The sequence below is a fragment of the Nocardia sp. NPDC058499 genome (assembly GCF_042719915.1).
Lineage (GTDB): Bacteria > Actinomycetota > Actinomycetes > Mycobacteriales > Mycobacteriaceae > Nocardia.
On the sequence record NZ_JBHXMZ010000001.1, the window covers coordinates 24,652 to 80,742 of the forward strand.

General features: G+C 66.1%; 58 protein-coding genes (1 of these 58 only partly in view). 24 read left to right on the forward strand and 34 right to left on the reverse strand.

The window, feature by feature from the left end:
- The first annotated feature begins 640 nt into the window (after positions 1-640).
- Positions 641-1,429, forward strand: a complete 789-nt coding sequence (locus tag ACFWPH_RS00060; RefSeq protein WP_378747176.1) for a hypothetical protein — start codon at positions 641-643, stop codon at positions 1,427-1,429.
- 84 nt (positions 1,430-1,513) lie between these two features.
- On the opposite strand, the gene ACFWPH_RS00065 is transcribed toward ACFWPH_RS00060, so the two are convergent.
- Positions 1,514-2,497 carry a hypothetical protein gene (locus ACFWPH_RS00065; protein ID WP_378747177.1) on the reverse strand — a complete coding sequence of 328 codons (984 nt, stop codon included), beginning with the start codon at positions 2,495-2,497 and terminating at the stop codon, positions 1,514-1,516.
- Positions 2,498-3,015: 518 nt separating this feature from the next.
- Between ACFWPH_RS00065 and ACFWPH_RS00070 the strand changes: the two genes are divergently transcribed.
- Positions 3,016-3,366 carry an ADP-ribosylation/crystallin J1 gene (locus ACFWPH_RS00070; protein ID WP_378747178.1) on the forward strand — a complete coding sequence of 117 codons (351 nt, stop codon included), beginning with the start codon at positions 3,016-3,018 and terminating at the stop codon, positions 3,364-3,366.
- A 205-nt stretch (positions 3,367-3,571) separates the two neighbouring features.
- Here ACFWPH_RS00070 and ACFWPH_RS00075 read toward each other — a convergent pair whose 3' ends face one another.
- Positions 3,572-3,721, reverse strand: coding sequence for a hypothetical protein (locus ACFWPH_RS00075; RefSeq protein ID WP_378747179.1), 150 nt, complete (start codon positions 3,719-3,721; stop codon positions 3,572-3,574).
- 126 nt (positions 3,722-3,847) lie between these two features.
- Between ACFWPH_RS00075 and ACFWPH_RS00080 the strand changes: the two genes are divergently transcribed.
- On the forward strand, positions 3,848-4,294 hold the full coding sequence (locus ACFWPH_RS00080) for an NUDIX domain-containing protein (RefSeq protein ID WP_378747180.1): 447 nt from the start codon (positions 3,848-3,850) through the stop codon (positions 4,292-4,294).
- Between the two features lie 65 nt (positions 4,295-4,359).
- On the opposite strand, the gene ACFWPH_RS00085 is transcribed toward ACFWPH_RS00080, so the two are convergent.
- From ACFWPH_RS00085 to ACFWPH_RS00095, 3 genes are read right to left on the reverse strand one after another with little or no spacing between them, the layout of a single operon-like run.
- Positions 4,360-5,013, reverse strand: a complete 654-nt coding sequence (locus ACFWPH_RS00085) for a hypothetical protein (RefSeq protein ID WP_378747181.1) — start codon at positions 5,011-5,013, stop codon at positions 4,360-4,362.
- A 12-nt stretch (positions 5,014-5,025) separates the two neighbouring features.
- Positions 5,026-6,174, reverse strand: a complete 1,149-nt coding sequence (locus ACFWPH_RS00090) for a radical SAM protein (RefSeq protein WP_378747182.1) — start codon at positions 6,172-6,174, stop codon at positions 5,026-5,028.
- On the reverse strand, positions 6,171-6,854 hold the full coding sequence (locus ACFWPH_RS00095) for a hypothetical protein (protein ID WP_378747183.1): 684 nt from the start codon (positions 6,852-6,854) through the stop codon (positions 6,171-6,173). The genes ACFWPH_RS00090 and ACFWPH_RS00095 overlap by 4 nt, the downstream gene beginning before the upstream one ends.
- A 169-nt stretch (positions 6,855-7,023) precedes the next feature.
- Here ACFWPH_RS00095 and ACFWPH_RS00100 point away from each other — a divergent pair, with 169 nt between their 5' ends.
- The gene (locus ACFWPH_RS00100; protein ID WP_378747184.1) at positions 7,024-8,418 is read left to right on the forward strand and encodes a helix-turn-helix domain-containing protein; all 1,395 of its coding nucleotides are present in this window, start codon (positions 7,024-7,026) and stop codon (positions 8,416-8,418) included.
- Positions 8,415-9,299 carry a phosphotransferase family protein gene (locus ACFWPH_RS00105; protein WP_378747185.1) on the forward strand — a complete coding sequence of 295 codons (885 nt, stop codon included), beginning with the start codon at positions 8,415-8,417 and terminating at the stop codon, positions 9,297-9,299. The genes ACFWPH_RS00100 and ACFWPH_RS00105 overlap by 4 nt, the downstream gene beginning before the upstream one ends.
- 42 nt (positions 9,300-9,341) lie before the next feature.
- Here the strand turns inward: ACFWPH_RS00105 and ACFWPH_RS00110 are convergent, their stop codons facing one another.
- The 5 genes from ACFWPH_RS00110 to ACFWPH_RS00130 all read right to left on the reverse strand — a co-directional run bounded on the left by ACFWPH_RS00110 (position 9,342) and on the right by ACFWPH_RS00130 (position 13,733).
- A complete protein-coding gene (locus ACFWPH_RS00110) occupies positions 9,342-10,334 on the reverse strand; it encodes an amidohydrolase family protein (RefSeq protein WP_378747186.1) in 993 nt (330 codons plus the stop codon).
- 1 nt (position 10,335) lies between these two features.
- Positions 10,336-10,857 (reverse strand): 3-hydroxyanthranilate 3,4-dioxygenase, encoded by a 522-nt coding sequence (locus ACFWPH_RS00115; RefSeq protein WP_378747187.1) that lies wholly within the window; start codon positions 10,855-10,857, stop codon positions 10,336-10,338.
- Positions 10,858-10,915: 58 nt separating this feature from the next.
- Positions 10,916-11,302, reverse strand: a complete 387-nt coding sequence (locus ACFWPH_RS00120) for a RidA family protein (protein WP_378748188.1) — start codon at positions 11,300-11,302, stop codon at positions 10,916-10,918.
- Between the two features lie 111 nt (positions 11,303-11,413).
- Positions 11,414-12,220 carry a 2-keto-4-pentenoate hydratase gene (locus ACFWPH_RS00125; protein ID WP_378747188.1) on the reverse strand — a complete coding sequence of 269 codons (807 nt, stop codon included), beginning with the start codon at positions 12,218-12,220 and terminating at the stop codon, positions 11,414-11,416.
- Between the two features lie 37 nt (positions 12,221-12,257).
- Entirely contained in the window at positions 12,258-13,733 is a 1,476-nt protein-coding gene (locus ACFWPH_RS00130) for a 2-hydroxymuconic semialdehyde dehydrogenase (protein WP_378747189.1), read from the reverse strand.
- Between the two features lie 188 nt (positions 13,734-13,921).
- Between ACFWPH_RS00130 and ACFWPH_RS00135 the strand changes: the two genes are divergently transcribed.
- Positions 13,922-14,782, forward strand: coding sequence for an alpha/beta hydrolase (locus tag ACFWPH_RS00135; protein ID WP_378747190.1), 861 nt, complete (start codon positions 13,922-13,924; stop codon positions 14,780-14,782).
- Positions 14,783-14,849: 67 nt separating this feature from the next.
- On the opposite strand, the gene ACFWPH_RS00140 is transcribed toward ACFWPH_RS00135, so the two are convergent.
- Positions 14,850-16,241 (reverse strand): MFS transporter, encoded by a 1,392-nt coding sequence (locus ACFWPH_RS00140; RefSeq protein ID WP_378747191.1) that lies wholly within the window; start codon positions 16,239-16,241, stop codon positions 14,850-14,852.
- A 305-nt stretch (positions 16,242-16,546) separates the two neighbouring features.
- Between ACFWPH_RS00140 and ACFWPH_RS00145 the strand changes: the two genes are divergently transcribed.
- Positions 16,547-17,470, forward strand: a complete 924-nt coding sequence (locus tag ACFWPH_RS00145; RefSeq protein ID WP_378747192.1) for a LysR substrate-binding domain-containing protein — start codon at positions 16,547-16,549, stop codon at positions 17,468-17,470.
- Positions 17,471-17,617: 147 nt separating this feature from the next.
- Positions 17,618-17,920 (forward strand): YrhK family protein, encoded by a 303-nt coding sequence (locus tag ACFWPH_RS00150; RefSeq protein WP_378747193.1) that lies wholly within the window; start codon positions 17,618-17,620, stop codon positions 17,918-17,920.
- A gap of 345 nt (positions 17,921-18,265) precedes the next feature.
- Here ACFWPH_RS00150 and ACFWPH_RS00155 read toward each other — a convergent pair whose 3' ends face one another.
- Together ACFWPH_RS00155 and ACFWPH_RS00160 are read right to left on the reverse strand one after the other, a co-directional pair.
- Entirely contained in the window at positions 18,266-18,718 is a 453-nt protein-coding gene (locus ACFWPH_RS00155; RefSeq protein ID WP_378747194.1) for a hypothetical protein, read from the reverse strand.
- A 328-nt stretch (positions 18,719-19,046) separates the two neighbouring features.
- Positions 19,047-19,685 carry a sugar phosphate isomerase/epimerase family protein gene (locus ACFWPH_RS00160; RefSeq protein WP_378747195.1) on the reverse strand — a complete coding sequence of 213 codons (639 nt, stop codon included), beginning with the start codon at positions 19,683-19,685 and terminating at the stop codon, positions 19,047-19,049.
- 4 nt (positions 19,686-19,689) lie between these two features.
- Between ACFWPH_RS00160 and ACFWPH_RS00165 the strand changes: the two genes are divergently transcribed.
- Complete coding sequence (locus tag ACFWPH_RS00165) at positions 19,690-19,887, forward strand: hypothetical protein (RefSeq protein WP_378747196.1); 198 nt, start codon at positions 19,690-19,692, stop codon at positions 19,885-19,887.
- 352 nt (positions 19,888-20,239) lie between these two features.
- Here ACFWPH_RS00165 and ACFWPH_RS00170 read toward each other — a convergent pair whose 3' ends face one another.
- Positions 20,240-20,551 carry a hypothetical protein gene (locus ACFWPH_RS00170; protein ID WP_378747197.1) on the reverse strand — a complete coding sequence of 104 codons (312 nt, stop codon included), beginning with the start codon at positions 20,549-20,551 and terminating at the stop codon, positions 20,240-20,242.
- Between the two features lie 76 nt (positions 20,552-20,627).
- Entirely contained in the window at positions 20,628-21,506 is an 879-nt protein-coding gene (locus ACFWPH_RS00175) for a siderophore-interacting protein (RefSeq protein WP_378747198.1), read from the reverse strand.
- A 358-nt stretch (positions 21,507-21,864) separates the two neighbouring features.
- Here ACFWPH_RS00175 and ACFWPH_RS00180 point away from each other — a divergent pair, with 358 nt between their 5' ends.
- Positions 21,865-22,206: a cupin domain-containing protein gene (locus ACFWPH_RS00180; protein ID WP_378747199.1), complete on the forward strand. Its 342-nt coding sequence runs from the start codon at positions 21,865-21,867 to the stop codon at positions 22,204-22,206.
- A 45-nt stretch (positions 22,207-22,251) separates the two neighbouring features.
- Here ACFWPH_RS00180 and ACFWPH_RS00185 read toward each other — a convergent pair whose 3' ends face one another.
- Positions 22,252-23,055: an IclR family transcriptional regulator gene (locus tag ACFWPH_RS00185; protein ID WP_378747200.1), complete on the reverse strand. Its 804-nt coding sequence runs from the start codon at positions 23,053-23,055 to the stop codon at positions 22,252-22,254.
- A gap of 177 nt (positions 23,056-23,232) precedes the next feature.
- On the opposite strand from ACFWPH_RS00185, the gene ACFWPH_RS00190 reads away from it, so the two are divergent.
- The gene (locus ACFWPH_RS00190; RefSeq protein ID WP_378747201.1) at positions 23,233-23,994 is read left to right on the forward strand and encodes a CoA transferase subunit A; all 762 of its coding nucleotides are present in this window, start codon (positions 23,233-23,235) and stop codon (positions 23,992-23,994) included.
- A complete protein-coding gene (locus ACFWPH_RS00195) occupies positions 23,991-24,635 on the forward strand; it encodes a CoA transferase subunit B (protein ID WP_378747202.1) in 645 nt (214 codons plus the stop codon). The genes ACFWPH_RS00190 and ACFWPH_RS00195 overlap by 4 nt, the downstream gene beginning before the upstream one ends.
- A 226-nt stretch (positions 24,636-24,861) precedes the next feature.
- Here the strand turns inward: ACFWPH_RS00195 and ACFWPH_RS00200 are convergent, their stop codons facing one another.
- Complete coding sequence (locus ACFWPH_RS00200) at positions 24,862-25,860, reverse strand: MBL fold metallo-hydrolase (protein ID WP_378747203.1); 999 nt, start codon at positions 25,858-25,860, stop codon at positions 24,862-24,864.
- Between the two features lie 284 nt (positions 25,861-26,144).
- Between ACFWPH_RS00200 and ACFWPH_RS00205 the strand changes: the two genes are divergently transcribed.
- Positions 26,145-26,936 carry a TetR/AcrR family transcriptional regulator C-terminal domain-containing protein gene (locus ACFWPH_RS00205; protein WP_378747204.1) on the forward strand — a complete coding sequence of 264 codons (792 nt, stop codon included), beginning with the start codon at positions 26,145-26,147 and terminating at the stop codon, positions 26,934-26,936.
- Positions 26,937-27,046: 110 nt separating this feature from the next.
- Here ACFWPH_RS00205 and ACFWPH_RS00210 read toward each other — a convergent pair whose 3' ends face one another.
- The 5 genes from ACFWPH_RS00210 to ACFWPH_RS00230 form a co-directional block, all read right to left on the reverse strand.
- Positions 27,047-27,817, reverse strand: a complete 771-nt coding sequence (locus tag ACFWPH_RS00210) for an SDR family NAD(P)-dependent oxidoreductase (protein WP_378747205.1) — start codon at positions 27,815-27,817, stop codon at positions 27,047-27,049.
- A 67-nt stretch (positions 27,818-27,884) separates the two neighbouring features.
- Entirely contained in the window at positions 27,885-28,646 is a 762-nt protein-coding gene (locus ACFWPH_RS00215) for a crotonase/enoyl-CoA hydratase family protein (RefSeq protein WP_280461550.1), read from the reverse strand.
- A gap of 80 nt (positions 28,647-28,726) precedes the next feature.
- Positions 28,727-29,908, reverse strand: a complete 1,182-nt coding sequence (locus ACFWPH_RS00220; protein WP_378747207.1) for a thiolase family protein — start codon at positions 29,906-29,908, stop codon at positions 28,727-28,729.
- Between the two features lie 120 nt (positions 29,909-30,028).
- Positions 30,029-31,300, reverse strand: coding sequence for an NAD(P)/FAD-dependent oxidoreductase (locus ACFWPH_RS00225; RefSeq protein ID WP_378747208.1), 1,272 nt, complete (start codon positions 31,298-31,300; stop codon positions 30,029-30,031).
- Positions 31,297-31,488 (reverse strand): rubredoxin, encoded by a 192-nt coding sequence (locus ACFWPH_RS00230; RefSeq protein WP_378747209.1) that lies wholly within the window; start codon positions 31,486-31,488, stop codon positions 31,297-31,299. Before ACFWPH_RS00230 ends, ACFWPH_RS00225 begins: the two co-directional genes overlap by 4 nt.
- 148 nt (positions 31,489-31,636) lie before the next feature.
- On the opposite strand from ACFWPH_RS00230, the gene ACFWPH_RS00235 reads away from it, so the two are divergent.
- From ACFWPH_RS00235 to ACFWPH_RS00250, 4 genes are all read left to right on the forward strand, one after another.
- The gene (locus ACFWPH_RS00235; RefSeq protein WP_378747210.1) at positions 31,637-32,857 is read left to right on the forward strand and encodes a CaiB/BaiF CoA transferase family protein; all 1,221 of its coding nucleotides are present in this window, start codon (positions 31,637-31,639) and stop codon (positions 32,855-32,857) included.
- A gap of 28 nt (positions 32,858-32,885) precedes the next feature.
- Positions 32,886-34,409 carry a class I adenylate-forming enzyme family protein gene (locus ACFWPH_RS00240; RefSeq protein WP_378747211.1) on the forward strand — a complete coding sequence of 508 codons (1,524 nt, stop codon included), beginning with the start codon at positions 32,886-32,888 and terminating at the stop codon, positions 34,407-34,409.
- Positions 34,406-34,708, forward strand: coding sequence for a hypothetical protein (locus tag ACFWPH_RS00245; protein ID WP_378747212.1), 303 nt, complete (start codon positions 34,406-34,408; stop codon positions 34,706-34,708). The genes ACFWPH_RS00240 and ACFWPH_RS00245 overlap by 4 nt, the downstream gene beginning before the upstream one ends.
- A gap of 511 nt (positions 34,709-35,219) precedes the next feature.
- Positions 35,220-35,465: a hypothetical protein gene (locus ACFWPH_RS00250; protein ID WP_378747214.1), complete on the forward strand. Its 246-nt coding sequence runs from the start codon at positions 35,220-35,222 to the stop codon at positions 35,463-35,465.
- 22 nt (positions 35,466-35,487) lie between these two features.
- Here ACFWPH_RS00250 and ACFWPH_RS00255 read toward each other — a convergent pair whose 3' ends face one another.
- From ACFWPH_RS00255 to ACFWPH_RS00295, 9 genes are all read right to left on the reverse strand, one after another.
- The gene (locus tag ACFWPH_RS00255; RefSeq protein WP_378747215.1) at positions 35,488-36,108 is read right to left on the reverse strand and encodes a cysteine hydrolase; all 621 of its coding nucleotides are present in this window, start codon (positions 36,106-36,108) and stop codon (positions 35,488-35,490) included.
- Positions 36,109-36,135: 27 nt separating this feature from the next.
- Positions 36,136-37,146, reverse strand: a complete 1,011-nt coding sequence (locus ACFWPH_RS00260; protein ID WP_378747216.1) for an aromatic ring-hydroxylating dioxygenase subunit alpha — start codon at positions 37,144-37,146, stop codon at positions 36,136-36,138.
- A 27-nt stretch (positions 37,147-37,173) separates the two neighbouring features.
- Complete coding sequence (locus ACFWPH_RS00265) at positions 37,174-38,085, reverse strand: TIGR03619 family F420-dependent LLM class oxidoreductase (RefSeq protein WP_378747217.1); 912 nt, start codon at positions 38,083-38,085, stop codon at positions 37,174-37,176.
- On the reverse strand, positions 38,082-39,002 hold the full coding sequence (locus ACFWPH_RS00270; protein WP_378747218.1) for an alpha/beta hydrolase: 921 nt from the start codon (positions 39,000-39,002) through the stop codon (positions 38,082-38,084). Before ACFWPH_RS00270 ends, ACFWPH_RS00265 begins: the two co-directional genes overlap by 4 nt.
- On the reverse strand, positions 38,999-40,681 hold the full coding sequence (locus ACFWPH_RS00275) for an OB-fold domain-containing protein (RefSeq protein WP_378747219.1): 1,683 nt from the start codon (positions 40,679-40,681) through the stop codon (positions 38,999-39,001). The genes ACFWPH_RS00270 and ACFWPH_RS00275 overlap by 4 nt, the downstream gene beginning before the upstream one ends.
- Positions 40,682-40,820: 139 nt before the next feature.
- Entirely contained in the window at positions 40,821-42,017 is a 1,197-nt protein-coding gene (locus ACFWPH_RS00280; RefSeq protein WP_378747221.1) for an acyl-CoA dehydrogenase family protein, read from the reverse strand.
- Positions 42,018-42,032: 15 nt separating this feature from the next.
- Entirely contained in the window at positions 42,033-43,079 is a 1,047-nt protein-coding gene (locus ACFWPH_RS00285) for an acyl-CoA dehydrogenase family protein (protein ID WP_378747222.1), read from the reverse strand.
- A 28-nt stretch (positions 43,080-43,107) separates the two neighbouring features.
- Positions 43,108-43,941 (reverse strand): amidohydrolase family protein, encoded by an 834-nt coding sequence (locus ACFWPH_RS00290; protein ID WP_378747223.1) that lies wholly within the window; start codon positions 43,939-43,941, stop codon positions 43,108-43,110.
- Between the two features lie 4 nt (positions 43,942-43,945).
- Positions 43,946-45,568, reverse strand: a complete 1,623-nt coding sequence (locus ACFWPH_RS00295; RefSeq protein ID WP_378747225.1) for an AMP-binding protein — start codon at positions 45,566-45,568, stop codon at positions 43,946-43,948.
- Between the two features lie 555 nt (positions 45,569-46,123).
- Here ACFWPH_RS00295 and ACFWPH_RS00300 point away from each other — a divergent pair.
- The gene (locus ACFWPH_RS00300; RefSeq protein ID WP_378747226.1) at positions 46,124-46,942 is read left to right on the forward strand and encodes an enoyl-CoA hydratase/isomerase family protein; all 819 of its coding nucleotides are present in this window, start codon (positions 46,124-46,126) and stop codon (positions 46,940-46,942) included.
- Between the two features lie 59 nt (positions 46,943-47,001).
- On the opposite strand, the gene ACFWPH_RS00305 is transcribed toward ACFWPH_RS00300, so the two are convergent.
- Positions 47,002-47,895, reverse strand: coding sequence for a phosphotransferase family protein (locus tag ACFWPH_RS00305; RefSeq protein ID WP_378747227.1), 894 nt, complete (start codon positions 47,893-47,895; stop codon positions 47,002-47,004).
- Positions 47,896-47,897: 2 nt separating this feature from the next.
- Entirely contained in the window at positions 47,898-49,223 is a 1,326-nt protein-coding gene (locus tag ACFWPH_RS00310; RefSeq protein WP_378747228.1) for a helix-turn-helix domain-containing protein, read from the reverse strand.
- A 361-nt stretch (positions 49,224-49,584) separates the two neighbouring features.
- Here ACFWPH_RS00310 and ACFWPH_RS00315 point away from each other — a divergent pair, with 361 nt between their 5' ends.
- Positions 49,585-49,908, forward strand: a complete 324-nt coding sequence (locus tag ACFWPH_RS00315) for a hypothetical protein (RefSeq protein ID WP_378747230.1) — start codon at positions 49,585-49,587, stop codon at positions 49,906-49,908.
- Positions 49,909-50,021: 113 nt separating this feature from the next.
- Here ACFWPH_RS00315 and ACFWPH_RS00320 read toward each other — a convergent pair whose 3' ends face one another.
- Positions 50,022-51,257 carry a cytochrome P450 gene (locus tag ACFWPH_RS00320; RefSeq protein WP_378747231.1) on the reverse strand — a complete coding sequence of 412 codons (1,236 nt, stop codon included), beginning with the start codon at positions 51,255-51,257 and terminating at the stop codon, positions 50,022-50,024.
- Between the two features lie 157 nt (positions 51,258-51,414).
- On the opposite strand from ACFWPH_RS00320, the gene ACFWPH_RS00325 reads away from it, so the two are divergent.
- From ACFWPH_RS00325 to ACFWPH_RS00345, 5 genes are all read left to right on the forward strand, one after another.
- Complete coding sequence (locus tag ACFWPH_RS00325; RefSeq protein ID WP_378747232.1) at positions 51,415-52,200, forward strand: coniferyl-alcohol dehydrogenase; 786 nt, start codon at positions 51,415-51,417, stop codon at positions 52,198-52,200.
- A 192-nt stretch (positions 52,201-52,392) separates the two neighbouring features.
- Positions 52,393-53,604 carry a cytochrome P450 gene (locus ACFWPH_RS00330; protein ID WP_378747233.1) on the forward strand — a complete coding sequence of 404 codons (1,212 nt, stop codon included), beginning with the start codon at positions 52,393-52,395 and terminating at the stop codon, positions 53,602-53,604.
- Between the two features lie 25 nt (positions 53,605-53,629).
- Entirely contained in the window at positions 53,630-54,394 is a 765-nt protein-coding gene (locus ACFWPH_RS00335; protein ID WP_378747234.1) for an SDR family NAD(P)-dependent oxidoreductase, read from the forward strand.
- A complete protein-coding gene (locus tag ACFWPH_RS00340; RefSeq protein WP_378747236.1) occupies positions 54,394-55,647 on the forward strand; it encodes a CaiB/BaiF CoA transferase family protein in 1,254 nt (417 codons plus the stop codon). The genes ACFWPH_RS00335 and ACFWPH_RS00340 overlap by 1 nt, the downstream gene beginning before the upstream one ends.
- Positions 55,644-56,091, forward strand: the 5' portion of a protein-coding gene (locus tag ACFWPH_RS00345) for an enoyl-CoA hydratase/isomerase family protein (RefSeq protein ID WP_378747237.1). 353 nt of this gene lie beyond the right edge of the window; only the first 448 of its 801 coding nucleotides appear in the window; the start codon lies at positions 55,644-55,646; its stop codon lies beyond the right edge, outside the window. The genes ACFWPH_RS00340 and ACFWPH_RS00345 overlap by 4 nt, the downstream gene beginning before the upstream one ends.

Sequence of the window (56,091 nt, forward strand, 5' to 3'; positions counted from 1 at the left end):
GGGGGGGGAAAACAGGGCGTTTGGGGTGGGGGCTTTGCGGGGGGGAGGGGGGCTGGGGGGGGGGGGGGGGGGGGGGGGGGGGGGAGACAAGGGGCCGGCCCCCCCCCCCCCCCCCCGCCACGCAACCGGCCGGGCCTGGCTGCGCTGGCGGCCCAACCGGGCGCGGCGGCGACACGCTGGCACTACCCGCTACCGACCCGAGATGGTTGATTTTCGATAACCGAAAAGTGTGGGCACGACGAGAGCCGTACCCGACTTGCTCTCCCGCAGCCCGAGCACGAATCGGCCGGCAACGCCCGGGATGACTGGCCGTGGTCCCGTCCCACCGAGTTGCCGAACACGTGAATCGACCCGTTCTCGAGGCGGTGTGCGCGACCTCCGGCCGCGTGGCCCTGCTGACTGGTGGCCTGCATCGTGTTCCCGCGCCCCTCCACCCTCAAGGGCGCCTACGGCGTCAGCTCCGCTGATGGCTATCGCCACCCTTGACCGCGGAGCCTCTACGCGAGAAGGGCAGGCCCTATTGGGGCAGGCGGGTAGCCAGCCCCATCTATGCGCAGACCACCACCCAGCACGCCCATGACGGTCGACTCCGCGTTGTTGCTTCCAGTCCGGCCGCGAGTACTGGTGCAACAATAGGTACATGAGTAGCGAGGACGCCGATCGTGCAGCTGAGATTCAGCATCTGATGCGTATTGGGGGGAATGTAATAGCCTTCATAACCAACTCGGCAGACATGCTTAACCGTACCTATTTTGCCATTAACTTAGGGCGAGAAGCCAAAGTGCTTGCATGGGCTACTTCCACTGCCCTCGGTTTTATATCCGAAGCCCCTCAAGAGTATTTAGATATCACAAATGACATAAGGAAATATTCTGACAGCATCACTCAAAAAATAGAGGAAAACCCCGAATGGCTCGAACTCACTCCAGATGGAATCCCAATCTTGCACGCCACGCAGCTCATTGGAATATGGGGCTCTCTGGAAAGCTTCGTCGGCGACATATTTAAGGCGTCACTCAAATATCGCCCCGAGCTCTTGGATGGGAAAGCTTTCGAAAAAATAAATCTACCGGTAAGCCTGATCGCAAGAGACTCCGACGAGCTCTACTCCACGATTTATCAACGTGTTCTGCCTCCTGGTAGCGGGCAGATCGGGAAGCTAGAAGACGTTCTAAACATGGTCAACCTCGGCGGACCGATCGACGCAAATCTAAAGAAAGAGCTTCACAGCGCCCACCAGATCAGGAATCTCTGGGCTCATAATGCGGGTATTGCGGACGGGCATTTTCTGGAACAATGCTCCTACCTGGGCTACCGATTGGGTGACACGGTGGAGATCACTGCGGATAGATACAAATCGCTAACTCAGGCCATAGTCGATTATGTCTCAGTGATATTGGATCGGATCAACAAGCGGGGGTTCGTGTAACGGAAGACCGAGGTGCCGGGGGCGTTGGATCGAGCATTGGGCATCCCCGGCTACCAGTACATGGATCAAGTTTTAGATCGCGCTTTATTCAATTCTTAGAGGTTTTCCACACCGACTTCCGTAGATGGCCGGTACATCCGCAGGAAGCGGGCATCCCTTCTTTACAAACGCCGTCGCCAGGGCTAAGGCACCCTTGCTTTCGGATTCCGTAGGTTCGTGAGGGCCCGTGCCCCTATTGGAATGGAGGACACTGTTCCTTAGTCCCACCAATTTCGGACTCAAGTCCGGGTCAATTGAGTACCCAGTTTTGCGCAGCAAATCCACCAGCTTACCCAGCGTTAGATTCCCGCTCTCCATCAGATGCTTGGCGATATCTGGAGGCGTACTGCGCGTAAGTTCCGAGTCCAGTAATTGGTATCCGATTATCTCCACGGCACCACTGGCGTCGATAACCGCACGCCGGAACTGGCCTACTCTATGAAGCGCCCGTGCTTCGTTCAGTAGCTTCCATGCAAGAGGTAGATCAATTCCGGCACCCGCCTTATCGAAGCAATATCCCATGACCGCCTTATCGGCGCGCACCCATTCAAGATCGCGCGGAATATTGAATTTGCTAAAGGTGCGAATGAAACTAGGACTCGCCCCATCGGGAATCTCGTACATGAACGTCTTGTTCTCGTACAATAGCGGACTTTGGTGACCAACAAATACGGTAGGTTGACCCGTAGTTACTGCCAGCCATTCCATGCTGGTTTTTAACCACATATCTGTTTCAGAGTTCAACGATTCACCCTCGGCACGCGCCACGTCATCCGCGATAAGGGCAAACCGTAGGATATCGGCAGCATCCCTGCTTTCTACTGCTACACCCCAGTCAACCTGAGCGCTCGGGGCCTTGAGCGCTTTGGGCCGCTGGAGCATTCGGTCACGATCCACTGTGTCGAGATCGGCCGGAAAGTGCACGGTAACCGAGTGGCCTGCGACTGCTGTCGGGAACTCTTGACCGATGACGTCAAGGGTGCAAGACCAGTATCTCTCCAGTGGACACTGCCACTCGATTGTGCTCACATGCTCTCCTGATTGATCCGCCGACCAGTGGAAGTTCTGTAGCCGTGCGACTTCCAGTTTCTTTCCCGATCGGACCAGCCACGCTCGGCGTTACATTTCCAGCGCCACGCAGGATCCCCATGCATTAGGGCGACGGTCCCGTTCTCCCAGGTCGGTAGCGGGACCAGAACGGGACCACACGATAGAGACGCCGGCAAACAAAACCCACGTCATTGACTTACCGCACACCATCAAAAACCGTCCGTGACCAGCTAATTCATCGCCCGGGCCGACCTGGGGGTCAAGCGGTCGCAGCTTCAACTCCTGGCAGTTCCACCGCCACACGGAATGCCGCCCTCTGGCACACGAGCCGCTTTCGGAACGTCGAGGCCCAGGTGTAGGTCTTTACGTTTTGGCCTCTGCTGAGTCCTGACGTCTGCCGAGAAGGTTTGGCGGATAATCCCGCCCGAATAAAGATTGGCTGTCCGCGGGTCACACCGGGCATGATTCCCCCGGACTGAGCGACCGAGGAAATGGCGATGGATGAACGTGAGACACTGACCCTGTGGCGGCCCACTGGGCCCGAGGAGTTGGCGCTGGTCGAGGCGTCGGGATGCACGGCGTGGCCGCCGCGGCTGCCCGAGCAGCCGATTTTCTATCCGGTGTTGAACGAGGACTACGCGATACGTATCGCACGAGATTGGAATGTTGCGGCATCGGGCGTCGGCTACGTGACCCGGTTCGAGATCGACGCTGATTTCGCGGCCAGGTATCCCGTCCGCCAGGCCGGCGGGCAAACGATCCTCGAACTGTGGGTGCCCGCTGAGGAACTCGAGGAGTTCAACCGCCACATCGTGGGCCGCATCGAAGTGGTGCACGAATTCCGGTAGGTTCGTAGTAGTTATCGGCTAACGTTCTCGAACGTCCTCGCCCAAGGCGCACTGGCTCCGGATGAATGCGCCCGTCTGGAGGGGGTGGCAGCACGTTCTAGCCGGGCTGAGTCCGAGGGGAGTCCACTCGATGTGGGCTCCTCTGAGCCTCACGGGCCAATTCGCTGATAACCGTAGCCAGTCTCACCCAACAGTGGCCCGGCCCTCAGCTGGTGTTATCGCCCAGCTCCGGCCAAGCTTCACGCATCGCCTTGGCCGTGCGCTGCAGGTTCTCCACTGATATGCGTTCGATCTGTATCCGCGGCGGCGGGTAGTGGTACCGGTCCTCTTCGAGCCGGCGGGGTAGTTCTTGCATCGACTCTCCAAAAATGTTGGCCGGTCCGGGCGATATGCGCCGAGCGCATATACCTGCGGTGAGTGCGGATTAGGTTGTTTAACGCGCGCTCGACTCAGGTGTGCGCATGAGAGATTGGGGTCGAGAATGACGGTTGCCGGCGAGCGACGACACAAGGTGATCGGTGACGTCCACCTATTGCTCACCGACGGTCAAGGGCGTGTGCTCTTCGGGCGGCGGGCGAACACCGGCTATGAGGACGGCGCCTATCACTTACCGTCGGGGCACTTGGAAGCCGGCGAGTCTGTGGTGGCTGCGCTGGTGCGGGAGGCGAAGGAGGAGATCGGGGTAACGATCAACCCGGGGGCCGTCGGCTTCGCCCACGTCATGCACAATTCCTCCTCCGGAGGGCGGGTGGCGTTCTTCTTTCAGGTCGAGCGGTGGGAGGGCGAGCCAGCGAATATCGAGCCGGATAAATGCGATGACCTCGTCTGGTTCGCTCTCGATACGCTCCCTGAGCGGATGATCCCTTACTGCCGAGAGGCGCTGCGCCACGTCGCGGACCGGCGGCAGTTCTCTACTTTCGGCTGGTAGGAGACCGCCGCGGGGTGTCCATCGCCTTTCTCGACGGCACCCCGCGGTGGTGTTCCTCGCTCGGCTCAGATGACGTTCCAGTCGGTGAGCGAGGTGACCAGTTCCTCGAATCGCTCGCCGGGCATTCGCTTGCGGAGCGTGTCCTCGGGAGTTTCCTTGGCGGCGCCGTATTGCCACCACGCTTTCTCGGTCTTGTTGTCCATCACAAGGAACCGATCCGTTTGGGCCGGACCGCGTACCACGACCGATGCGGTCCCGGGCTCGGCGACGACCGCATGGATCGCACTGTGGTGCAAGGTATAGCTGGTCTCGGGTTGCTCTAGACGGACGAGCATCGGGTCGAGGGTTATCGGGTTGAGTTCGGCGTGCAGATCCACCGGCTGGTAGATCCGATGCCGGTACTCGCCCCGCAGGATGTGGCTGGAGTATGTCCAGCGGTGGTTGTGCGGACGGTCGTGGTACCCGGGGCCGAAAACATGCAACCGGATCCGAATACCGGTCTCTGGGTCGTCGAACAGGACGAGCTTGTCGAGGATGTCGTAGTGCTCGCACAGAGCCATCAGCCGCGCGTCCTCGCGAATGGCCGACAGTCCGCGCCGAAGCAGATACCTGCTGCCGGTGATATGGGCGAAGCTCTTCCGTGTTGCCGAGTCGACGGCTTCCACGTCGTCCCAGTCCAGGCCGCGGAGGGGGTCGATCAGGGTCTCGAAGGTGAGCATGAGCGGGTTCTCCTATTCGGGTTTGGCGCTGGACTTCCAGAGCCGGCAGACGGGGACGATGTCGGGGTACTCGGAGCAGGAGCTGGCGCCCATCACGATCTGCTCGGCCGGGCAGCCACCGAAGCAGCCCGTGGACTTGCATCCACCGCAGGCGTCGTCGATCAGCGGCAGGCTGAACAGGTCGAACTCGTTGCTCTCGGTCTCCCGGTTGAGCCGGACGTGGTTGCCTTCCATCCGCGCGAAATACGAGTCGGTGTCGAACAGGTATGAGCAGACGTAGGCGCGGCCGTCGGGGAAGACGCTGATTCGATCCAGTGTGCGGCCGATGCATCCCTGGTATCCCTCGCCCGCGTAGCGATCCATCTGGTCGCGGCGGGCGTAGGTGGGCTGAAACCAGACCCGGGTCTCGTGCTCGGGTGCGACCCCTTCCAGGCGGTTGCAGAAATTCACCCATTCCGGCGGGGTCATGGCCATGTCCTCGTTGCCATGGCCGGTGCCGATGGTGCTGAACACGTGGTACTTCACCAGCGACGCACCGATCTCGTCGGCGATGGTGAGCAGGTTGAGAACGTCAGCCTCGTTGGCTTTGTTGACAGTGCAGATGATTCGAGTGTCGAAGCCTCGGTCGCACAGCTCGGCGGTGGTTTCCATTGCGATATCGAAGGTCCCCGAGCCACGGACTGCGTCGTGGGTGGCCGCGCTTCCACCGTCAAGGCTGACCTGCACGTAGGCGAAGTCCGACGGTTCTAGTTCGGTGAACTTCTTGCGGGCTGCCTGCTGGGCATTGGTGGTGGTGATGACGTGCCCGTAGCCGATTTTGCTTGCGACCTTGATGGACTCGACATAGAACGGGTGCAAGGTCGGTTCGCCACCGAGGATGGTCAGTTTGTCGCCGCCGAGCTTGCGCCACACTGTGAGGGTGTCGACGATCTGCTGGGGTGTCATCTTCAGGGCGCGCTCGAGCCGTTCGCCCATGTAGCAGTGTTCGCACCGCAGCTGGCAAGCCTCGGTGATATAGAGGTAGACGTTGCGGTAGCGGCCGTAGGGTACGCGGTCGACGTGATGGGGTTGGGTGGCATTCCAGTTCCGGGGCATGCGCGCGTGGCCGTAGCTGTCGCGTGGCGCAGAGGGGGCGGAGAGGGTCAGGGGAACGGTGGTCATGCTGTGTGGCTCCTGTGGTTCAGCATTGCGCCGACCAGCCGGGCCATCTCGGACGGCGGCTGGTTGGCGTTGAGGGTGGAGACGGGATATCCCGCGTTGGTGAAAGTTGTGCGTATCGCGTCGGTGCTGTCCTGGTGCCGACGACTCCGCGCTGCGAACAGCGAGGGCGCATCCCCTCGACGGGGATGCAGAAGACTCCCGCATCTGGCACAGGTCCACGAGTGCGGCGTGGTCGCTTCGGCCGGCATGCGTGGGTCGGAGATCGGGTCCTTCTCGCAGCTGTGGCAGACACGCCGCCGCTTGGCACGGCGCCTTCGAGTCCTGTCGTCGAGTAGCAACTCGACGGGTTCCAGAACGCACCCGGGAGCGATATCGACGACCGCGTCGATCAGCAGCTGGGTCTGGTCGCCCGTGCCAGGGAAGTTGTCCATCAGGACGGCGTCGACGTCCCCGTTCTCGGCTGCTTCCTCGAGGTAGCTGCGGACAGCCGGGTCGACGACACTGTCGTCGACCCACCCGAGCCGGTCGGCCGCCGACGTTGTCGCCACGAGGACATCGACCGGGACCTGCTCACGCAGCCGGAAGACCCGCCGTGATGGATCGGCACCGAGTGCAAGTGCGAGCGTGGACTTTCCTGCAGCGGGTGGCCCGAGAATGGGCACCACGATTGATAACCCCATATCGCCCCTTTCCAGATTCGATTTCCGGACTCGACGACGATCACCCACCGGGCGGGATATCGACTAACAGCCGTGTGTATTCGGCCTATGCGCGAGACGCATATCGACTGCATCCCACGGTGATAACGTCAGCGGAAACGGAAAGGCGTTGTGACATCAGCGGAGTGGGATGATGCGAATCGAGGAGCAGTACTGCGTTCACTGTGGTGGCCTGCTCAGCCGGTACAACCCGGGCCAGTGGTGCGGACTGTGCACCCAAACCACCATGGACGCACCCGCCGAGATGCCGGCGCAGTTCTGGTGGAGCGAACATATGCTGGCGGCGCTGTCAAGTTGGCATATGGGCCGGGTCATCTACGCATATCGCACGCATCCGATTCACGGTTCGCAGCCGATATCGCAGAAGAAGGTGGCCCACTGGCTCGACCTCACCCAAGCTCAGCTCAGTCGCATCGAGACGGGCGCCGCGCCTGAGTACTTGACCAAACTCATCCGGTGGGCGCAGATACTCCGTATCCCCGCCGAACTGCTGTGGTTCAAGGTGCCCCCCGCGTCTACGCTCGACGAAGTGAACCGCAACGAATTCCTGCGGGCCGCGGCGGCCGTCACGGCCACAGCAGCCGTCTCGCCTCACGGCCTTTCGCAACTCCTCAACGACACCCGATCCACTGCAATCCCTACGCGCGTCGGCGCCACCGAAATCGAACAGCTCCGTGCCGCCTCCGATCTTTTTGCGAGCTGGGATGCCCGGTACGGCGGCGCCCTGGTCCGTGAGGTCGTCGCGGCCCAGCTTCGCATGGCTGTGTCCTATCTGCACGCCGGGTGCTCGCCGGGAAAGCGCAGCGATCTGTACGCCGCTGTGGGATATCTGAGCCACACAGCAGGTTTCATGGCATTCGACGCCTGCGCTCACAAGGACGCTGCCGACATGTTCGGCCTGGCCCTCGAATGTGCAGAAGAAGCCGACGCCTGGCAGCTGCGCGCCAAGATCCTGTCCTCGATGGCGCGACAGGCCATCTGGACCGGCAAGCCGAAGGAAGGACTACGTCTCGCCACCAGAGCATTCCTGCACTCGGACCGGTTGACCGCTACCGAACGCGCCATGCTGTTCACCACCCAAGCCCGCGCATACGGCAAGCTCAGCGATGTCGACGCGGTCACCACCGCTGTCGGACACGCAGACGAACAGTTCAGCCACGCCGAACCTGCCGAAGATCCCGGCTGGATGGCCTACTACGACGCCGCCCAGCACGCCGGGGACACCGGGCACGCACTGTTCGACATCGCGATCAACGGAAAATTCCGCACCGAGGCCCGGACGCGACTGGAAACCGCGGTCACCGGCCACACCTCCCACGCCGAGCGATCCCGCACGATCTCGATGATCAAACTCGCCTCCCTGACAATGTCGACCGGCGACCCTGACGAAGCCACCGAGATCGGCACCGTCGCCGTCGGACGCGCGACCGGCCTCAAATCGATGCGCGCCGCCGAAGACGTCCACCAACTGCACACCTACGCACGCCGCGCAGGTGTCGACCTCGCACAGGCAGCCAGCGGGTGAGTGAGGAGACCCTGGGCGCCATAGCACGCGAAGCCTGCACCGCAGCCGGGCTGACGGACCTCGACGTTGTACCGATCAAGGTTTCGGAGAACGCCATCTACCGGCTTCCGCAGTCCCGCCTCGTCGTCCGGATCGCGAAGCCCGGGCAGCGTGCCGCTGCGGAACGCGAGCTGCTGATCGCCGATTGGCTTCGTCGCGCCGACGTGCCCGCCGTCGAACCGGCCGATATCCTGGCAACCTTCGTCATGGTCCGCGACCGGCCCGTCACCTTCTGGAAAGAGCTACCACCGCACCGCGGCGGCAGCGCCACCGAAATCGCGACGGCCCTGCGCAGACTCCATGCGCTCCACCCGCCCCGATTCTTGTCCTCAATCGACCCGTTCGTTCGGCTCGAGCAACGGATCGATGCGGCGATCATCCTGCCGGCCGAAGACCGCCAATGGCTCCATCAGCACCTCGACGACCTCCGCAACGCATGGTCGCACCGCATAGCCGGACGGCAGTGGGGACCTATCCACGGAGATGCATGGGAAGGGAACGTCGTCACCGCCGACGACGGCACGACCCTGTTCCTCGACTTGGAGCGCACATCCATCGGCCCGCCCGAATGGGATCTGACCTCGACTGCCATCAAGCACAGCTCATTCGGATGGATCGACGCGCAGCAGTACACCGAATTCGTAGCCGCATACGGCTACGACGTCACGAACTGGTCGGGGTTCGCGCTGCTGCGGGACATCCGCGAAATGCGGATGACCTGCATGGCTGCGCAGGCTGCCGCGCGGGAATCTTCGCGGCTCGCCCAGGCGCAGCTGCGCGTGGATTCCCTGCGTGGCCGCCGCGGTCAGCGGCCTTGGGACGGATGGGAAGCTATTCCGTGACGTGAGTGACAGGACACTCTCGAGCGTGTCGTGAGTGCCGGATCAGAGTCCCAGGAATCTTTCCGCGTTGCGGTGGGTGATCAGGTCGCGAGTGGCGTCACCGAGGAAATCGCTCTTGCGCACCACCTCACCAACGGGCCGCTCGCCCAGCGGGTACGGGTAGTCGCTGCCGACCATGACGCGTTCGGCGCCGACAGTGTCGACCAGCACCCGCAGGGCACGCTCGTCGAACACGACGGAATCCACGTAGAACCGCCCCAGGTAGTGGGACGGCGGGAACTCGGAGGTTCCGATGATGTCGTTGCGGCCGTGCCAGGCGTTCTCCGTGCGGCCGAGCCAGAATGCGTACGAGCCGCCGCCGTGGGCGAAGGCGATCTTCAGGCGTTCGTCGACGCGGTCGAAGACGCCGCCGAGGATCAGCGACAGGATCGACAGGTGGGTCTCCGCCGGCATCGAGGTGAGCCAGCGCGACATCCAGCGCTCCAGACGCGGGGAGCTGGGCATGTCCCACGGGTGCACGAAGACGGGGACGTCGCGGTCCGCGCAGTGCTGTAGGAACGTTACGATGCCCTCGTCGTCGAGGTCCCGGTCACCCACGTGGTTTCCGATCTCCACGCCCCGATGCCCGTTCTCCAGACAGCGGTCGAGTTCGGCGCAGGCCAGGTCGGTGTCCTGCAGTGGCACCTGACAGAACGGGATCATCCGGTCGCCCGCGGGTGCGGTGATCTCGAGGGCGAGGTCGTTGAAGATGCGGGCGATCTTCGCCGCCTGTTCCCCGGTGCGGCCGTAATTGAAGAAGGCCGGTGTCGGCGAGACGACCTGAGTGCGCACCCCGTCTGTGTCCATATCCTGCACGCGCACCGCGGCATCCCAGCAGTCCGACTGGATCCGCCGGAACTCCCTGGTGCCCATCATGATCATGGCGTCGTGCTCGGATTCGATCCGCAGCCACGGTGCGTCGGCGCCGGCCTCTGCGCTGATATCCGGCCACCCTCGGGGGACATAGTGGGTGTGGACGTCGATGATGTTGTTCACTTCAGCCTTTCCCGGGGTGGATTGCACCGCAGCTCGGGCATTTGTGCGCCGCCTCGTCCGCGTAGAACTGCGTGAAGACGGGCGGAAGGTCGTCGACGATGCTGCGCACCTGCAGCTCGATCTCGTGGACCAGTGCGTCACACTCGAGGCAGTACCACTGGAACTTCTCGAGGGTGCCCTCCTGACGGACCCGTTCGATCACGAGGCCGATCGAATCCGGGTCGGGGCGCTGCGGAGAATGCGGCACATTGCCGGGTAGCAGCCAGGATTCCCCTTCGCGGATGTCGATTCTGCGCGGCCCCTCGTCCGTCATGATGTTGACGTGGATATCGCCCTTGATCTGGAAGAACCACTCCTCGTACGGTTCTCGGTGGTAGTCGGTGCGCTCGTTCGGCCCGCCGACGATCTGGACGATGAAGTCCTCGCCGAGCGCCATGGTCCTGTTGTTGACCGGTGGTCGCAGCAGGTGCTCGTGCTCGGCGATCCAACCGTGGAAATTGATGACCTCCGGGATATGGGTCATGGCGTCTACTCCAAATCGCTTGTGGGGGGTGGTGCAGTGGTTCCGTTCCGAAATCGGCTCAGGTGGCCGTGGGCCGATGCGCGATCGCCTGGATCTCGATCAACAGGTGCGGGTGCGGCAGCTGGTGCACAGCCACTGTTGTCCGGGTCGGCCCGGATTCGTCGAAGTACTCGCTGTACGCCTCGTTGTAACCACCGAAATCGTTCATCGACACCAGGTAGGTCGTGATCTGCGCGACGTCTTCGAGTCCTGCGCCGACCTCGCGGAGAATCCCGCGGATATTCTCGATGACAGCACGCGTCTGTGCGCGGATGTCGAGGTCGGTGGTCCCCATCTCGTCGACCTGGACGCCGGCGAACGAGTTGTCGGGTCGGCGCGAGCTGGTACCGGAGACGAAGATGAGGTCCCCGACGACCTTGACATGCGGGAATCGTCCGCGGGGCACGGCGTGGCCCGCGAGGACTGCGCTGCCGGAATCGGATCCCTGACCCGGTCGGCTGCCGGCGGATGTATCGGCGTTGGTTGTCACGGTACGTTCTCCCTCATCGTCCTGTCGTCATCGTCGGACACCGGTCAGGCGCACGGTGCCGATCCCGGCGATCTCGCACTCGACGGTCGCTTCGGTCAGCGGCATCGCCGCGGTGGCCGCGCCGGCGAGCACCACGTATCCGGCGTGTAGCGGGATCCGCCGGCGGCGGCACATATCGAGCAGCGCGTGGAGTGCTGCTTCCGGGTCGCCGAGGATGGCCGCCGTCGTTCCGGTGGTCTGCTCATCGCCGACGCGCAGTCGCACCGCACGGTCGGCGGCCTCGCGCATGGGGCGCCATGTGCCCACGGCGAAGCCGGAGGCCGAGGTGTTGTCGGCGACGACGTCGGCGTAGGTGAATCGGAAGTCGCGGTAGCGCGAGTCGATGATCTCGAGGGCGGGCGCGATCGCGTCGACACAGGCCACGATATCGGTGTCCGGGTCGTCGAGGTCGGCCAAGGTGATGTCGCGTCCGATCCGGTAGGCCACCTCGGGTTCCACCTTCGGATGGATGTAGCCCCGCAGATCGGTTTCGCCGCCGTCGGCCACCTGCATCGCATCGGTGATGCGCCCGACGATCACGTCGGACACTCCCATCTGCGCCATTTTCGCCTTGCTGGTGAAGCCCAGTTTCACGCCGACGACGGTCTCACCGCGCATGGTCCGCAACCCGACGAGCGCCTCTTGCACCAGGTATGCGGTGTCGACGTCGAGGTCGACGCCAAGCGATGCGTCTTCTTCGAGGCTGGGGGTGTCGGTCGTCGACCTCTGCGCGTCGTCGAGCCGGCGCGCCAGCGCCTCGATGTCGTCAGGGCTCGCTGTCGTGGAGTTCGTCATTTCTTGCTCCAGGTATTTCGTGGATGTTCCGGCGCCGTCACAGCTGTACGCACACGTTGGTCGGCTCGGTGTAGAAGTGCAGCGACGACTCGCCGCCTTCGCGCCCGATGCCCGAGAGCCCGACGCCACCGAACGGGGACCGAAGGTCGCGGAGGAACCAGGTGTTGACCCACGACATGCCGACGTTCATGGCTTGTGCGACGCGGTGCCCGCGGCGCAGATCGTTGGTCCACACTGCGGCAGCCAGCCCGTAGTCGGTGTCGTTGGCGAGCGCAACGGCCTCGGCCTCGGTGTCGAACGGGATGAGCGTGGCGACGGGGCCGAAGATCTCCTCGCGCACCACGCGGTCACGGTTGGTCAGGCCCGTCCACAGCGTGGGCTCGATCCACGAGCCGCCGTCGAGATCGGCCCCCATCGCCGGAATGCCGCCGCCGGTGCAGATCTCGGCGCCCTCTGCCTCGGCGAGCTCCAGGTAGGACTGCACTTTCTGCCGGTGCTTGTGGGAGATCAGCGGACCGGTGGTGGTTGCTGTGTCGGTGGGCCGGCCCAGGCGGAGCCGCCCGGCGCGTTCGACGAGGCCCGCCACGATATCGCCGAAGACAGCGCGCTGGACGTAGACCCGCTCGGTGCACAGGCACACCTGCCCAGTGTTGGTGAAGATGGACCGGCTCAGGCCGTCGATCGCCTCGTCCAGGCAGACATCGTCGAAAACGACGGCCGCGTTCTTTCCGCCCAGTTCGAACGACACCGGGCGCACCCGGGGTGCCACCGTCTTCATCACGTGTGAGCCGGTCGCCGACGACCCGGTGAATGTGACGCCGTCGATGTGCGGGTGCTCGGTGAGGTAAGCGCCGGCGGAGTCGGCACCGAACCCGTGTACGACGTTGTAGACGCCGCGCGGGAATCCGACCTCGGTCAGTACCTCCGCGAGCAGGGTCGCCGTGGAGGGGGTGTCCTCGCTGGGTTTGACGACAACGGCGTTGCCGCAGGCGAGGGCCGGCGCGACCTTCCAGGTGAGCAGCAGTAGGGGGAGGTTCCACGGCACGATGACGGCGACGACTCCCAGCGGCTTGCGAATCGCGTAGTTGAGGGCCCGGCGGCCGCCGCCCATCTCGGTGAGGAACGACTCCTGCCCGGCGGCGGAGACGACATCGGCGAAGGTCCGGAAATTGGCGGGCGCCCGGGCGATATCGAGTTCGCGCGCCTGGGTGATCGGCTTGCCGGTGTCGGCGATCTCGGCGGCGACGAACTCGTCGAAACGCTCCTCGATACGATCCGCCGCGCGCCGCAACAGGTCGGCGCGCTCGCGGACCGGCCGGTCGGCCCAGCCGGCGGCGAGGGCGGCGCGGGCCGAGGCGACAGCGCGGTCGACGAGGCCGCGGTCTGCCTCGTGGACCTGCGCGAAGGTGGCACCGGTGGCGGGATCGACAGCGGCGAATGCCCGGTTCGGATCGGGGTCGACGAACGCACCGTCGACGAAGTTCCGGATCCACTCTTGCGGCTGTGCGGTCATACCTCCACTGTGATCGAGATCGTCATGCCGGGGAAATGCAAATACGGACGCGACCTATGCCCGAATGGTCATGGTGTCGGGGGTATTTCTCGGGACGGCGGCGTGCTGTATACCCGAATACATCCCCCGCATCGTGCTGTGCGATATCCGCCGGCCCATTGCCACCGAACTCCCCGAAGGAACACCACGTGTCCGACCCACGAATCGATGCCGACTACAACGTTCGCAACACCGTCGCCCCCGAGGTTTTCGACAGGGTGATCGCCGACTACCGCGTGCGCTCGGACGAGGCCGTGCGTGGACTGTCCGGGCACGAGGGCATCACCTATGACGAGGCCAGCGGCCAGCAGCTGGACATTTGGGGGGTGGGCACCGAGCCCCGGCCGGTTTTCCTCGCCGTTCACGGCGGCTACTGGCGGATGCTCTCTCGCCACGACACCGCATTCATGGCACGGGTGCTCGATGACGCAGGCGTCGCCACTGTCACCGTCGACTACGGCCTGGCGCCCGCCACGCCACTCGAAGAGATGGTCAGGCAGGTGCGGGCGGCCGTCGCCTGGGTATTCCGGCACGGCAGGAAATACGGACTGGACCCGAACCGGATCGTCGTCGGGGGCAGCTCTGCGGGCGGGCATCTGACCGGTACGACGATGATGCCGGGCTGGCAGGCAGAGTTCGGCCTACCGGCCGATGTGGTCCGTGCCGCGATGCCGATCAGCGGCCTGTTCGATCTGCGTCCGCTGGTCGATTTCACCGCCGACTGGCTGCACCTGGACCTCGGCCGGGCCGCCGCGCTGAGCCCGGCGCTCGCCCCGCTGCGCACGGGTGGCGCGGCGGACCCGGTGTCGGTGATCGCAATCGCCGAGAACGACGGCGCCGGTTTTCTCGAACAGAGCCGACACTTCCACGACGTCTGGTCGGCGCGGTCGTCGAGCCGACTGCTCACTGTCCCCGACCGCAACCACTACGACGTCTTTCTCGACCTGGCGCACCCCGATTCGGAACTGACCGGCGCGCTGCTCGAACTCATCGCGGCAACCGAGAGCTAGCGGGGACCATCGGCCGCAAACACCACTGAGCCCGGCCCCGTAGCGGGGGCCGGGCTTCGTCATCGCGTCAGAGCCTTGCTGCGGCAGACTCCTCGCCGAGGGCTGCGGCCGGCTCCGCACCGCCTGCCGTCGGCGACTCGTCGTGCTGTAGTCCACGCGACGAATCGGGCACCACCCGAAACAGTGCGATGGCTCCGCACAGACTGATCGCGCATATGACGGCGAGGTACCACGTGACCCCCGCAGACGATTCGGTGGCGTCGAGCAGCGCCGTGGCGATCATCGGCGCCAGGCCGCCGCCCAGGATGGCGCCGCTCTGCAGGATCAGCGACGATCCCGAGTACCGCACCCGGACGGGGAAGGTGTCGGCGATAATGCTGCCCTGAACACAGTGGGTTATGGGGATGATCAGTCCCATGCCGACGAACGCGATCGTCGCCACGGCCGCGTTCGCGGTGTCGAGCATCGGGAAGAACGCCACACACCAGATCAGGATCGCGGCCGAACCGCCGATGAACATGGTGCGCCGCCCGAATTTGTCGGCCACCATGGTCCACACCGGAATCGACGCGAACCACAGGGCAGCAGCCACCATCACACCCAGGATCAGGAACTGCTTGTCGTAGCCGAGTTCTTGCGTTCCGTAGGACAGCGCGAACACCATGAACACATAGGCCACCGCAGAGTTGGCGACCACCGCGGCCAGTGTCAGTGCCAGGCGAACGAAACCGACATCGAGGGCCTCGCGGATCGGCAGTTTCGCGACCCCATGGTTCCGGACGACCCCGCTGAAGGACGGCGATTCGGTGATGCGCAGGCGGATGGCCAGCCCGATCGCGACCAGAACGAAGCTGAGCAGGAACGGGATTCGCCAACCCCAGGCTTGGAACGCACTATCCGGTAGGACATTGCCGACGAGCAGGAAGATGCCGTTCGCGAGCACGAGTCCCGCGGGGGTGCCCATCTGAGGGAACCCCGCATACAGGTTCTTCTTCCCCGCGGGGGCATGCTCCATCGACATCAGGGTCGCGCCGGCTCCCTCACCGCCCAGTCCGATGCCCTGGACAACACGCAGGACCACCAGGAGAACAGGCGCCCAGACGCCGATCGCGTCGTAGTTGGGGACGAGACCGATCAGCGTCGATCCGATACCCATCATCACGAGCGAGACGACCAGCGTCGCCTTACGTCCGATACGGTCACCGAAGTGCCCGAATACCAGACCGCCGAGCGGCCGGGCGATGAATCCCACCGCAAACGTGCTGAACGCGGCGAGGGTGCCGGCCGTGGGACTCAGATCGGGGAAGAACTGTTTGTTGAAGATGAGTGCGGCCGCCGTGCCGTACAAGAAGAAGTCGTACCACTCGAGGGTGGTGCCGGCCAGCGTCGCTCTGGCGACGCGGCCGCGCGCAGCGGCCCCGGGGGTGGCACCTCGGTCTCGGGTCGTGTGGTCGGTCATGGAAGCCGCCTATCAAATCTCGGGTCTCCGGTCGGATTCCCGTGAACCGTTCGTCGTCGCGAGAATCCTGCGGATCAGTCGGCCGCTGTCGCGGCTTGGCGTGCGTATCGGATCGTGTGCATCGAATTCACTGCTGAACGTTTCACGTGTACGCACTGAGCGTGATCTGGCTCTCCATGCAAGGCAAATGTGAATACTCGCCGTAGACATGCCTCGATTGCTATACCGCGACGTCGCGTACCATGACTATCCGTTCCTAGCCCTCTCCGCGGAATCGCCATACGACCGCCCCCCGGGAGCCCGATGTGGATCAACCACGATTACTCGATGGTCGCTTGAAGGTCCGGCATCTGGTCCTGATCGAAGCCCTCACCCGGCAAGGCAGTGTTATCGGCGCCGCCGCCGAGCTGCACATCACCCAGCCCGTCGCCACTCGCAGCCTGCGCGATATCGAGACGATTCTCGGCGTCGAACTCTATGAACGCGGGCCGCGCGGAATCACCCCGACGATCTTCGGTGCGGCGTTCACCGAACACGCCCGCGCGGTGCTCGCGCAGCTGAACCAGGCGAGCCGCCACGTCGTCGAACTCGCCGCGGCCGACCGGGGAACCGTCATCGTCGGCACTCATCTCGCCGGATCGAATGTGCTACTCCCCCAAGCGATCGCCCGGCTGAAACAGGCGCATCCACTGCTCACGGTCGCGGTCCGCGAGGGGTCGCCGGAATCACTGCTGGTCGAACTCGAGGCGGGCCGCATCGATGTGATCGTGGGTCGCCTGACCTCGCCGACGACGGCGAGCACGCTCCGCACCCCGCTCTACGAGGAGCAGATCGAGGTGTTCGCCGGTGCGCACCACCCACTCACCGACCGGACCGACCTGGCGCTGCGAGATCTCGAGCAGTACCCGTGGATTCTGCCCGGCACAGAAACCGCACTGCGGCGGGAACTCGAGGAAGCGTTCGCCCGCGCCGGAATGGCGTTGCCGGTCAATCGTGTCGAGGCGACCTCGTTCCTCACCGTCCGGCAGTTGCTGCTGGACACCGATATGATCGCAGTGTTGCCGAACCTCATCGGCCGCAGCGACGCCCGAATCGCCGCACTGCCGGTCGCGCTGGGCCCCATCGGCCACAGCGTCGGGCTCACCCTGGCCGCCGGGCGAACGCTGAGCCCGTCGGCGATGGCCCTCGTGGAAAACCTGCGTTTCATCGCCGGCGAACGCCTTCGGTGATCGACCGGGCTCGTCCTCATCGAGGCGATCCCCGCAGCCGACCGCACCGTTGCCCGTGGTTCGCGTCCGGCCCAGGGCGAAACCACTGCCCTACTTCCCGGCCACCAGAGAGGCAACGTTCTCGAGGCGGTTGCCTACGCTGGGCGGATGGCTTCGCGAGACGATATCGAGGGTAGCGACCGGCCGGTGCGGGTGACGGTGGGTGACGAGGTCCTCGTCATCGACGACCGCTACGAGACCGCCTCCATCGTCAACGACGTGCTGATCGCGGTATGGTTCACGCTCGGCAGTGTCCTGTTCTTTTCCGAATCAACCCATATTCCGGCCACATGGCTGTTCCTGGTGGGATCGGTGCAGTTCCTGGTCCGTCCCCTCATACGGCTGACCCGCCGGATTCACCTGCGCCGCCTCGGGGCCTCCCGCCATCCACGCCCCGACTACGACTACTGACCGGTTGCCCCGCCCGCACCGAACACCTCACGACCTCGAACGCCGGGAGTCGAGACCAGCCGCCGGGATCGCCAGGGCACCGCAGACCTGATGAGTGTCGGGTGCTGAATGCCGCTGCGATATCGCCGGGCAGATGCCGCACCCGAGCCGTGGTTCGTGGTCAGGTCCAGCCCCGTGCCTCGAAGACCGGCCGGTAGTCGTGAGCCCAGGGTTCGAACGTAGTAGCGGGGCGTCCGTGTAAGCGACGTATATCTGGACAGCGCACGGGAATTTCAGGGTGTGGACGCGGTTCGAGGTGGGCGCCCCAGGGTTTGACGCCCACCTCGAAACCCCTCGACCCCGAAGCTACCCGCCGCTGCTGCCCGTCAACGGGATGCCGGTGACTACCGTTTCCACCGTGACCACTTCGCTGGCCGAGGCCGCCGGGTCGTCCGCGGCGGGCGGCAGATGGTCGGCGCACCGGCCGACGACACGTACGGGCCCGCTCTTATCGTTGTCCAGTGACCGGACCATTACTGCCCCCGGGCCGGCAACCGACTCTTCCACCGGGAAGTTGTGGAACATCGGACCGACCGTGAAAACCGCGCCGGTATCCGCGTTCTCTGCCCAGCACACCCCGTGATCGTTGGGGTTCTCGATCATCCCGTAGACACTTCCCCCGTTTTCCGCGTGGAACTCTACGACCGGTGGCTGCAGTGCGCCGGGATCGGCACCGGCGGTGGCCGGAAAAACCATGCCGAATACGCCTATGGCAGGGATGACACGCAACAGGGATTTGCGGATAGTTTGTTGATTCACGGCGCAGATGCTAGCAACACGAATTCGCGCATCTCCATTTCTGAGAACATATTTCACCTATCCAACGGACTGGATTTCACTTCTCACCAGCGGTGTCGCGCCCGATTCGACCACAGGGCGAGACCGTTTCACATTCAAGAGATACTTGGTGTCCAAAAACCTCCGTTTCAGACGATTTGCTGCGCAGGCAACGTTGGACAGCGCCGAAATCGGGCCGGTGTCCGATATATGCGATATTTCGGAATTCTGATGCTCGTTGGGACAGTCCCGCCTATTCGAATCCACGGTTCCACGCCTCAGGACATCACCGACCCACCGGCCGGTCCGTTCAGTCCACGAGGGCGGGTAGGACCAAGTCTCGGTAGCGCTGCTTCATCGTCTCGATCACTGCCCGACCGTCCCCGGCCCAGATATCGGCATTGAAGATTTCGACCTCGACATCACCTCGGTAACCGGCGGTGCGAACCCACCCGCCGATAGTCGCAAAGTCGATGACACCGTCGCCCATCATTCCGCGCGACAGCAGCGGGTCGGCGGTCATCGGGTTCAGCCAGTCACATACCTGGTAGGAGCTGATCCGTCCGGCGGCACCGGCCTGCGCGATCTGTTCTTCGAGAGCCGGGTCCCACCAGATATGGAAGGTGTCGACCACGACGCCTACGGTCTCTGCCGGATGCAGCCGCGCCATCGACAATGCCTGTGCCAGTGTGGAAATCACGGCTCGGTCGGCACAGAACATGGGGTGCAGTGGCTCGAGAGCGAGGCAGACACCGCGTTCGGCGGCGTACGGGACGAGCAGTTCGAGCCGCTCGCCCACCCTTGCCCGGGCGGACGCGAGGTCGCGGTCGGGCATACCGCCCACCACCATCACCAATTCTCGCGTGCCCAGTGTCGCCGCGTCGTCGATGGCACGGCGGTTGTCGTCGAGTGCCGCCCGCCCGTCGCCGGGCTCGGTCAGGAAGCCCACGGCGGTGGCCAGCCGCTCGTATCCGGTTCCAGTTGTCGCTGTCGCCGGCCGGAGCACCCTGCCCCGGAACCGTTGGGGTGCTGCCGCCGACCCCGGCCTGACTCGGCAACTACTCACCCGGATCGGCCGGCAGATCGGATGGGCCGCCGGATACGGTCTGGGCGTAGTCGCCGACAACAAACAGTCGATCGTCCGCCGATGATCGGCCTCCGAACCCGATTTGCGCATTCGGTGCGCGCCTGAAGCAGGAGCGCAATGGAGCCGAGGGGCTGCTTCCGTCGAATGACTGCTGATGGGAGCAGGCCGATGAGCTTGTTATCGGGGCGAATTGTCCGTCGGCGGCCGGTCGTAGAAAATCCGCTCGACCGTCTCTCGCAGCGGTCGATCCAACCGTTTCCCACCGGTGTCGAATCCGGGCGCCGGATTATCGGCGAACCCACCGATCTGCTCACTCTGCCCGTCCGCGGTCCCAGCCCAGACCTCGGTGTCTGCGGGTAGATTATGTGAGCAGCAGCGCCGGCGAACCGAACCTGCCGAATACGTGTCGGTGGCCGTTACGAGCGAGACCAGTAGGTCACCTGGGTACCGCGCCGATGCGGAATCCAGCCTCGCCCGAGTGCAGCCCGGATCACCTGGGCAACCAGACGAGGAGCAATCACCGTGCCCTGACCGACTATGGTGGCCATGCGCTGTCCCTGCCCGTCCGCGATTTCGGCGACAATGGCCATTTCGGGTTCGTCCCCGGCCGCGACGGCCCATCGATACCGCATACCGTCGACGTCGATGATCCGCGTCCCTTTACGCGCCAAGCCCATTCGCTGATTCAACACTCGCGGTCCACCGGCGTCGAGCGGTTTCCCGGGCATACCCTCCGGATACGGCCGCTGTCCCCTTTCCTTCGCCGGCGCCGGACGGGGGATTCGGCGGAGGTCATGTCCGGCTTCAACGCAGGTCGATTGACTCCGCCAGCTCCGGGTCGCCGATATCGGCGCCGCCGGCGACGGCATGCCGATAGGCGATCAGATTCACGGAATGGTTCTCACTGCTGGTGATGCCGCGTTTCCAGTACGCCCGGGCCAGGAGGTCGGCGCGGTCGGTGCCCCAGATATCGACGGCATGCGCGCGGATAACGCGAACCTGGGCGGCCTCGGCAGCGATCCAGACCTGGGTGCGGCGGCCGCCGGCTATCGAGTCGGGCGTGTGATCGAGGATCCGGGTGATATCGGCGAGGTGGTGTAGCGACAATTTCGGATGCGGCGGAACGAGTTCGATATCGGCAGGGTTCGGGGCGGCGATGTATGCCGATACCGCATGGCCCGGATCGAGACCGTCGAGAATGGCGGAGATGGCCGGGAGTGCGGTGCCGTCACCGATCAGCACATGGTCGCGGATTCCTGCACCGACCGCCCATTCGGGTCGCATTCCGGACAGCCATACCGAGTCACCGGGGCGCGCGGCTGCGAGCCAGTCGATTCCCACGCCGTGGTCGTGCCGAGCCACATCCATGGTCAATCGGCGTGCCACCGGGTCGAATGCGCGGACGGTAAAGGCACGGAGCACCGGCTGCGCGGTATCGGCGGGCCGTTCCGGAAGCCCGGATTCGCGGCGCATCGGTATTGCCACCGCGGAATTCCGTTCCGGCAGCATGAGTTTGAACGCGTCGGCCGGGTGCGGGTCGCGATATTCGTCCAGATCTGTCCCCTCGAGGACGACGCGAGTGTATCCCGGGGTCAAGGGCTCGATCCGCGCGACGAACAACTCGAGCGATAACAACCGACGGCCCTGTGATCGCTCCCAGATCCCGGCCTTGATCGACTCCACCGCACCTACCTCCTCGACAATTAGGGTAGGTAACCCTAATTTCGATGGTAACGCAAACTCAAATGCACATGCGGACGCACACGAGTCCTTCTCGCCATTTCACCTCGGCGTCGCGACGCCGACAGCAATGGCCGGCGTCATCACACCCACGCGCAACTGTCCGCCGGCCGGGCCACGGCTCACTACCGCGCGGCAAAGCGCGGCGTGGTCGCACTGATGCAAGGCTCGCGGGCTACCTCGCGCCCGAATGGATCCGCGTCAACACCATCCACTCGACCTGCGTCGCCGACGGTATGACCCATAACTCGATGTCATCGCCTCGACTACCCTGACCATACGCAGCAAGAAAGGGTTCACCATGGCTGTCACGCCTTCGCGGGCTCGCAAGTTCAGCTCGGCGATCGGTGACGACGCCGTCCCCTTCGGCGACCGGATCCGCATCGCGCCCGGTCTCGACAAAGAGGCCGGCAGGTCGATGAGCGCCTACACGGCGTTGTTCCGTGCGGGCGCGCGGGCCGATCTGCCGGCCGACTACGCGGAGGTCTGGGTGGTGCTCAGCGGAGCGCTACGGGTGGGTCGGGAAAGCGACGCCGTGACGGTTCGTGCGGGTGAGTTCGTGCACGTTCCGGAGCAGACGTCCGGGGTCGTCGAGGCGCTCGAGGACACCACGATGGTGTGCGTATCGGTGCCCGCTCATTGACGAAGCAGCAGTCGCTGCAGAATCCGCATCGCACGATGGCGCTGGTCACGGCGCGGCCGGATACAAGGTACGCGGTCCGGCGGGGCGACGGCGTAGCTCCTGGGAGAGGCTGTGCGCATGGCGGAGTAGTAGACCGCCCAGCTCGCCGCGGCGGTTTGCGCGGAACCTGCTCTCGACGCCGGTGAGACTGAGTGCCCATCGGGGTTCTTCGCGCTGGTCGAAGACCGCTGCCGCCATGCCCCAGCTACCCTCGACGAGCAGCCCCGGATTCACACACCAACCGGACTCCCTTGTGGCGGTGATGCGTTGGGTGAGCTCTCGGCGCGCGTGTGTTCGTCCCCAGTCGGTACTCAGGTCGGTACGGTTGAGATAGTCGGCGATATCTCGATCGGGCAGGTGTGCCAGGATCACCAGCCCTGCCGAGGCGACACCGAGGGGAAACCGGATACCGGGGTACAGCACATGGGAACGGAGCGGGAAACTGCCTTCCTCACCGGCCAGACATACCGTCTCGTCACCGCGGCGGGCAGAGAGGAATGCGCTCTCGCCCGTCTCCCGGGCAAGTTCGCGCAGCACTGGCCGGGCCGCGTCGCCGATGTCGTAGCGCTCGGCAGCCAGTGAGCCCATGAGGAACAGTTCCGGGCCGAGGAGCCATCGCCCCGATCCGGCGTCACGGTCGAGGAAACCTTCCTCGGCCAGTGCAACAAGCAGTCGATGGGTCGTGGGCCGCGCCAGACCGGTCCGGCGCGCCAGATCGCTGGTCGTCACTCCCTGCTCACCTTCCGCGGCAACGGCGCGCAGCAAGGCAGCCGCACGACCGAGGACCGACGGGTTCGACTCTGCGCTCATACCCGCATCCTACGTTCACTGAGTGGACGCTACTCGGCACAGTGTCCACTCGATGAGCAATTGCCGCTGCGCGGCCATCAATACCTTGCCAGGTCAAGCGAGTAAATGTTTCTTGTGGAGCAACCACCGCATGAACGTTTGCTGAGTGGACAATGTGAGACGAGAGGCAAGCAGGGAATGGAATCGAAAGTGGTGGACACCGCCGCCGCTGCCGTCGCCGATATCTGTTCGGGGGCGACTCTGGCGGTCGGCGGATTCGGGTTGTGCGGCGTCCCGGACGCCTTGATCGCGGCCATCGCCGAGAGCGAGGCCACCGGCTTCGAGGTGTTCTCCAACAACTGCGGGGTCGACGACTACGGGCTGGGAATCCTGCTGTCCGCCGGCCGTATCGCCCGGGTGACCGCCTCCTACGTGGGTGAGAACAAAGAGTTCGCCCGCCAGTACCTCGGCGGCGAACTCGAAGTCGAACTGCAGCCCCAGGGCACACTCGCCGAACGACTGCGCGCCGGGGGCGCGGGGATCCCCGCCTTCTACACACCGGCGGGGGTCGGGACACCGATCAGCGAGGGTGGGCTGCCGTGGCGGTACGCGCCGGACGGGTCGGTCGCGGTCGCCTCACCACCGAAAGAGGTGCGGGTGTTCGGCGGCCGCCGCTACGTGCTCGAGGAGAGCATTGTCGCCGATTACGCCCTCGTCCACGCCGCCGTCGGCGATACCGACGGCAACCTGGTGTTCGAGAAAACGGCCCTGAACTTCAACCCACTGGCCGCGATGGCCGGCCGGGTCACCATCGCCCAGGTCGAGGAACTCGTCGCCCCCGGCGAACTGGACCCGGCGCATGTGCACCTGCCGGGGGTGTTCGTCCAGCGGATCGTGCACACCGGACCGCAGAACAAACGAATCGAGAAGCGCACCGTACGGCAGGAGGCCACCCGATGAGCTGGACACGCACCGAAATGGCCGCCCGCGCGGCCCGCGAACTCCTCCCCGGCGAATACGTCAATCTCGGCATCGGCCTGCCCACCCTGATCCCCAACCACCTGCCCGCTGGCGTGAAAGTCGTCCTGCACAGCGAGAACGGCATCCTCGGCACCGGCCCCTACCCCACCGAGGACGCGGTCGATGCCGACCTCATCAACGCCGGAAAGGAAACCGTCACCGTCGAACCCGGTGCCGCGTTCTTCGACTCCGCGCTGTCGTTCGGCATGATCCGCGGCGGTCATATCGACACCGCAGTCCTGGGCGGTATGCAGGTCTCGCGAACCGGCGACCTGGCCAACTGGATGGTGCCCGGCGCGATGGTCAAGGGTATGGGTGGCGCGATGGACCTCGTCCACGGCGCCCGTCGAGTGATCGTGTTGATGGAACACACCACTCGCGACGGCTCCCCCAAGATCGTCGACACCTGCACGCTGCCGCTCACCGGTCAAGCCGTCGTCCACCGCGTGATCACCGATCTCGCGGTCCTCGATATCACCGGCGGACAGGCGATCCTGCGCGAAACCGCGCCCGGGGTGAGCGTGGAGCAGGTGCGGCAGGCGACCGGGACACCGCTCGTTACCGAGACCGTCCCGGCCTGACATCCCGGACCACCCCTACCCGGCGATGCCCGGACACTTCGCCCGGACCGGCGTACTCGCCGGGACACTCGCTGCGGTGCACATGTTGTGCGTACCCGGGGGGCCGGACAATGTCGGTCCCCCTTCGGGCCTTGCCGGAGTCCGGCGGCCGGCGGGACCCGGCCCCTGTCGGCGATGGCTTGTCGTAGGCCGCCACCGAGGTATCCGCCGGCCGGTGAGCAGCCCCTTACCGACGAGCAAAGCGTGCCGGTTCGCCGCCCGGGAGCTGGACGATCAGGTCACGTGCGACGAGGTGCCGCAGGTGCGCAGCCGCCTCGGACAATGCCATGTTCTTTCCGAGCGGTGAGATCTCCGCCCACGGCTTGTACCATTTCATCCGCTCGGCGACCTCCCAGACGGTGATCTGATCGTCGCCGAATGCGCTGTAGAGGTGATCCAACCGCTCTTCGTGATGTTTGATCAGGAACGCAGCGCGCCCCGCGACGTCGTCGAGCGGGAGCCCGTGGGCGCCGAGCCCGCGAGTGACGTTCATCGATTGCACTCGCCGTAACGAGTCGGTGAACTCGGCCAATGCGTCACGCTCTTCGAGGGGGTAGACGAAACTGCCGACATGCGGCGTCGTCTTCTGCAGAATATGGTCGCCGGTGAACATCACGTCGGCGTCCTCCAGGTAAAAGCACACGTGGCCGGGGGTATGGCCGGGAGTGTGAATCGCCCGCAGGTCGCGGCCGGTGAGCGCGATCCGCTCGTCATCGGCAAGGGTGCGGTCCGGCGCCGAATCGCGGCTCACCCGGGTTTCCTCGTTCACGGCGAGCTCGTATGCCGTCACGTCGGCGTGCGGAGCTCCCGCCTGGGCCAGGTTCTCCTTCTGGGCCGCCATCCAGGTCTCGTCTCGATCCGCCGTCATCCCCGCAAACAGATCGTGGTCCGCTTCGTGCATCGCGATCCACGCACCCGAAGCCTCCCGGACACGTCCGCACAGACCGCTGTGATCCGGATGGAAATGCGTGAGAACGACACCTTCGACGTCGTTCACCGAATGACCGATGGCCGCCAGCCCCGCTGTGAGCCCGTCCCACGCGTTGTCGTCGTACCAACCGGCATCGATGAGCACGATGCCACCTGGTGACTCCAGCACGTAGATCAGAGTATTCCCGAGTGGATTACCTGTGATCGGAACCGGAATGCGGAAGATACCATCGCCCACAGAAATCGCGCCGTCCATCAGGTCACCATATTCCTTAGGCAAAGAAAGCACTGTTCGGGGCTCCCGGTAGGCGGGACCGCAGGCCGCGTCGAACCGGTCGGCTTCCTCGACTTCTCCGCCGCCCCGAGCCGTACAGTCCGATACGGCGCGGCCGCAGAAGGTTCGACAGAATACCCTGTGGTAACGTCAACAGTGACATTTTCGGCAAAGTAGCGCACCACGGAGGCTTCATGGCCGGCCCGCCTTGACAGACCCCGCACCACGCCTCTGCCGAAATCATACGAGCGAGGAAGTGGGTCGAGATGGCGAAGCAGGGAACCGCGACGAAGCGCCCGAGACGCGAACGTGGCTCTCTCAACCCGGAGGATATCGTCGCGGGCGCATTCGAACTCGCCGAAGAGATTTCGATCGATAACCTGAGCATGCCGCTGCTGGGTAAGCATCTGGGCGTCGGTGTCACGAGCATCTATTGGTACTTCCGTAAGAAGGAAGAGCTGCTCAATGCCATGACGGACCGAGCACTACGGCAGTATGCATTCGAAACGCCCTTCATCGAGGCCGAGGACTGGCGCGAAACGCTGCGTAAGCACGCGCAGACCATGCGGCAGACCTTCCTCGGCAATCCCATCCTGTGCGATCTGATCCTGATCAGGTCGGCCCTGAGTGAGAAGGCGGCGCGGCTCGGCGGTAAACAGACAGAGCGGGTGATCGCCAGCCTCGTCGAGGCAGGGTTCTCCCTGGAGGACGCGGTGGAGACATATTCCCGTGTCCAATTGCATGTGCACGGTTTCGTGGTGCTGCAACGGCTCTCGGATAAGAACCGCGAGCTCAGTCCCGATTCCACTGCGTACTACGAGAACGTCATCATCGATCCGGAGACCACGCCGCTGCTGGCCCAGGCCGCCGCCAAGGGGTACCACTCCGGGGCACCGGACGACCGGAACTTCGAGCACGGGCTGGATTCCATCCTCGACCACGCCTCCCGGCTGCTCTCGGGCGGAGACCGCAAACAGAAGTCCACGACGACGCGGCGCGCGACCCGTTCGACAACCACGAAGACCAGTAAGCCTCGGACGCGGGCGGCTACCAAGTAGCACTCGCCGGTGGACTCGGCGTAGCTACGGTAGGCCCCCGGCACCACAGCTTCGCCTCGCCGCTGCGGGCTTCGCACCGAAGCCCGCAGCTTCCGCGGCCGATCGGCAGGTCAGCGGGGCTGGAAACGCTGCGCGCCGTCGATCCGCACGACTTCCCCGTTCATATACGGGTTCTCCAGCAGATGCTGCGCCAGGTTCGCGTATTCGTCCGGCGTCCCCAGCCGCTTCGGGAACGGCACCGTCGAGGCGAATTTCGACAGACCCTCTTCGCCGATCAGCTCCATGATCGGAGTCAGCATGGTGCCGGGGGCGATACTGTTGAGCCGGATCCCGACCGAGCTGAGATCGCGGGCGCCGGTGAGGGTCAAGGAGATAACTCCCCCTTTGGCGGCCGCGTATGCCGACTGCCCGATCTGGCCCTCGTATCCGGCGATCGAACTCGTCATCACGATCGCGCCACGTTCACCGTTCGGCTTCGGCTCCATTTTCGCCATCCGCGCCGCCGCCAACCGCAGCACGTTGTAGGTCCCGGTGAGGTAGAGCCCGATGGTGTCGGTGAACCCCTTCAGCGTATGCGGGCTGCCGTCGCGGTTCACCACCTTCTCCAATACCCCGAAACCGCCGTGGGCGATCACCGAGTACCGCAGTTCGCCCAATCCGGCCGCGGCGTCCAGCGCCGCGTTCACCGCGTCTTCGTCCAGCACATCGGTGCGTACATAGACGGCCTTGTTGCCCAGCTCGTCGGCCAGCTCCTGGGCCTTTTCGTCGGCGACGTCGGCGATGACGACCGCCGCTCCGGCGCCGTGCAGCCGGCGCACAGTGGCGGCACCGAGTCCGCCGGCACCACCGGTCACCAGAACGACTTCTCCCTCGAAAGACACGGGATTCTCCTTACTCATCATGATCAACAGGTCGGGGTCCGGCGCACCGGACGTTCAGGTGCACCGGTCAGGTGCCGGTCCACTCGGGAGTCCGCTTCTCCGCGAACGCCTTCGCGCCTTCTTGCGCGTCCTTCGACGCGAATACCGGCGCGAGCAGCTCCATCTGCTTCTGCCACATCTCGTCCTCGCTCCAGTACCGGGACTTGACGAGAATCTCCTTGGTCACCGCGACCGCGAGGGGTCCGTTGGCGGTGATCCGGTCGGCGAGCCGCAGGGCTTCGGTCAAGGCTTCACCGGGTTCGGCGAGCACGTTGACGAACCCCAGGGTCGCGCCCTGTTCGGCGGTGAAGTTCTCGCCGGTGAGGGCCAGCTCGAGCGCTTTCTGATAGGGAATGCGCTGCTGCAGGCGCAGCAGACCGCCGCCCCCGGCCACCAGCCCCCGCTTCACCTCTGGGATGCCGAACTGCGCACTGCGCGAGGCGACCACCAGGTCGGTCGCGAGCGCCAGTTCGGTACCCCCGGCCAGGGCGAATCCTTCCACCGCAGAGATGATCGGCTTACGCGGCGGCCGCTCGGTGAAACCCATCCCCCGGCCCGGGATGTACGGGTATTCACCGGCCGCGAAGGCCTTGAGATCCATACCGGCGCAGAAACTGCCACCGCTACCGGTGAGGACGGCGACCGACAGCTCGGGGCTGTCGTCGAGTTCGTCCATGGCATCGGCCAAGCCCTGGCTCACCGCCAGGTTCACCGCATTTCGCGCATCCGGTCGATTGATCGTGATCACCAGCGTGCGCCCGCGGCGCTCCACCAGAACTTCGTCCGACACCGGTCACCTACTTACTCTTGTGAATGAACAGAATTGTGTTGCCGGATGCCCGGTGCACCCGGCGTGGCGGTGGCGGGATCTCACACCTCGAGTACCAGGGCACCGCCCATACCGCCGCCCGCGCACATCGCGGCGACGCCGATACCGCCGCCGCGGCGGCGCAGCTCGTAGATCAGCGTGGTCACCATCCGGGCGCCACTGGCCGAGATCGGGTGGCCCAGACTGCATCCGCTGCCGGAGAAGTTCACCCGCTCCTCGTCCATCCCGTATTCCCGGCAGGCCGCGATCGGCGTGGACGCGAAGGCTTCGTTGATCTCCCACAGCGCCACGTCGCCCACGGCGAGACCGGCCCGCTCCAGCACTTTGCCGATCACCTTCACCGCACCCAGCCCGGTGTCCCGCGGCGCCACCCCGACATTCGCCCAGGCGCGCACGGTCGCCATCACCTCGAGCCCTTCAGCGGCGGCGTAATCGTCGCCGACCAGCGCCACCGCGGCACCGGCATCGTTGATCCCACTGCTGTTCCCGGCGGTGATCGAGAAGCCTTCGATCTCGGGATGCAGCACCGGCAACGCGGCCAGGCGCTCCAGTGTGGTGTCACGGCGCGGGTGTTCGTCCACCGCGAAGTCGAGCACGGTGCCATCGGCCCGGGTGACCTTCAACGGCACGATCTCGTCCACGAATTTCCCGGCTTCGATGGCGTCACAAGCGCGCTGATGCGACCGTAACGCCCACGCGTCCATCTCCGCCCGGCTGATACCGACCGCTTTCGCGGTGTTCCAGCCCACCGTGACCGACATATCCATGGTCGGGGCGTCGGGGGTTTCCGGATGCGACGGCGGGATCCAGGGTTCGACGAACTCCATTTCCGGTCCCGAATCCGGTTTGCGCCACTTCATCAACGGCGCGGTGGACAGCGACTGAACACCGCCCGCGACGAGAACCCGCTCCATATCGGACCGGATATGCGCGGACGCGTTGGCGATCGCCGTGAGACTGCCGGCGCAGTGCCGGTTCACAGCCTGCCCGGGAACAGTTTCCATCCCGCAGGCCACCGCGGCGTGCCGGGCCAGATCGCCACCGCCGTAGTTCAGTTCGGCGAACACCACATCATCTACCGCGGCGGGTTCCAGGCCGGCCCGGCGGACCGCCTCCGGCAGCACTGTGGTCGCAAGAGTTTCGGTCGGCACGTTCGCCAGCGCGCCCTTGAACGATCGGCCGATCGCAGTCCGGACGGCGCCGACGATGACGGGTTTGGCCATATCTCTCAACCTCTGTTCGAGCCACACGCGCGGGTGTAGCGATGTGCACCGTACAAATTTTCCAACAGTATTACATACAGTAACTACATCAGGAATGGCTTACCGCTTATCGCCCGCCGATTACCGGCCCGCAGCCGTCGCCGGCGCCGCATAACGAGCCGCGTCCGCGGCCAGGGCGACCAGATCGGCCGTCCCGTCCCGGAATGCCGCGATGGGCACATACGGACCATCCTTTATCAGGGTTTTGGCCGCGCGCAGTTCCCGCGGCCGACCGGTGCCGACCGCGCCCACCAGCCGGTCGCCGTCGAGAACCAGCGCCAGCAACGCTCCCTCCGCGAGGTCACCGTGCACGATCGTTTCCGTGCCCGCCGACGGATAGCCCGCGATCTGCAGATTTCGCCCGAACTGGGTGGTCCAGCACCACGGAACCTCCGCGTAGGGCTCGCGCATCCCGAGGATGCTCCGGGCCGCCACCGCGCCGTGCGCCTGGGCATGGTTCCAATGCTCGATACGCACGGTTCCGCCGAGAATTCGGTCCGGGAAGCGCGCGACATCACCGGCCGCGTAGACCCCGGCAGCCGACGTCGCCGCGAATTCGTCGACGAGAATGCCGTCGTGGACATCCAGACCGGCACGTTCGGCGAGGACATCGTCGGGCTCCATCCCGATCGCGGTGACCACCGCATCCGCCGACCATTCCCGGCCGTCGGCCGCCACCAGCCGCGTGCGGCCGCGTACTCGTTGCACGTCCACCAAGCGGACACCGGTGTGCACGGCCACACCCCGATCGCGATGCATACGCTCATACATTGCCGAGACACGTTCGGGCAGCAGACGTTCCAGCACCCGCGACCCCATTTCGAGAACTGTCACCGCGGCACCCGATTCCCGCGCCGCGGCGGCGACTTCCATCCCCACCAAGCCCCCGCCGACGATGATCAGCGACGGCGTCCCCTCGGCCCGGGCCAGCGCCGCGCGCAGCGGCGGCACATCGTGCATATGGCGCAGGGTGTGGGCGTCGCCCAGGATCGAGTCCAGGCGCCGGGGCTTTCCGCCGGTCGCCAGGATCAGCGCGTTGTATCCGACTACCGATCCGTCCGAGAGTTCCACGTGGGCATCTCCCGGATCGATCGCCGACACCGTGGTAGCCGTGGACAGCTCGATCGACATCTCGTCCCAGTACGACCAGGGCCGCAGCAGCGCCTTCGCTTCACCGGCCGCACCGGACAGTAGTTCCTTCGAAACCATCGGACGCCGATACGGTGGCGCGGGGTCGGCACCGGTCAGCACGATCGGGCCGGCGAAACCTTCCTTGCGCAGCGTTTCGGCCGCGGTGGCGCCGGCCACCCCGGTACCGATGATCACCACCCGGCCACGCGGCGAGACGGTCACCGCGGCACCTCGATCATTTCGAAGTCTTCTTTCGTGGCCCCGCAATCAGGGCAGGTCCAGTCGTCGGGAATGTCCTCCCAGCGAGTGCCCGGCACCAGGCCGTCGTCCGGCCAGCCGAGTTCCTCGTCGTATTCGAAACCGCAGATCACGCAGCGGTAGAGCTTGTAGGCGGTGGTCGTGCTGTTCATCGGACTCCTGTTGAGGTCGAGGCAGGCGTCGGCGCTCGGCGACCGCAGACCCGTCGTCGGATCTCGGAAAGTTTGATCCTGTGTCGCCAACTGTAATCATTACCGTATAGTACTTCAAGACAGTTGCTCGTTCAGGAAGGGAGCGCCGATGACCGGCCTGCTCAACGGCGTCCGGGTGGTCGAACTGGCCTCGTGGACCTATGTCCCCAGCGCGGGTGCGGCGTTGGCCGACTGGGGTGCCGACGTAATCAAGATCGAGGACACTCGCGGGGGCGACCCGTGCCGGAACCTGGTCGTCGGCGGGCTGACCGTCGACGATTCGCCGGTGCAGGCGAGTTTCATGATGGAGATCGGCAATCACGGCAAGCGCAGTATCGGCGTGGATATCAAATCCGAACTCGGCCGGGAGATCCTGGCGAAGCTGCTCGCGGGGGCCGATGTCTTCCTCACCAATTGGCTTCCGGGACCGCTCGAGCGCGCGGGTCTCACCGTCGAGCGCCTGCGCGAGCTGAACCCAGCCCTGATCATCGCCCGGGGCAGCGGCCACGGCAGTCGCGGCCCGGAGAAGGACCGCGGCGGCTTCGACGGGGCCAGCTACCTTGCGCGGGCCGGCGTCGCGTACGCGCTGAGCCCACCGGACACCGAGTACCCGGTGGCCCAGGGACCCGCCTTCGGCGATCTACAAGGCGGTATCACCCTGGCCGGCGGTGTGACGGCGGCGTTGTTCCACCGCGAGCGCACGGGGCACGCACCGGTCGTGGACAGTTCTCTGCTCGCCCAGGGCATGTGGTCCGTGGCGCCGGATATCTCGGCCGCCGACTACTACGGTATCGATCGGATTCCCGCCGGTCCGGCGGGCACGGCGCTGAATCCGGCCGTCAACCGCTACCGCACGCGCGACGACCGCTGGGTGCAGCTGATGTTCCTGCAGACCGACCGTTACTGGAAAGGGTTCTGCGACCGGATCGGGCGGCCGGATCTCGGCACCGACGAACGGTTCGTTCCGCTGGCGAACCTGGTACTGAACCAGGAAGCGGCCACCATCGAATTGCGCAAGATCTTCGCCGAACGCGACCTGGCCGAATGGCAGCAGGCCCTGGCCGACGAGCCCGGCGTCTGGTCGACGATCGCCAGCCCGCAGGAAGTCCTCGACGACCCCCAGGTCACCGCGAACGGCTACCTGATGTCTGTGCACGACGACGCCGGCCACGAGTACCGCACCGTCGCCGCTCCGGTGCAGTTCGACGAAACTCCCGCCGCGCCGACCCGGGCGCCGGCCTACGGGGAGCACACCGAGACACTCCTCCTGGAACTCGGGATGGACTGGGACGAGATCATCGCCGCCAAGGACGCCGGAGCCATCCTGTGACGAGGTGCCGCTGGGTGGAGGTGGCGCGGTGAGCATCTCGATGCTGCTCGATATGGCGGTCGGCGGAGATCCCGTCCGGACCGCCCTCGTCTCGGACGATCACCGCGTCACCACCGCGGAACTGTCCGATATGGCCGGGCGTGCGGCGGAGTCGATCGCCGAGTCGGGTGCCGGGCATGTGGCCTATGTGGGCACCGGGGGAATCATAATGCCCCTGTTGTTGTTCGGGGCGGCACGGGCCGGCCGCGCGTTCACCCCGCTCAATTACCGACTCGGTGCCGCGGCCCTGCGCGATCTGATCGAACGGTTGCCTGCGCCACTGGTTGTCGCCGACGACGCGTACGCCGAAGTGGTCCGCGGCGCCGGTCACCGGATCATCGACTCCGCAACATTTCTCGCCACCACTCGCGCGGCGACCACCCCCGGCCCGGCGGTGGATGTGGATGCCGCGCCCGATCAGGTGGCCGTAGTGCTGTTCACCTCCGGTACCACCGCGCGTCCCAAGGCGGTGGAACTCACCCACGCCAACCTGACCAGCTACATCATGGGCACGGTCGATTTCGGCTCGGCGGAGGCCGGCGACGCGGCGCTGATCTGCGTTCCGCCCTACCACGTCGCCGGGGTAGGCGCGGCCCTGTCGAACCTCTACGCCGGGCGCACCATGGTGTATCTGCCGCATTTCGACCCGCACCGATGGATCCGCCTGGTGAGCCAGGAGAAGATCAGTAACGCCACCGTGGTGCCGACCATGCTCGACCGGATCGTCACCGCGCTGGCCGAAAATCCGGAGCCGTTACCCAGCCTGCGGACCCTCGCTTACGGCGGGGCCCGCGCACCGCTGCCACTGGTGCGCCGTGCGCTCGAACTCCTGCCCGGGGTGGGCCTGGTCAACGCCTACGGGTTGACCGAGACCAGTTCCACCATCGCGGTACTCACTCCGGAAGACCATCGTGCCGCGTACCACGCCACGGAACCGGAGACCGCCGCGCGCCTCGGCTCGGTCGGCCGTGCGATCCCGGGTGTGGAGCTGCAGATCCGCGACGCCGCCGGTGCGGTCGTGCCAGCTGGCGAGACAGGTGAGCTGTACGTACGGGGCGACCAGGTCTCGGGCACCTACGCCGAGACCGGTTCCGTACTCGACGCCGACGGCTGGTTCCCGACCAAGGATCTCGCCGCGCTCGACGCCGACGGATACCTCTACCTCGGCGGGCGCTCCGACGACACGATCATCCGCGGCGGCGAGAACATCGCCCCCGCCGAAATCGAAGATGTCCTGGTCGAACACCCGGAAGTCCGGGAGGCAGCGGTGATCGGCATCCCCGATCCCGAATGGGGGCAGCTACTCGTCGCCGTGGTCGTCCCGGCGCCCGGCCAGGACCCCGAACCCGGCGAGCTGCGCGGCTATGTGCGCACCGCGCTGCGGGGTTCGCGGACACCGGACCGCATCGTCTTCCGCAACGAGTTACCCACCACACCGACCGGGAAAGTGCTGCGGCGTGTACTCGTCGACGAGCTGACCCCGGTCCCGTCGAACAGTGAGGAGCTACCGTGATCAAGAGTGGCAGCCGATTGGAAAGCCAGGTCTGCGACACCCAGGTGATCGTCATCCGCGCCACCGAAGCGCTGGCCGGGTTGCATTGCGGGGGCGCGCTCATGGTCGCGCTGGGCGGCGAGAAATCCGCCGGCGCGGTTCTGGATCCCGCGTTCGCCGACGGCACCGCACTCGGCAAGAGGTATATCCACGACAGCGGCGCCGAAGTCCTCGTCACCCGCGGCGGTACCGGCACACTCACCGTGGATACGGTTCCCCTCGCCGTCAAAGACGCGAAACCACTGCCCGCAAGCGACTGACCGAACCTCGGGCATCGCATCCCCGCAGCCGCCGGCCCGTCGAGCAGATGGCCGTGCGGTCCAACCTGTCCCGGAGAGCCCGGCGCAGCCGAATCCCATCGGGAAAGTGTCGGGAGAGCTAGCTCGAGCCGATCCCGCCGCCCGGGCTCTGCGATTGTCACCGAGCCTGGCAGCGGGTCCATCCCCCAGAGGGGACCGGTCATCTCGTGTTCGCTGATGATCCGGCTCCTGCGGCGCGGACCGCCGACCACTCGGTCCACTGGCTCCTCGAGCGCGTCGCCGGTGATGGGGCGCGCCGTTCTCACGCGGGGTGAGCAGCGCGGCCTACGGGTGAGCGCCCGGTCGCTGGCGATGAGCGCGGCCGGACCGCCGTGATGATCCGCTCGACCGTAGTTGGGTAGCGTCGCTGCAGCAGAGGGCAGCGAGCCGAGCCCGGCGGCCCGAGAAAGCCTCCGGAACGGTCGCATCGGATAATATGTCACGTTGATACGCGTGCAGGGAGGGTGCCGCTGTGCCGGGGGTACGAAGATTCTTCCGTGAGACGGCCTACGCCGTCCTCGCCACGACGGCTGTCGCCGCACTACTCGTCGTAGGTTTCGGACTCAGCGGCATCTGGGCGACCGTGGTCTCGGTGACAGCGGGCATGGTGCTGGGCCGGGTACTCGAAGGCTGCGTCGGACTCGTCCGCGCGTACCGGGCCGGCGCAGCACGATCGGCCGGAGACCCCGGCGCGGCGCAGGATCCGCCCGGCGCCTGATCGCGCCGGTCCGGCCCGGTCGTCACGCCTTCCAGATATCGAGGAGTTCCCGGGTCGTGGTGACCGTGGCCAGTAGTGACAGGGTGTTGTCGATCATCGCCACGCCGTATTCCGCAGGCACTCCGGCCACCGCGTCCCGGGGCAAGACCACGTCGTAGGCCGAGTTCACCGCGTCCATGACGAGGTTCGGGATGGCCACGTTCAAGGACACACCCACGGCGACGATCGTCGAAACACCGAGGTTGCGCAGGACCGGATCGAGGTCCGTGCCGCCCATGGGCCCGAGGCCGTGGCCGCGGGTCAGCACCAGATCGGCCGGGTCGGGCCCGAATTCGGGGAGTATTTGCGCCCCGGGGCTGCCGGGGGTCACCGCGACCCCGCGGCGCCCGACTGCGAACAGTTTCGCGTTGTGGTTCGAGCCCAGACCATCGGCGCGGCGGGTGACCAGGCAGTGCACGACCCGGACGCCCGCGGCGCGGGCGACCGGCAGCAGTGCGGCGATATTGGGTAGCGCCTCCCGGCGTGCCTCGTCGGCGAGCGCGGCCAAACCGGCGTCGGGGCCGACCACCGCGCCCTGGCACTCCTGGGTGACCAGGGCGGTCCGCGCGGGGTCGACCAGCTCGCTCAGCGCGCGCCTACCCACGTGCTGCTCCGCCGCCGTGCCCGGCGTTCACGCCGGACTTCCTGCTTCCACGGACGGGACATCGTAGAACTGCTTCGCCCATTTACGCAGCGACAGATAGGGTTTTGCGTCCTTGGGCGACAGCGGCGGGTGTTCGACGTACTTCTGGTACCGCCAGATGCTCAGGTCCTCCCACACCGTGACCAGGAACTGCCGTTCCACCCGCTGCTGGACCTCGGGCGGCGGGACATCGGACTCGTCGCCCGGGTTCTTGGGCCACCAGATCGAGTAGAACAGGTCCGAGCATTCGTCGTCGACGGGTGTGGTCGCGAAGATGAGCCGATGGTTGGACGATCCCTCGAAGGCGCTGATCGAACCACCGAGACCGAACATCTGGGCGTGGATCTTCAACGCCATCTTGTCCGGATCGTCACTGCGGGCGTCGGGCCAGCCGGTGAGGAACGACCAGGTGTGGCCCTCGGCGCTGTAGTCCAGCATCTGCGGGGTCACGGTGGCGCCGTGGACGTATTCGAAATGCAGGCTGTCCGGGCCGTTCTCCAGGACGACCTGCGGATGCACCGGCTCCCGCTCGGTTTTGCGGGAGAATTCAGGATAGGGGCGGTAGTAGCTGTCCGGATCGCTGCCGAGTTCGGGGAACATCCGCAGGATATCCGGCATCTCCCATTGCGGTTCCTTCCCTTCGGGATGGTGCCACATGAACACGCAGCCGTTCTGCTCGTTCACCGGATACACCTGCAATCGCAGGCCCCGGTTGACCCGGTCCTCGCCGGGGATCTTGCGGTTGCGCCCGTCCGGGCCCCACCGCCAGCCGTGGAACGGGCATTCGACGCAATCGCCGACCACCTTGCCGCCGTGCCCGATATGGGCACCGAGATGGCGGCAGTGGCCGGTGAGGATATGCAGTTCGCCGGCCTCGTCGCGATAGGCCACGAGGTCTTCGCCGAAATAGCGCAGCGGACGCGCCTCGCCGAGCGGGAACTCGGCGGACCAGCCGACCATGAACCAGCCGGTGACTTTCCAGGTGAAGGGGACCTTCATTTGACACCTCCGATGTTTGCGAGACGGCTACCGGCGGTCGAACGCCGCACCGAAACCGTCGATGAACTCTGTGGCCTTGCGGGGGCTCGAACCGTCCACGTGCACCACCGCCGAGGTGGCGCCGCGGCGTTCGAGATCGTCGAGGAATTCCCGGGCGGCGCGGACCGATCCGCAGTCGCCGATATCGAAATGCGGACAGACGACCTGCACCTCGACCGTCTCCGGTGCGCGGCCGGCCTCGGACAACCGGCGCCGCAACGTATCCACGGCGCTACCGAACTGGCCGGGGTTCTCGATCGGCTTGGTGCGGATCGCGGCCGCCATCGACGCGTCGGCGATGATCGGCATCCAGCCGTTGCCGTGCCGGACCACCCGCGCCAGCGCGGCCGGGCCGTTGCCGCCGAGCCAAATCGGCGGATGCGGGCGCTGGACGGGCTGCGGCAGCCACACCGGTCCGGTGGCCGCGAAATCCTGGCCGGTCACCGGGTGTGCGGGGTCGGTCCAGATACTACGCAGCGCTGCCAGCGCCTCGTCGAGCAACTCCGCGCGCCGCTCGTGCGCGACACCGACGGCACTGAACTCCGAACGCAGGTAACCGGCACCCACGCCGGCGATCAACCGGCCGCCGGAGACGATATCCAGGCTGCCCAGGGCTTGCGCCGCCAGATAGGGGTTGTGGAACGGCAGCACGTACAGATTGGTCATGAGCCGGATACGCCGGGTGACGCCCGCCATGAAGCTCAGGGCCGCGATCGGGTCGAGGGTGTTGTGGCCACCGTTGCGGCGCCATTTCAGCGACGGGGCCGGATGCTCGCTCAGCGCCACCGCCGCGAACCCGGCCCGCTCAGCGGCCACCGCGACCTCGCGAATCACCTCGGAGTGCAGGAATTCCCCGGCGGAGCCCGGAAGTTCACTGGGGTATTCGAGTACATACTTCATGATGTCGGCTCCTCGGCGCAGCGGTCACCCGCCGGACCGCCGCGCATACAGTCCTCGACGAACGAGAACACACTGCGGTGATAGGACTCGGCGGCGTAACTCACGCTGATGTTGTGACCGGTATCGGGTTGCCGGTGGGTCACGAAGCGGGGGCACGCGGTGAAGAAGCCGGTGATCTCGGCGAGTGCCTCCGGGTCGCAGCGCCATACCTGTTCGTACTCCGCGTAGCTGAATCGCACCGGCACCTGAATCCGCGGGGCGAGCCGGGGGAAGTCCGCCGGCCACTCCCGCACGACCGTGCTCTCGTAGGGCGGTGAGGCCGACGAGACCGCACGCCCGCCCACGAGTTCGGGTGGATAGACCGCTTCCGGATGCCACAGCAGATCCCGCACGGCCGTACTTCTGCGGGTCCGGCGGACCTCGTCGATCCGGCGCAGTGCTTCCGGGTGTTTACGCCGGCCGGTGCCGGCCAGTTCGACACCGAGCAGGGAGCTACCGCGGGGATCGGCGGCCATGTTCACGGCGAGGTCGCAGCCCGCGGAATGAGCCATCAGGAAGACGCCCGCGCCCCGTGGTTTCGCGCCGAGCAGCGCGTCGATCGTGCGGTACGTCGCGTCGGCGCGTCGATCCGGTGCGTCGAACGCGTCCCCGTAGGGCTCCGACGCACCGTATCCCGGACGGTCCAGCGCCAGCACGGTGAAACCGAGCCGGGCGCCCAGCCGCAACAGCGAAAGCCGCGGAAAGCCGGGCAGGTCGAAGTATCGCGCGGTAGTCGCGCCGCCGTGCACGGCCACCACGACCGCCCGCGGCCGATCCACCTCGGCGCACCGGGCCGACATCGGAATACCGTCGACCTCGACGATCCGTTCGACGACTGCCGGCGGCCCCGCGCGCAGGCCGGCCTCTTCGGCTTTCACCGATCCGCCCGTAACAACAGCACACCACTGGGGGTGAGCCCGCCGCTGCTGGCCACCGCGACCCGGGCATCGGGGACCTGGCGCGGTCCGGCATCACCGCGCAACTGGACGATCGCCTCGTGGATCAACCCCATGCCGTGCGTCCGGCCGTGCGACAGCTGCCCGCCGTGGGTGTTCAGGGGCAGCACTCCGTCACGGGCGATGTTCGTGCCGCCCTGCAGGAAATCCTTGGCCTCGCCGATTCCGCAGAAACCGAGGGCCTCGATCCAGGACAGGCAGTTGAAGGTGAAGCCGTCGTACAGTTCGGCCACATCGACGTCGCCGGGACGCAGGTCCGTCCGCGACCACAGATGCGCGGCCTGGCCCAGTACCTGTGGTTCGTGGGTCGGTGTGCTCTGGTCCCATTCGAGCCGTTCGACGAGCTGTGTGCCCACCGCCTCGACGAGCACCGGTGGCCGCGCGAGATCGCCCGCCGTTTCCCGGGCCGAAACGATCACCGCGACCGCGCCGTCGCACGGTACATCGCAGTCGTAGAGCCCGAACGGTGTGGTGATCGGCCGGGCGCCGAGGTAGTCGTCCATGGTGAGCGGGTCGCGATAGACCGCCGTCGGATTCAGCGCGGCATTGGCGCGCTGGTTGAGCGCGATCCAGCCCAGGGTTTCCCGATCGGTGCCGTAGCGGTGGAAATGCCGTTGCGCGGTCTGTGCCAGAGTATGCGCCGCGGAGATTGCGCCGTAGGGGGCCAGCCACGGATCGGAGATACCCGCGGGTGGCCCGATCTTCCCGGCCTTGACCAGCTCCGCGTAGGTCGATTCCCAGATGGTGCGGAAGCACAGCACATGCCGGGCGAGCCCGCCCGCGACCGCGAGCATGGCCGCGATCAACGATCCGCCCGGGCCGAAGGTTTCGGCACCACCGTTGAACCAGGACGGCCGCAGGCCGAGGGCGCTTTCCACCGCGGTGACACCGCCCTCGGTGAACGGGCCCAGCGACCCGGCACCAGGATAGGTGGACAGGCCGTCGATATCGTCGAGTTCCAGTCCGGCGTCGGCGACTGCCGCCCGGCAGGCCTCGAGCGTCAGCCCCAGCGGGTCGGTCATGAGCCGGCGCCCGATCCGCGACATCCCGATCCCGGTGAGCGCGACCTTGTCCTCGAACTTCTCCTGTTTCGGCATCCGCCGGATGTGTTCGTGCGCCGCGGCGGGCTCGAACTCACCCGCCGGTAATTCGGCCGGTCCGTCCCCACCGCGGACCGGCCGGAACAGCGGCAGCCATACCTCGCCGGCCTTCTCGAACACCACCTCCATCCGCATCCCCAGCTGCAGATCGGCGGGGTCGCAGTCGACCGGGTTGGTGGTGAGCCGGACACGTGAATCGTCCTCGAGCGCGACCTGCGCGACGACATAGGGCCGGGGCAGTCCGGGCACCGCGAAGCGGTGGTTCACCGTGAAACCCATGAGCACCGCGTAACCCGATACCTCCCGCACACCCATCCGGTCCGCCCGGCAGTACCGGCACACCGGTTGCGGCGGATGGATCAGGGCGGAGCAGGACAGGCATTCCTGGATGCGGAGCTTGCCGTCGGCTCCCGAGGTCCAGTAGAACTCGGTCTGTGGCGTCACGGCGGGAGGACGGCGCAGACCGTCCTCCGGGTCGGTTCCCGATTCACCGCCGGCCATTGCCGCACTTCGTCTCCGCCGATGTGACCGGCACCGGCCACGTGGTGCCGTCCACGGTGTCGTCGGCGTCTGCCACCCGTGCGCCGACTGCGGGTCGAGGCATATCCCATACTCCTTCGTTGGTTTCCCGCGAAGCCCGTCAGGCAGCCTTCGGCTTGGCCGGCGGCGAGTAGTTCGGCCTGCCCAGTCCGAGTACGTGCTGGGCGATCATGTTGCGGAAAACTTCCAGCGTGCCGCCGTAGATCCCGCACAGCGGCGCCCAGCGGTAGATGTATTCCGCTCCCCCGTCGTCGGCGGCGCCTTCGGTCTCCACCGGCAGGGCCGCGGCGGGCCCGAGCAGGTCCATCAGATCCGGTGAGATATCGCGCATGGCCTGCGCGATGGCGACCCGGCCGAACATATGCGGTGCGGACAGCGCCGCTTCCATCCGGGCGACACTGCGCCCCAGCCGGTACGCCACGGAGGCGTCGTCGAGCAGCCGGCTCCCGTCCGGGCGCGGTTGCGCCGCCAGAGCGGCGATCCCGTCGACCGCCACCGCCATCATCGCGCCCTGGTGGGTCATGATCGATACGTCCTGCAGCCCGTCGCCCGCGGCGTCGACCACACCGTGCTCGGTGTTGAGCGGGCCCATCAGCACCGACCAGCCCCCGTTCACCTCACCGAGGCGATACTTGTCGTCGACCCGGACATCGCTGTAGTAGACGATGTTGGTGCGGTCGCCGTCGACGGTGCGGATGCCCTGGATCTCGATACCGGGAGTATCGAGCGGAACCAGGAACATGGTCAGGCTCTTGTGTTTCCGGGCCTCCGGGTCGGTATTGGTGATCAGGAAGACGTACTGGCAGTTGTGCGCGCCCGTGGTGAACATCTTCGAACCGTTGATCACCCACTGATCCCCGTCGCGTACCGCACGCGTCTTACAGGTCGCGACATCGGATCCGCCCTCGGGTTCGGTGTAGCCGAGGCACAGCCGCACCTCGCCACTGGCCACCCTCGGCAGCACCTCTTCCTGCAGTTCGGGCGAACCGTAGTCGCGGACCGAGCCGAGCACGATCGCGGTGGTACCCCAGGTCACCCACGGCACCCGGGCGCGCCGCTTCTCCAGATCCCAGATGCGGCGCCGCAACCGGTTCAGCCCGCCGTCGGCCGGTTTGCTCAGTTCCGCCGTCAGCCAGCCCTCGGCGCCCATCGCCAGGTGGACGCCTTCGTCGAAGTTGTCGCCGGTTTCGCGATCCCGGCGGCGGACCTCGTCGGTGACATGGGTGTCGAGGAACGACCGGGCGCGGTCGCGGAAGGCCTGGTCCTCGTCGGACAGTTCGACCAGTGAGAAGTCCATCGGTGTACTCCGTTTCTAGCTCTGGGCCGCGGCGAACAGTTCGGCGGTGCGTGCCGCGGCGGCGGCAGCATCACCGCCGGCCAGCGGCCAGCCCTTCGCCCGCAGCAGGTAGGCGCTGGCCGCCGACTCCGCCGCGACCCCCAGCCCGCCCTGGACATGGACGGCCATGGTGGCCGCCCGGGGTGCCTCCTCGGCCATGTATACGAATGCGGCCGGCGCAAGGGCGCGCTGGGCCTCGGGCTCGCATTCGAGGAACCAGGACGCACGCCTTGCCAGATTGCGTGCCCCTTGCACGGTGATGGCGATATTGGCCAGCGGATGCGAAATACCCTGCAGCGTGGAGATCGGGACCCCCATCGTGTACCGGGTGGTGGCGAATTCCGCGGCGATACGTAGCGTTTCCTCGACCAGGCCCACCAGCGCCGCCGCCGTCAGGACCCGCCATTCGTCGAGCGCCCGGTCGTGCTCTGCGATCGCCTCCGCACCGGCGGCCAGCACGGTGCGCCGGTCGGCCGCGGCCGGATCGATCCACGCCATCGGCAGCCGGCCGATATTGTCGACGCGGGCCGGCCGGGTATCGAAACCGAGGCGCACGATCTCGTCGCCCTCGCGGATCACGATATGGTCGGCGACCGCACCGGCAGGTATCAGCCGGGCGCCGGCGGCCACCCCGATCCGGGGTTCCAGTCCGACGAGCTCCCGGCCCTCCACGATCGCGGCATCGCCATCGGAGTCCAGCGCGCCCAGCCGCGCCAGCAACCGGGACGCACAGATGTGGTCGATCCACGGGACCGGGGCGATGGCACGGCCGAGTTCCTCCGCGACAAGTGTCAGATCGACCAGGGTCGCGCCGTCACCGCCCGCGGATTCGGGCAGCGCCATCGTGGTCGCGCCGGTACCGCACAGCTGCTCCCACAGGTTCTTGTCGAAACCGGTGGCCTCGGCGGCCCGGACGACCTCCAGCGGGCAGCGGGTCTTGAAGAATTTCGCGTAGGTGGCCTGCAATTCGGACTGGTCTTCGGAAAGGCTGTAGTCCTGGCGGCGCAATTCATAGCGATCCATTTGCGTGCTCCTTGGTCTGGTGCGCGACTCAGTCGTCGGCGGATCGGTCGCCGAAAAAGAATTCCTGCGCGTTGTTGTAGAGGTAGTTGTCGAGGACGTCGCCGGGAAGGTCGAGAGCCTCGGCTTCCGGGATCACGCGGCGCATGGTCAGCACCGGCCAGTCGGAGCCGAAGATCACCTTGTCCTTACCCCGGGTCCGCATGAAGTGGATCAGGCTCTCGGGCAGGCGTTTCGGCGACCAGGCCGAGGTCATCAGCCGCAGATTCCGGTATTTCATGAGCAATCGGATCGCGGTGTCCCACCAGGGGTCGGCCCCGTGGATCATGCACAGCCGCAGCTCCGGGAAGCGGTAGCAGATCCGATCGAGGTAGATCGGGTTCTGCACCTCACCGGGAATCGGCGGGCCGGGCAGACCGGTGTTCATGCACAGCGGCAGGTCCATTTCCGCGCATTTGTAGTACAGCGGGTAATAGACCGCGTCCGTGGGCGGATATTGGCCGTCACCCCAGAAGCTTGCTCCCACAGTGGTATAGGCGACGGGAAGGTCTCGCACCAGCGCCTCGAGTTCCCGCAGGGCCGGCACCGGGTGCAGCAGATCCACACCGTTGACCGCGAGATGAAATCGTTCCGGATGAGCCTCGGCGAATTTCCGTGCGGTCGCCGACGGCTTCTTCATGGAATACATCAGGATGGCTTTTTCGACGCCCTGCTCGTCCATCTCCTCGAGCAGCGCCCCGAGTTCCACCTGTTCGTACAGGTTTTTCGGGCCTTTGAAGTAGTCGTCGCGGACCTTCAGCATCCACCCCGGCTGCTCCTGTTCGCCGAAATGCACATTGACCAGGCAGTCGATGACCTTGCGCATGAGGTCAGACCTCGCTTTCTTCCGCGACCGGTACGGTCACGCGCCGGGACGCCCAGCGGTAATCGGGTTTGCCGTTGCCGAGCCGTCTGATCTCGGTGACGAAGATGATCTCCTTGGGCACTTTGAACCCCGCCAGCCGCAATTTGCAGGCTTCGCGCAGCACCAGTTCTGTGATCTCGAGGCCCCCCGAGATACACACGAGAGCCACGACTTCCTGTCCCCAGCGCGGGCTCTGCCGCCCGACGACCAGCGCGTCGTGCACGCCGGCCTGGGCCCGCAGTACCTCTTCGACCTCTTCGACGAAGACTTTCTCGCCACCCGTATTCACCACCAGCGAATCCCGGCCCAGCAACCGCAGGGTCCCGTCGGGGGCAAGGGTGGCGCGGTCGCCGGGGATGGCCAGCCGGCAGCCGTCGATCACCGGGAAGGTGCGCATCGTCGCCTCCCGATCGTCGAAATAGCCGAGCGGGACGCGACCGGTGCGCGCCGCCCAACCGATCTCGGGATCACCGGGCTCGAGGAAGCGGCTGCGATCCTGCGACACCGCGGTACCACCGGGCATGGGCGCGAACGTATCGACCTCCGCGCCTTTACTGCTACGGCCGAAACCCATCCCACCGGTTTCCGAGGAGCCGTAGCCTTCGACCACGGTGGCGTGCGGAAGCAGTTCGAGCAGTTCGTGCCGGTGCACCGGATTCGTTGCGGCGCCGCCTGTTCCGATGGCCATGAGCGAATCGAGGTCGTAGTGCCGCGCCCGCAGCTCGCGGACCAGCGGGCCGGCGTAGGCGTCGCCGACGATGGTCATCAGCGCGGCCCGCTCCCGCTGCGCCGCCGTCAGCGCGGTGCGGGCGTCGAACTTTTCCCGATCGTCGTAGAGCAGGATCGTCTGACCGGCGAGCAGGCCGGCGAACGACGTCCAGATCCCGGCGGCATGCGACAGCGGGGAGACCGCGAACCAGACGTACCCGGTCGCCGCGACCAATTGCGCCAGCGGTTCCAATGATTCGTGGTCGGCGCCGTTCATCGACGAGACGTACATATCGCCCTGCCGCCACAGCACGCCCTTCGGCCGGCCGGTCGTGCCGCCGGTGCACAGCATCACCACATCGTCCGCGGAGGTCTCGATGATGTCGTCCGCGTCGCCGGCGGCGACCGCGTCCTCGAATCGCACCGCGCCCGGCTGTTCGTCGATATCGCTGCCGTCGTCGACCGAAACGAGCAGATCCACTCCGGGGGCGGCGGCAGTCACCACCGGCCCGAACGAGCGGTGGTAGACGACGGCGCTCGGCCGGATATAAGCGAGCAGGTCGGCGATCTCGTGTTCGGTGTAGTGATAGTTGACGTTCACCGGCACGGTGCGCGCCTTCATACAACCGATCATCACGTCGAGGTACCGGTCGTTGCGCATGATGAGCGCGACCCGGTCCTGGCCGCATTCCCAGCGATCCAGTCCCTCCCGCGGCGTATGCGCGCCGAGTCCTTGGGACGCCAGGAAGTTGGCGAACCGGCGGGTCAGCAGGGCCGATTCGGCGAAGGTGGTCCGGCGGTCGCCGCAGACGGTCATGGTGCGGTCCCCGGCCGCCGCCGCGACCGCGTCGAATACAGCCGCGATGCTCCATTCGGTCACCAGGCACCTCCGGTCATGGAGGCCGCGGGACTCACGGGTATGCAGGCAGTGCCGTACACAGTCACTGGGCCTTCTCGGAAGGCATGGCCTGCGGTCGTCGGCCGAAGCGTCGGCGGAGGTATCGCCTTCATGGCAGGTCCTCTCATTTCGTCCGGACAGCGCGCCGGCCGAGCCGGGAACGCGCGGACCCTGCCGCGCTACCTGTCACAACTGAATAGTTGTGCCTACTGTATATCTATCAGTAGGGCTTGGTGCAAGCTTTACCGAAAACCAGACCAGACCATCCACCGGCCGTTCGGGAACGATGCCGCAGCCAACGGCAGCGCCGGACCCGGAAGGGAATGCAGGCCCCGGCCATCTCCACGCCCGGCCAGGACCACCACGACGACCACTGCGCCTCCACTTCGACGCCGGCTGCGCTGCCACAGCAGATCCGAGCGCCGGCGCCGACGTTGCCCCGGCACAATCCGCAGAACCTTTACAGATGCCATTACGGTATGCTCAACGGTATTAACGATAAGCCCAGCGGAGGGCCAGGAAGACGCGGGGAGAGCCTTGAGCGATTACACCCAGACCGCACCCGCAGCGGGAGCGGTTCACCGCCACCAGGACGGTTCGGTACTACGGCTGACCATCGACCGGCCGGCCCGGCGCAACTCGCTGGCGCCGGGCATGCTCACCGAGCTCATCGACGCACTCACCCGGGCGGCGACCGACGAAAGCCTGCGGGTGGTGCATATCGAGGGCGCCGGCACCGATTTCTGCTCCGGCGTGGACTGGGTGGCCACCAACAGCGACAGCCGCCGACCCCGCACCGGCGACCTGGTCCGCCGGATCCCGCATACCGCCAACCGGCTGATCGAGCTCGTGCACACCCTCCATCTCCCGGTGGTGTGCACCGTGCGCGGGTGGGCCGCCGGCATGGGCTGCAACTTGGCCCTGGCCGCCGATTTCACCGTGGCCGCCACCGACGCCGTGTTCTGGGAACCGTTCCTGAGCCGCGGCTTCAGCCCCGATACCGGCTCCACCTGGCTACTCCCCCGGCTCGTGGGGATGGCCCGCGCCAAACGGATGCTGCTGCTCGGGGAGAAGGTCGGCGGCAGCACGGCGGCGGAGTGGGGGCTGATCCACGAGGCTGTCGCACCGGACGAGCTCGAGCAGCACAGCGCCGCGCTGGTGAACCGGCTCGCCGCGGCGCCGACCGTCGCGTTGGGTCTGAGCAAACAGGCCATCCACGACAACCAGGCCGCGAGCCTGCCCCAGGCGTTGACACACGAACTGCTGACCCTCGAACTCGCCTGCCGCACCGCGGACTTCAAAGAGGGATTGGCGGCATTCCAGGAACGCCGCGACCCGGAATTCCGCGGCCGTTGACCATTCACGCCTGGAACAACCTTTGCGCCGGATCGACGCCGTGGTCTCCTCGCAGCGGCTCAGCTGATCGTGTGCCAGACGATGCCGCGGTCGCCGGTGCGCAGTGATTCCACGCGGCGGCCGAGTTCCTGCGCGGCTCGGGGTGTGGCAGCGGCGAGTCGTATGTAGGCACCAAGCGAGTGGTACTCGGTGATATCTCGCAGCAGCCGCCAACCGGGCCATTCGAGCAGGTCATAGCCGTAGCCCTGGACGAACGCCGCGCGGTCGGCACGCGGAGCGTGGAAATGGTCGGGCAGTGTGCCGACGAGGTCGAGTTCGCGTGGGCCGTAGCAGACGTTGTCCCAATCGATGAGCACCCACCTGCCATTGTCCAGCACGATGTTTTCCTCATGGGCGTCGGCGTGTACCAGACCGTGGCCGAGGGGGAACTGAGTCGTATCGAACTGGTCGGTCAGCTCGTCGGATCGACTACGGAGCCAGGAACGGTCCTGTTCGCTCAAGACCGGGCGCGTTCGCGCAGCGTCGACCTGGAGTGCCTCACGCAGCCGTTGTAACGGCCGGTACACCGGGATCCGGAACGGTGGCGCCGGTTGCTTGTGAAGGAGACGAACAAGTTTCGCGACATCGTAGGAAGTGGGTTGGGCAGCAGGGGGCTGATAGGGCCAGATTGTCGCTACCGCACTGCCGGTCAGTACCGGTTGCTCCCCGGGGAGCGGGTTCAGCGTGATCGGCTCTCCTGTCGTGGACGAGAGCCATCGGGTCACCGCGATGCTCGTGACGGCACGGGTGCGGCGCAGAGGTGTGTCCGGGGCAAGGCGGACGACCACATCGCCGACCCGCCAGACAGCATTCGACCGCTGATGCAGGGGCTCGGCCTTACTCGAATACACACCGAATGCACGACAGGCTTTTTCGAGCTCTGCACGGCCGGGTAGCGCATCGTCGACCGCCATTGCTAACCCGCCAGAGACGCGGCAATATCGGCGCGTAGATCCCGCACTTCCGGGACGAAGCGGTGGCGCGCGGCAATGGTATCCAGATCCCGGAGACGGGCGTAACAGCGTTGCGAAGACAGCGCGGTGACCGCCGTGACCGCAGCCTGTCCGATTTGCACCGCTGCTTCGAGGTCTCCGGCTCGGAAATGCGCGGCGGCCAAGGTCGGCAGCACTACGGCCCGGCTGCGCTCGTGCTCGGCCGGATGACCTTCCGCCGCCACAGTCAGCTTCGCGGCTGCGGCTTCGCCGAACTCTCGGCGCTTCAGCGATAGCAAATACAGCGAATGCCCCTGCTGAGCAGCGATTTCCGCGTCGGTAACGACCCACGCCCAAGCCGGGGTCGTACCGTCGCTCGCATCCGCGTACCCGGCTTCGGAGTCGACCAGCGCCCGGCGAGTCGGCTCTGGTTCGCCCAGCGTGGCCCAGCACCAAGCAGTGACCGTGTGGATGTATCCGGCGGTGATGGGCGATACCGGGTAACGGCGACCGGTGGACGTCGCTGCAGCCAACCGGCAGAAGGCGAGTGCATCCTTCGGCCGACGCAGGTGCAGGGCCTGATGGGCCATATCGAGCAGGATGACGACCATCAGGTCGGTGGAGCGGGGGTTGCCCTCGGCGCGTTGGGCGGTGCGCAGAGCGTAGGTCCACAGGCGACGGGCGGCGTTGTGATCTTCGATGTCGTAGGCGAGCCAAGCGGCCATGCTCGCCAGCTCGGCGGTGGCGATCTGCAGCCGCCCTCGGACATACGGCGTGCATACCGCATCATCCAGAGCGGCGACCTGGTGAAGCTGGCTGAGTGCGGCGCTGCGGCACAGGCCACCGCCGTGGGCGAGGTCCCAGCGGCGGAATCCGTCGCTGATGGCTTCGATCGCATCGATGTCGGCGGCGCCGATGCGGGGCCGGGCGACGGGGTCCAGTCGATCGGGCAGGACGTCGGCCAGTCGTTCGAGTTCGGGATGCAGACGTGATCCCAGCGCGGCAGCGGTTGCCAGGGTGACGAAATCTCTGCGGTGCACCCAGTCCACCTCCTCGCACGCCAGGTTACCGGCTGCCGGCTCCGCGGAATCCGCATGGAAGCCGAGTAGTTGCGCGGGAACAGCGAAGACCGTCGAAATACGCGCGACCGGTTTCACACCTGTCAGCCGCCGCGCTCCGGCCTCCACCTCCGATACTCGTGCCTGGCTCAGCCCGAGCAGCGCCGCGAGCTGGGTCTGCGACAGGCCGGTGCACTCGCGGATCGCGGCGAACACCATGCCGAAGTCATGCTCGGACAATGCGGTCCGCATCGATGGGCTGGTGAAGAATCCAGAAGGCAAGGGGTGGCGGAAACCCGACGCTCGCGCACACCCCGCACACAAGCTCGCGGCGTTCTCGATCGCGGCTCCATTCCCGCAGGAGCGGCACTGCAGTCGTTTTCTCATGAATCGACGCTTTCAGCTGGACCGGACGCTGTTTCAGTTCACCGTAGCGCTCGGTAGAGGCCGACGGAATCGAACACGATCACTGTGCGAAAACAGGCAATCCCCGCTGGGGATATCTCCCACGGGGATTGGCAGACAGGCCGATCGTCGCGACGCTGAAGGCGATATCCGGCAGCCGGGCCTACATCCTCCACCGGCGACTATCACCACTACGAGGGGCGACACGATGAAGGATCCGGACAAGCCGCGGCGTGCTATTGCCGTACTGCACAGCGAGCACCACCCCGCAGCATACGAAGAGCTGGTGTGCCGACACAGGCTGAACATCGCCTTCACTGTGCACACCGACGCCCCCGCTGTTTTGGCCGCCCTGATCGCGGTGCAGCACGCGCTCGAACACGTCGCCGACGTAGTGGTGATCCCCCATCTCGACATGCTCGAACCCGGCACCCCGTGGTGGGTGGTCACCGAAGCGGCCGATCTCATCACCGGCACACAGGAGTATCCGCTGTGGTCGGCAGTTACCGCGCAGACAAGACGAAAGCGGTGATCACGCTGGGATTCGTCATCGCTATCGGCCTGCCCCTGGCCGTGCTGATCTTGGCGGTGACACTGCCCGAACATCGGGACAAACGATGACGAGCTACCGCTCGACAGTGATACTCAGGCCAACTCATAGCGGATCGGTAGGTGCTTCAGCCCACCGACGAACGTTGTCGCGATCAATTCGGGTTCCCCGGCCAGTTCGGCCGATTTCAGCCGGGGCAGCAGTTCGGCGAAGAATTTCCCGACCTCCATCCGGGCCAGCGCCGCACCCAGACAGAAGTGGATTCCGAACCCGAACGCCACGTGTTTGTTGGGCTCGCGGTGGATATCGAACCGGAACGGGTCCTCGAAAATTTCTTCGTCGCGATTCGCCGACGCATAGGACAGCAGCAGCGACTCGCCTTCCGCGATCGGCACGCCGTTGACCTCCGCGTCCTGCGCCGCCGTGCGCATGAACGCTTTCACCGGGGTGACCCAGCGGATCATCTCCTCGGTGGCCCGGGGCATCAGGCCCAGGTCGGCGGCCAGCTCTTGGCGCTGTGCGGGATGTTCGATCAGAGCCCGCATTCCGCCGGCGATCGTGGCGCTGGTGGTGTCGTGCCCGGCGGTGGCGATGATCGCGTAGTACGACATGGTCTCGATATCCGACAGTGGTTCGCCGTCCACAGTCGCGTTGGCAATGGCCGAGGCGAGATCGTCCGTCGGGTTCGCCCGCCGGGAATCGGTCAATGTCTTGAAGTAGGCGAACATTTCCGCCAGCGCCGTCATCGTCTCGGTCTCCGACATCGTGCGCTTGTACTCGTCGTCGTCGCTGCCGATCAGTTCCTGCGTGAGTTTGAGCATCAGCGGGAAGTCGGCTTCGGGGACGCCGAGCAGGGACATGATCACGTAGAGCGGGTAGTTGACCGCGACCTCCTGGACGAAATCGCATTCCCCGCCCGCATCCCGCATCTGGTCGACGTAGCGCACGGCGAGCTGTTCGATCCGTTCTCCCATGGCGCGCATGGATTTCGGGCTGAACCAGTCCGCGGCGATCGCGCGGACGATCCGGTGCTGGGGATCGTCCATGTGGATCAGCGTCTTGATACCGACCGCGGCCTGCATCTCGTCCGAGGCGGCGGGCATCAGTACCGGCCGCGGCCAGTTCGTGAACACCTGGTTCGCCCGTTCGACGGCCATCACGTCGGCGTGTTTGGTGATCGCCCAGAACGGTTTGTAGGGGGGCACGTCCACCAGCGACACCGGGGCATTCGCCCGCAGCGAGCTCAGTGCGCTGTGCAATCGGGCCTCGTCGGTGTAGGCGGCCGGGTCCGCAAGTACCTTCGCGGCATCGTCGACGATCGGCATGCTCATATGCGGTTCTTCCGTTCCGTATCTTCGTGTTACTCCTGGTCGGACCCGTCGCCCAGGGGCCGGCCCGGCGCGTTGTGTCGCCCACCAGAGTGATTTATAGTCAGGCTTACTGTCAAGCATTCTATAAGTCGTACCGGGCATTGGAGCGGTGGTAGTCATGTCCTCTGAACAACGCAAGATCGTCGTCGTCGGCGCCGGATCGGGGATCGGCGCGGCGACTGCCGAGCACTATCACAGGCAGGGCGATTACGTCCTCGCGGTGGATCTCCGCCCGAACGACACCCCGGCCTCCCGGCACGAACAGTGCGATCTGCGCGATGCCGCGGCGATCGACGGGCTATTGGATCGCATCGGCTCGGAATGGGATGTGCTGGCCTACGTCGCGGGCGTGCCCGGCACCGCCCCGGCCCACGATGTACTCGCGGTGAACTACCTCGGCATGCGATTGATGGCGGAGGGGATGCTCCCGCGGCTGCGCGAGGGCGGCGCGATCGTCACCGTCGCGTCGGTCGCGGCACTCGGCTGGCAGCAGCGGCTCGAAGAACTCGCCGGCCTCCTCGACGCGACCGACCTGGAGGCGGTCCGGGCCTGGCAGGACGCCCAGGATCCCGCCTACCCGGCGTACAGCACCTCGAAGCAGGCCGCGATCATCCACGCCAAACGCCTGGCACCGGCGACGTGGCAGAAATACGGGGTACGGATCAACACCGTGAGCCCCGGGCCCACCGAGACGCCGATCCTCGGCGACTTCGAGACCAGCATGGGCAAAGATGTCCTCGATATGGTCAAGGCCACGGTGGGACGGCACGCGAGCGTCGACGATATCGTTCCGGTGATCGCCTTCCTGGCGTCGCCGGCCGCGCGCTGGATCAACGGCCAGGACGTGCACGTAGACGGCGGCTTCGTGGCGCCGATAGCGGCGGGCGCGCCGATCCAACTCTGATATCAGCGCCGGAACGTGCCGCCCGCAGCGAACCTTCGGAAGGCGGCGCGTTCCGGACCCATCGCCGACCGATGAGGAATGCCCTCGCACCACAGGAGATTGCCGATGCGGATGAACCCTTTTACTGTATGCATTACAGTAAGTTGAAAAACGCGGATTCCGCAAGGTCCCGACGACGCTAGAGGTGGAGCTGTGAACAGCCCTGTTCAGGACGAATCGACACCGGCCGGGGACGCCCTCGACCTACGTGACCCCTACCCGTACTTCGCCGCCCGGCGAGCCGAGAGCGGGGTTTCACACGGGACGGTGATGGACTATTCGAGAACCCCGGAATCGCTGCGGCCCAAGGACAGCTATTCGGCGTTCTCCTACGACGCGGTCAATGCCGCCCTGCGCAACAGTCAGGTGTTCAGCACCGCGCTCTACGATTCCACGATCGGCGTGTTCATGGGGCCGACCATCCTGGCGATGAACGGCGCCCGGCACAAAGCGCACCGGGGCCTGGTCTCGGCGGCGTTCAAACCGCAATCGCTGCTCACCTGGGAGCCCGAAATCGTTCGGCCGATCTGCGACGCGCTCATCGACGAATTCGCCGAACGCGGCAATGCCGATCTGGTCCGCGAGTTCACCTTCGAATTCCCGACCCGCGTGATCGCCCGGCTCCTCGGCCTGCCCGAAGAGGATCTGCCGTTCTTCCGCAAGGCGGCGGTGGCCATCATCAGCTACGCCGGGAACGTGGGGCGCGCACTGGAGGCGTCGAAGGACCTGCAGGAGTATTTCCTCGGGCATATCGAACAGCGCCGCAGCAATCCCACCGGCGATATCATCAGCGATCTGGTGACCGCCGAGATCGACGGCGAAAAACTCACCGACGAGGCGATCTACTCGTTTCTGCGGCTGTTGTTGCCCGCCGGCCTGGAAACCACCTACCGGTCTTCCGGCAATCTGCTCTACCTGCTGCTGAAGCATCCGGACCAATTCGCGGCCGTGCAGGCCGATCGCCGCCTGCTCACCCCGGCGATCGAGGAGGGGCTGCGCTACGAAACCCCGCTCACCCTGGTGCAACGGTATGTCACCGAGGACACCGAACTCGACGGCGTCGCGATCCCCCGAGGCGCGGTGCTGGACCTGTGCCTGGGGTCGGCCAACCGGGACGAGAACCGGTGGGAGCGCCCGGAGGAATTCGATATCCACCGCCGCCGTATCCCGCACATCAGTTTCACCGCGGGCGCCCATACCTGCCTCGGCCTGCACCTGGCGCGGATGGAGACCCGGGTCGCGTTGGACCGCCTGCTCACCCGCCTGACCGGATTCGAGCTGAAAGACGAAGGCGATCCGCATATCTTCGGCCAGCCGTTCCGTTCGCCCAATGTGCTTCCGGTGACTTTCGATGTCGTCGCCTGAGCCACGGCCCGGGAAGGAGCCCACCATGGCCGGCCGGTACCTGTTCGATCTGTCGGGGCGCTCGGCGCTGGTTACCGGCGCCGCCGGGGGCATCGGTGCCGCGGTCGCCGCAGCACTGGCCGCCCACGGTGCGGCGGTGCTGGTCACCGATATCGATCCGGCGGCCGCAGCGGTCACCGCGGAGAAGATCACCGCGGACGGCGGGCGCGCGGTCGCCGCGGGTCTCGATGTCCGGGATTCCGCAGCTGCTGCCGCCGCGGCCGCTGCCGCCGCCGAACTCGCCGGTGGGACAGTGCATATCGTGGTCAACAACGCCGGGGTGACCGAACCCGCGATGTTCGCGAACACCACCGAGGATTCGGTGCTGAAAATGCTCGATATCCACCTCCTGGGGGCTTTCCGGTGCGCACGCGCCGCGCTGGACTATCTGCCCACCGACGGCACCGGCCGGATCATCAACGTCACCTCGTCGGCCGGGCTGGTCGGCACACTCGGACAGGTGAACTACTCGGCCGCCAAATCCGGGATCGTGGGGATGACGAAATCGCTGGCCAAGGAACTGGCCCGCAAACAGATCACGGTCAATGCGCTCGCCCCGGCCGCCGCGACGCCGATGACCGCCACCATCCGCACCGACCCGAAGTTCGCCGAACAGATGCTGGCCCGCATTCCCATGCGGCGCTGGGCCGAACCCGAAGAGGTTGCCGGGGCGTTCGTCTTCCTCGCCTCCGACGCCGCCTCCTTCGTGACCGGTCAGATCCTGCCGGTCGACGGCGGCCTGGTGATGTGATGGCGGCGGAGTCCGTTCCCGGTCCGCTCAGCGGGGTCACTGTCGTATCGCTGGAACAAGCGGTATCCGCCCCGATGTGCACCCGGGTCCTCGCCGATTTCGGGGCGCGGGTGATCAAGGTCGAAAATCCGCGCGGTGGCGATTTCGCCCGGGAATACGACCACGTGGTGCACGGGCTCGCCGCGCATTTCGTCTGGGCCAATCGCGGCAAGGAATCGGTCGCGCTGAACCTCAAGGACCCCGACGGCGCCGGCGCCCTGCATCGCCTGCTCGACAGCGCGGATGTGTTCGTTTCCAATCTCGCGCCCGGGGCGGTCACCGCGCTCGGATTCGGCACGGACGAGTTGGCCACCCGGCATCCGGACCTGATCTCGATGTCGATCGACGGCTACGGCACAGGCGGCACGCTGTCCCACAAACGGGCCTACGACCTGCTGGTACAAGCCGAATCCGGGGCCTGCGCGGTCACCGGCACGCCCGGCTCGCCGGCCAAACCCGGCCCGCCGATCGCCGATGTCTCGACGGGAATCTACGCGGCGCTGTCGATCGTGACGATGCTCTACGCCCGCGACACTCCCGGCCGGGCGGCCCCCGGCCCCACCTCCGCTTCGGTGAGCTTGTTCGACACGATGGCGGAGCTGATGGGCTATGCGCTGACCTGGTCTCGCCACACCGGAGTCGACCAGGAACCGATCGGGATGGGATCACCGGCGGTCGCGCCCTATGGCGCGTACCCCACCCGCGACGGGCAGACCGTGGTCCTCGGCACCACCAACGACCGGGAATGGCAACGCCTGGCCGGCGAACTGCTCGCCCGTCCCGATCTGGCCCGTGACCCCCGGTTCGGGTCGAACGCCGGCCGGGTCGAACACCGCGCGGAGCTCGACGCGGCGATCGCGCAGTGGTGCGTCGGTCACGATCTGGACATTATCCAGCAGCAGGCGGACGCCGCCGGTATCGGCAACGCGCGGTACAACACCCCGACCGAAGTCCTCGCCCATCCCCATCTGACGCAGCGGCAGCGCTGGCGTCCCATCGAGACGCCCGCCGGTCCGGTGACCGCACTGCTGCCGCCGCCGATCCTCGCCGGCTACGACCCGCCGATGGGCGCGATCCCCGCACTCGGCCAGCACACCGACACCGTGCTGGCCGAAGCCGGATTCGACACCGGCACCCTCGCCGCACTGCGCGATCGAGGTGCGATAGGCCCCGCGGTTCCCGCCGGGGCAGTAGTGGAAAGGACCGTATCGTGACCGATGAGCCTGTTCTGCTCAGTCACCAGACCGGGCGCGTGCGAACGCTGACGTTCAACCGGCCGCACCGCAAGAATGCGATCACCCGCGCGATGTGGTCCGCCCTGCGCGACGAACTTCGTGACGTCACCTACGGCGGCGAGGTGGGTGCGGTCGTCCTCACCGGTGCGGGCGGATCCTTCTGTTCCGGCGCCGATATCGCGGACGCCTCCGGGATGGACGAGTTTCCCGATCCCGCCACGGAGATCCGCGCGATCAACGAGGCGGTGCTGCAGTTGCACGACCTGCCGGTGCCCACGATCGCGAAGGTGCGCGGTGTCGCGGTCGGCGCCGGCTGGAATCTCGCCCTCGGCTGCGATTTCGTCGCCGCCACCCCGGATGCGAGGTTCTGCCAGATCTTCACCCGCCGGGCCCTCTCGCTGGACTGCGGCGGCTCCTGGTTGC

Excerpts from the sequence above, each read along its gene's own strand:
- ACFWPH_RS00060 (WP_378747176.1), top strand. The coding sequence starts at position 641 with ATGAGTAGCGAGGACGCCGATCGTGCAGCTGAGATTCAGCATCTGATG.
- ACFWPH_RS00070 (WP_378747178.1), top strand. The coding sequence starts at position 3,016 with ATGGATGAACGTGAGACACTGACCCTGTGGCGGCCCACTGGGCCCGAG.
- ACFWPH_RS00075 (WP_378747179.1), bottom strand. The coding sequence starts at position 3,721 with ATGCAAGAACTACCCCGCCGGCTCGAAGAGGACCGGTACCACTACCCG.
- ACFWPH_RS00080 (WP_378747180.1), top strand. The coding sequence starts at position 3,848 with ATGACGGTTGCCGGCGAGCGACGACACAAGGTGATCGGTGACGTCCAC.
- ACFWPH_RS00085 (WP_378747181.1), bottom strand. The coding sequence starts at position 5,013 with ATGCTCACCTTCGAGACCCTGATCGACCCCCTCCGCGGCCTGGACTGG.
- ACFWPH_RS00090 (WP_378747182.1), bottom strand. The coding sequence starts at position 6,174 with ATGACCACCGTTCCCCTGACCCTCTCCGCCCCCTCTGCGCCACGCGAC.
- ACFWPH_RS00095 (WP_378747183.1), bottom strand. The coding sequence starts at position 6,854 with ATGGGGTTATCAATCGTGGTGCCCATTCTCGGGCCACCCGCTGCAGGA.
- ACFWPH_RS00100 (WP_378747184.1), top strand. The coding sequence starts at position 7,024 with ATGATGCGAATCGAGGAGCAGTACTGCGTTCACTGTGGTGGCCTGCTC.
- ACFWPH_RS00115 (WP_378747187.1), bottom strand. The coding sequence starts at position 10,857 with ATGACCCATATCCCGGAGGTCATCAATTTCCACGGTTGGATCGCCGAG.
- ACFWPH_RS00125 (WP_378747188.1), bottom strand. The coding sequence starts at position 12,220 with ATGACGAACTCCACGACAGCGAGCCCTGACGACATCGAGGCGCTGGCG.
- ACFWPH_RS00130 (WP_378747189.1), bottom strand. The coding sequence starts at position 13,733 with ATGACCGCACAGCCGCAAGAGTGGATCCGGAACTTCGTCGACGGTGCG.
- ACFWPH_RS00140 (WP_378747191.1), bottom strand. The coding sequence starts at position 16,241 with ATGACCGACCACACGACCCGAGACCGAGGTGCCACCCCCGGGGCCGCT.
- ACFWPH_RS00150 (WP_378747193.1), top strand. The coding sequence starts at position 17,618 with ATGGCTTCGCGAGACGATATCGAGGGTAGCGACCGGCCGGTGCGGGTG.
- ACFWPH_RS00170 (WP_378747197.1), bottom strand. The coding sequence starts at position 20,551 with ATGCCCGGGAAACCGCTCGACGCCGGTGGACCGCGAGTGTTGAATCAG.
- ACFWPH_RS00180 (WP_378747199.1), top strand. The coding sequence starts at position 21,865 with ATGGCTGTCACGCCTTCGCGGGCTCGCAAGTTCAGCTCGGCGATCGGT.
- ACFWPH_RS00185 (WP_378747200.1), bottom strand. The coding sequence starts at position 23,055 with ATGAGCGCAGAGTCGAACCCGTCGGTCCTCGGTCGTGCGGCTGCCTTG.
- ACFWPH_RS00190 (WP_378747201.1), top strand. The coding sequence starts at position 23,233 with ATGGAATCGAAAGTGGTGGACACCGCCGCCGCTGCCGTCGCCGATATC.
- ACFWPH_RS00195 (WP_378747202.1), top strand. The coding sequence starts at position 23,991 with ATGAGCTGGACACGCACCGAAATGGCCGCCCGCGCGGCCCGCGAACTC.
- ACFWPH_RS00200 (WP_378747203.1), bottom strand. The coding sequence starts at position 25,860 with ATGGACGGCGCGATTTCTGTGGGCGATGGTATCTTCCGCATTCCGGTT.
- ACFWPH_RS00205 (WP_378747204.1), top strand. The coding sequence starts at position 26,145 with ATGGCGAAGCAGGGAACCGCGACGAAGCGCCCGAGACGCGAACGTGGC.
- ACFWPH_RS00220 (WP_378747207.1), bottom strand. The coding sequence starts at position 29,908 with ATGGCCAAACCCGTCATCGTCGGCGCCGTCCGGACTGCGATCGGCCGA.
- ACFWPH_RS00230 (WP_378747209.1), bottom strand. The coding sequence starts at position 31,488 with ATGAACAGCACGACCACCGCCTACAAGCTCTACCGCTGCGTGATCTGC.
- ACFWPH_RS00235 (WP_378747210.1), top strand. The coding sequence starts at position 31,637 with ATGACCGGCCTGCTCAACGGCGTCCGGGTGGTCGAACTGGCCTCGTGG.
- ACFWPH_RS00260 (WP_378747216.1), bottom strand. The coding sequence starts at position 37,146 with ATGAAGGTCCCCTTCACCTGGAAAGTCACCGGCTGGTTCATGGTCGGC.
- ACFWPH_RS00265 (WP_378747217.1), bottom strand. The coding sequence starts at position 38,085 with ATGAAGTATGTACTCGAATACCCCAGTGAACTTCCGGGCTCCGCCGGG.
- ACFWPH_RS00275 (WP_378747219.1), bottom strand. The coding sequence starts at position 40,681 with ATGGCCGGCGGTGAATCGGGAACCGACCCGGAGGACGGTCTGCGCCGT.
- ACFWPH_RS00280 (WP_378747221.1), bottom strand. The coding sequence starts at position 42,017 with ATGGACTTCTCACTGGTCGAACTGTCCGACGAGGACCAGGCCTTCCGC.
- ACFWPH_RS00285 (WP_378747222.1), bottom strand. The coding sequence starts at position 43,079 with ATGGATCGCTATGAATTGCGCCGCCAGGACTACAGCCTTTCCGAAGAC.
- ACFWPH_RS00290 (WP_378747223.1), bottom strand. The coding sequence starts at position 43,941 with ATGCGCAAGGTCATCGACTGCCTGGTCAATGTGCATTTCGGCGAACAG.
- ACFWPH_RS00305 (WP_378747227.1), bottom strand. The coding sequence starts at position 47,895 with ATGGCGGTCGACGATGCGCTACCCGGCCGTGCAGAGCTCGAAAAAGCC.
- ACFWPH_RS00310 (WP_378747228.1), bottom strand. The coding sequence starts at position 49,223 with ATGCGGACCGCATTGTCCGAGCATGACTTCGGCATGGTGTTCGCCGCG.
- ACFWPH_RS00315 (WP_378747230.1), top strand. The coding sequence starts at position 49,585 with ATGAAGGATCCGGACAAGCCGCGGCGTGCTATTGCCGTACTGCACAGC.
- ACFWPH_RS00320 (WP_378747231.1), bottom strand. The coding sequence starts at position 51,257 with ATGAGCATGCCGATCGTCGACGATGCCGCGAAGGTACTTGCGGACCCG.
- ACFWPH_RS00325 (WP_378747232.1), top strand. The coding sequence starts at position 51,415 with ATGTCCTCTGAACAACGCAAGATCGTCGTCGTCGGCGCCGGATCGGGG.
- ACFWPH_RS00335 (WP_378747234.1), top strand. The coding sequence starts at position 53,630 with ATGGCCGGCCGGTACCTGTTCGATCTGTCGGGGCGCTCGGCGCTGGTT.
- ACFWPH_RS00340 (WP_378747236.1), top strand. The coding sequence starts at position 54,394 with ATGGCGGCGGAGTCCGTTCCCGGTCCGCTCAGCGGGGTCACTGTCGTA.